Annotated in this window: 54 protein-coding genes, 2 tRNA genes and 1 pseudogene (1 of these 57 cut by a window edge); 23 read left to right on the top strand and 34 right to left on the bottom strand. The window is 60.3% G+C overall.

Going from position 1 to position 56341, the window contains the following annotated elements; genetic code table 11:
- A protein-coding gene (locus KGB27_RS15565) for a paraquat-inducible protein A (RefSeq protein WP_192228931.1) crosses the window boundary here: on the top strand, nucleotides 1-193 show its final stretch. Its footprint begins 431 nt before the window's first position; the window shows 193 of its 624 coding nt (coding positions 432-624); its start codon lies beyond the left edge, outside the window; its stop codon occupies nucleotides 191-193.
- Complete coding sequence (locus KGB27_RS15560) at nucleotides 186-2489, top strand: intermembrane transport protein PqiB (protein ID WP_223436721.1); 2304 nt, start codon at nucleotides 186-188, stop codon at nucleotides 2487-2489. The genes KGB27_RS15565 and KGB27_RS15560 overlap by 8 nt, the downstream gene beginning before the upstream one ends.
- Nucleotides 2490-2666: 177 nt before the next feature.
- Here the strand turns inward: KGB27_RS15560 and mksF are convergent, their stop codons facing one another.
- Genes mksF through mksB form a run of 3 tightly spaced genes read right to left on the bottom strand, consistent with a single transcriptional unit; the run spans nucleotide 2667 to nucleotide 7472 of the window.
- Nucleotides 2667-5507: an Mks condensin complex protein MksF gene (gene mksF / locus KGB27_RS15555; RefSeq protein WP_008037179.1), complete on the bottom strand. Its 2841-nt coding sequence runs from the start codon at nucleotides 5505-5507 to the stop codon at nucleotides 2667-2669.
- Nucleotides 5504-6205: an Mks condensin complex protein MksE gene (gene mksE / locus KGB27_RS15550; RefSeq protein ID WP_008025812.1), complete on the bottom strand. Its 702-nt coding sequence runs from the start codon at nucleotides 6203-6205 to the stop codon at nucleotides 5504-5506. Before mksE ends, mksF begins: the two co-directional genes overlap by 4 nt.
- Entirely contained in the window at nucleotides 6195-7472 is a 1278-nt protein-coding gene (gene mksB, locus KGB27_RS15545) for an Mks condensin complex protein MksB (RefSeq protein ID WP_223555195.1), read from the bottom strand. Before mksB ends, mksE begins: the two co-directional genes overlap by 11 nt.
- A 219-nt stretch (nucleotides 7473-7691) precedes the next feature.
- Between mksB and KGB27_RS15540 the strand changes: the two genes are divergently transcribed.
- Both KGB27_RS15540 and rimI read left to right on the top strand, forming a co-directional pair.
- Entirely contained in the window at nucleotides 7692-8432 is a 741-nt protein-coding gene (locus tag KGB27_RS15540) for a hypothetical protein (RefSeq protein ID WP_008037180.1), read from the top strand.
- Nucleotides 8425-8877, top strand: a complete 453-nt coding sequence (rimI, locus tag KGB27_RS15535) for a ribosomal protein S18-alanine N-acetyltransferase (RefSeq protein WP_008025817.1) — start codon at nucleotides 8425-8427, stop codon at nucleotides 8875-8877. Before KGB27_RS15540 ends, rimI begins: the two co-directional genes overlap by 8 nt.
- A 115-nt stretch (nucleotides 8878-8992) precedes the next feature.
- Here the strand turns inward: rimI and KGB27_RS15530 are convergent, their stop codons facing one another.
- On the bottom strand, nucleotides 8993-9397 hold the full coding sequence (locus KGB27_RS15530) for a serine kinase/phosphatase (RefSeq protein WP_192228933.1): 405 nt from the start codon (nucleotides 9395-9397) through the stop codon (nucleotides 8993-8995).
- Nucleotides 9398-9565: 168 nt separating this feature from the next.
- Here KGB27_RS15530 and can point away from each other — a divergent pair, with 168 nt between their 5' ends.
- Complete coding sequence (gene can / locus KGB27_RS15525; RefSeq protein ID WP_008025819.1) at nucleotides 9566-10210, top strand: carbonate dehydratase; 645 nt, start codon at nucleotides 9566-9568, stop codon at nucleotides 10208-10210.
- A 12-nt stretch (nucleotides 10211-10222) separates the two neighbouring features.
- Here the strand turns inward: can and KGB27_RS15520 are convergent, their stop codons facing one another.
- The 3 genes from KGB27_RS15520 to KGB27_RS15510 form a co-directional block, all read right to left on the bottom strand.
- Complete coding sequence (locus KGB27_RS15520) at nucleotides 10223-10735, bottom strand: SET domain-containing protein-lysine N-methyltransferase (protein WP_032832343.1); 513 nt, start codon at nucleotides 10733-10735, stop codon at nucleotides 10223-10225.
- Between the two features lie 181 nt (nucleotides 10736-10916).
- Nucleotides 10917-12089 carry a hypothetical protein gene (locus tag KGB27_RS15515; RefSeq protein WP_223555193.1) on the bottom strand — a complete coding sequence of 391 codons (1173 nt, stop codon included), beginning with the start codon at nucleotides 12087-12089 and terminating at the stop codon, nucleotides 10917-10919.
- Between the two features lie 110 nt (nucleotides 12090-12199).
- Entirely contained in the window at nucleotides 12200-13618 is a 1419-nt protein-coding gene (locus KGB27_RS15510; protein WP_223555191.1) for a short-chain fatty acid transporter, read from the bottom strand.
- A 344-nt stretch (nucleotides 13619-13962) separates the two neighbouring features.
- Between KGB27_RS15510 and KGB27_RS15505 the strand changes: the two genes are divergently transcribed.
- The 4 genes and pseudogenes from KGB27_RS15505 to KGB27_RS15495 all read left to right on the top strand — a co-directional run bounded on the left by KGB27_RS15505 (nucleotide 13963) and on the right by KGB27_RS15495 (nucleotide 17379).
- On the top strand, nucleotides 13963-15276 hold the full coding sequence (locus KGB27_RS15505) for an MFS transporter (RefSeq protein WP_008037185.1): 1314 nt from the start codon (nucleotides 13963-13965) through the stop codon (nucleotides 15274-15276).
- Between the two features lie 93 nt (nucleotides 15277-15369).
- Nucleotides 15370-16128: pseudogene (locus KGB27_RS31585) on the top strand (PAS domain-containing protein); the annotation flags it as partial.
- On the top strand, nucleotides 16114-16722 hold the full coding sequence (locus KGB27_RS31580) for a methyl-accepting chemotaxis protein (RefSeq protein ID WP_411736705.1): 609 nt from the start codon (nucleotides 16114-16116) through the stop codon (nucleotides 16720-16722). The pseudogene KGB27_RS31585 and the gene KGB27_RS31580, both read left to right, overlap by 15 nt.
- Nucleotides 16723-16779: 57 nt before the next feature.
- Nucleotides 16780-17379 carry a flavin reductase family protein gene (locus tag KGB27_RS15495; protein WP_008025833.1) on the top strand — a complete coding sequence of 200 codons (600 nt, stop codon included), beginning with the start codon at nucleotides 16780-16782 and terminating at the stop codon, nucleotides 17377-17379.
- 4 nt (nucleotides 17380-17383) lie between these two features.
- Here the strand turns inward: KGB27_RS15495 and KGB27_RS15490 are convergent, their stop codons facing one another.
- Entirely contained in the window at nucleotides 17384-17752 is a 369-nt protein-coding gene (locus tag KGB27_RS15490; protein WP_223555189.1) for a cupin domain-containing protein, read from the bottom strand.
- A 76-nt stretch (nucleotides 17753-17828) separates the two neighbouring features.
- Nucleotides 17829-18638 carry an AraC family transcriptional regulator gene (locus tag KGB27_RS15485; RefSeq protein ID WP_223555199.1) on the bottom strand — a complete coding sequence of 270 codons (810 nt, stop codon included), beginning with the start codon at nucleotides 18636-18638 and terminating at the stop codon, nucleotides 17829-17831.
- A 154-nt stretch (nucleotides 18639-18792) separates the two neighbouring features.
- Here KGB27_RS15485 and KGB27_RS15480 point away from each other — a divergent pair, with 154 nt between their 5' ends.
- Complete coding sequence (locus KGB27_RS15480) at nucleotides 18793-19434, top strand: LysE family translocator (RefSeq protein ID WP_223555188.1); 642 nt, start codon at nucleotides 18793-18795, stop codon at nucleotides 19432-19434.
- Between the two features lie 10 nt (nucleotides 19435-19444).
- Nucleotides 19445-20539 (top strand): D-alanine--D-alanine ligase, encoded by a 1095-nt coding sequence (gene ddlA, locus KGB27_RS15475; protein WP_223555186.1) that lies wholly within the window; start codon nucleotides 19445-19447, stop codon nucleotides 20537-20539.
- Between the two features lie 187 nt (nucleotides 20540-20726).
- On the opposite strand, the gene ggt is transcribed toward ddlA, so the two are convergent.
- A complete protein-coding gene (gene ggt, locus KGB27_RS15470) occupies nucleotides 20727-22559 on the bottom strand; it encodes a gamma-glutamyltransferase (protein ID WP_223555184.1) in 1833 nt (610 codons plus the stop codon).
- 153 nt (nucleotides 22560-22712) lie between these two features.
- On the opposite strand from ggt, the gene KGB27_RS15465 reads away from it, so the two are divergent.
- Nucleotides 22713-23822, top strand: coding sequence for a DUF2817 domain-containing protein (locus tag KGB27_RS15465; RefSeq protein ID WP_223555182.1), 1110 nt, complete (start codon nucleotides 22713-22715; stop codon nucleotides 23820-23822).
- 196 nt (nucleotides 23823-24018) lie between these two features.
- Here KGB27_RS15465 and KGB27_RS15460 read toward each other — a convergent pair.
- Both KGB27_RS15460 and KGB27_RS15455 read right to left on the bottom strand, forming a co-directional pair.
- Nucleotides 24019-24095 (bottom strand) — tRNA-Met (locus KGB27_RS15460).
- Nucleotides 24096-24211: 116 nt separating this feature from the next.
- Nucleotides 24212-25747: a methyl-accepting chemotaxis protein gene (locus KGB27_RS15455; protein ID WP_411736704.1), complete on the bottom strand. Its 1536-nt coding sequence runs from the start codon at nucleotides 25745-25747 to the stop codon at nucleotides 24212-24214.
- 845 nt (nucleotides 25748-26592) lie between these two features.
- Between KGB27_RS15455 and KGB27_RS15450 the strand changes: the two genes are divergently transcribed.
- Nucleotides 26593-27810, top strand: a complete 1218-nt coding sequence (locus KGB27_RS15450; protein ID WP_008037203.1) for an MFS transporter — start codon at nucleotides 26593-26595, stop codon at nucleotides 27808-27810.
- Between the two features lie 202 nt (nucleotides 27811-28012).
- Here KGB27_RS15450 and ychF read toward each other — a convergent pair whose 3' ends face one another.
- The 8 genes from ychF to KGB27_RS15410 form a co-directional block, all read right to left on the bottom strand.
- The gene (ychF, locus tag KGB27_RS15445; RefSeq protein WP_207286086.1) at nucleotides 28013-29113 is read right to left on the bottom strand and encodes a redox-regulated ATPase YchF; all 1101 of its coding nucleotides are present in this window, start codon (nucleotides 29111-29113) and stop codon (nucleotides 28013-28015) included.
- Between the two features lie 23 nt (nucleotides 29114-29136).
- A complete protein-coding gene (gene pth / locus KGB27_RS15440; protein WP_008037207.1) occupies nucleotides 29137-29721 on the bottom strand; it encodes an aminoacyl-tRNA hydrolase in 585 nt (194 codons plus the stop codon).
- A gap of 170 nt (nucleotides 29722-29891) precedes the next feature.
- Nucleotides 29892-30491 (bottom strand): 50S ribosomal protein L25/general stress protein Ctc, encoded by a 600-nt coding sequence (locus KGB27_RS15435; protein ID WP_008025849.1) that lies wholly within the window; start codon nucleotides 30489-30491, stop codon nucleotides 29892-29894.
- Nucleotides 30492-30632: 141 nt separating this feature from the next.
- Nucleotides 30633-31574 (bottom strand): ribose-phosphate pyrophosphokinase, encoded by a 942-nt coding sequence (locus KGB27_RS15430; protein WP_003208392.1) that lies wholly within the window; start codon nucleotides 31572-31574, stop codon nucleotides 30633-30635.
- Nucleotides 31575-31619: 45 nt separating this feature from the next.
- Nucleotides 31620-31694, bottom strand: a tRNA-Gln gene (locus KGB27_RS15425).
- Between the two features lie 36 nt (nucleotides 31695-31730).
- Nucleotides 31731-32582: a 4-(cytidine 5'-diphospho)-2-C-methyl-D-erythritol kinase gene (gene ispE / locus KGB27_RS15420; protein ID WP_032828609.1), complete on the bottom strand. Its 852-nt coding sequence runs from the start codon at nucleotides 32580-32582 to the stop codon at nucleotides 31731-31733.
- Between the two features lie 2 nt (nucleotides 32583-32584).
- Complete coding sequence (gene lolB, locus KGB27_RS15415; RefSeq protein ID WP_008025852.1) at nucleotides 32585-33202, bottom strand: lipoprotein insertase outer membrane protein LolB; 618 nt, start codon at nucleotides 33200-33202, stop codon at nucleotides 32585-32587.
- A gap of 4 nt (nucleotides 33203-33206) precedes the next feature.
- Nucleotides 33207-34931, bottom strand: a complete 1725-nt coding sequence (locus tag KGB27_RS15410) for a tetratricopeptide repeat protein (protein ID WP_008025853.1) — start codon at nucleotides 34929-34931, stop codon at nucleotides 33207-33209.
- 361 nt (nucleotides 34932-35292) lie between these two features.
- Between KGB27_RS15410 and hemA the strand changes: the two genes are divergently transcribed.
- From hemA to KGB27_RS15380, 6 genes are all read left to right on the top strand, one after another.
- Nucleotides 35293-36582 (top strand): glutamyl-tRNA reductase, encoded by a 1290-nt coding sequence (gene hemA, locus KGB27_RS15405; RefSeq protein WP_008025854.1) that lies wholly within the window; start codon nucleotides 35293-35295, stop codon nucleotides 36580-36582.
- Nucleotides 36579-37661, top strand: coding sequence for a peptide chain release factor 1 (prfA, locus tag KGB27_RS15400; protein WP_008025856.1), 1083 nt, complete (start codon nucleotides 36579-36581; stop codon nucleotides 37659-37661). Before hemA ends, prfA begins: the two co-directional genes overlap by 4 nt.
- Nucleotides 37662-38492, top strand: coding sequence for a peptide chain release factor N(5)-glutamine methyltransferase (gene prmC, locus KGB27_RS15395; RefSeq protein ID WP_008037210.1), 831 nt, complete (start codon nucleotides 37662-37664; stop codon nucleotides 38490-38492).
- Nucleotides 38486-39241, top strand: a complete 756-nt coding sequence (locus KGB27_RS15390) for a molybdopterin-synthase adenylyltransferase MoeB (protein ID WP_008025859.1) — start codon at nucleotides 38486-38488, stop codon at nucleotides 39239-39241. Before prmC ends, KGB27_RS15390 begins: the two co-directional genes overlap by 7 nt.
- Nucleotides 39234-40025 (top strand): glutamate racemase, encoded by a 792-nt coding sequence (gene murI / locus KGB27_RS15385; RefSeq protein WP_008025861.1) that lies wholly within the window; start codon nucleotides 39234-39236, stop codon nucleotides 40023-40025. The genes KGB27_RS15390 and murI overlap by 8 nt, the downstream gene beginning before the upstream one ends.
- Before the next feature lie 104 nt (nucleotides 40026-40129).
- Nucleotides 40130-40648 (top strand): acyloxyacyl hydrolase, encoded by a 519-nt coding sequence (locus KGB27_RS15380; protein ID WP_192419158.1) that lies wholly within the window; start codon nucleotides 40130-40132, stop codon nucleotides 40646-40648.
- A 121-nt stretch (nucleotides 40649-40769) separates the two neighbouring features.
- Here the strand turns inward: KGB27_RS15380 and KGB27_RS15375 are convergent, their stop codons facing one another.
- The 12 genes from KGB27_RS15375 to KGB27_RS15320 form a co-directional block, all read right to left on the bottom strand.
- Complete coding sequence (locus KGB27_RS15375) at nucleotides 40770-41075, bottom strand: YkgJ family cysteine cluster protein (RefSeq protein WP_008025864.1); 306 nt, start codon at nucleotides 41073-41075, stop codon at nucleotides 40770-40772.
- Between the two features lie 53 nt (nucleotides 41076-41128).
- On the bottom strand, nucleotides 41129-41635 hold the full coding sequence (locus tag KGB27_RS15370; RefSeq protein ID WP_008037214.1) for a DUF2878 domain-containing protein: 507 nt from the start codon (nucleotides 41633-41635) through the stop codon (nucleotides 41129-41131).
- On the bottom strand, nucleotides 41628-42899 hold the full coding sequence (locus tag KGB27_RS15365; RefSeq protein WP_008025867.1) for an SAM-dependent methyltransferase: 1272 nt from the start codon (nucleotides 42897-42899) through the stop codon (nucleotides 41628-41630). Before KGB27_RS15365 ends, KGB27_RS15370 begins: the two co-directional genes overlap by 8 nt.
- Nucleotides 42886-43701, bottom strand: a complete 816-nt coding sequence (locus KGB27_RS15360; protein WP_223436747.1) for a DUF1365 domain-containing protein — start codon at nucleotides 43699-43701, stop codon at nucleotides 42886-42888. The genes KGB27_RS15365 and KGB27_RS15360 overlap by 14 nt, the downstream gene beginning before the upstream one ends.
- On the bottom strand, nucleotides 43698-44945 hold the full coding sequence (locus KGB27_RS15355; RefSeq protein ID WP_223555180.1) for an NAD(P)/FAD-dependent oxidoreductase: 1248 nt from the start codon (nucleotides 44943-44945) through the stop codon (nucleotides 43698-43700). Before KGB27_RS15355 ends, KGB27_RS15360 begins: the two co-directional genes overlap by 4 nt.
- Nucleotides 44942-45724 (bottom strand): SDR family NAD(P)-dependent oxidoreductase, encoded by a 783-nt coding sequence (locus KGB27_RS15350; RefSeq protein WP_192228947.1) that lies wholly within the window; start codon nucleotides 45722-45724, stop codon nucleotides 44942-44944. The genes KGB27_RS15355 and KGB27_RS15350 overlap by 4 nt, the downstream gene beginning before the upstream one ends.
- Nucleotides 45721-46143: a nuclear transport factor 2 family protein gene (locus KGB27_RS15345; protein WP_223555178.1), complete on the bottom strand. Its 423-nt coding sequence runs from the start codon at nucleotides 46141-46143 to the stop codon at nucleotides 45721-45723. Before KGB27_RS15345 ends, KGB27_RS15350 begins: the two co-directional genes overlap by 4 nt.
- Entirely contained in the window at nucleotides 46136-47581 is a 1446-nt protein-coding gene (gene phrB, locus KGB27_RS15340; protein ID WP_223555197.1) for a deoxyribodipyrimidine photo-lyase, read from the bottom strand. Before phrB ends, KGB27_RS15345 begins: the two co-directional genes overlap by 8 nt.
- Before the next feature lie 21 nt (nucleotides 47582-47602).
- The gene (locus KGB27_RS15335; RefSeq protein WP_223555176.1) at nucleotides 47603-48544 is read right to left on the bottom strand and encodes a MerR family transcriptional regulator; all 942 of its coding nucleotides are present in this window, start codon (nucleotides 48542-48544) and stop codon (nucleotides 47603-47605) included.
- Entirely contained in the window at nucleotides 48544-49503 is a 960-nt protein-coding gene (locus KGB27_RS15330) for a YbgA family protein (protein ID WP_223436757.1), read from the bottom strand. The genes KGB27_RS15335 and KGB27_RS15330 overlap by 1 nt, the downstream gene beginning before the upstream one ends.
- Before the next feature lie 204 nt (nucleotides 49504-49707).
- On the bottom strand, nucleotides 49708-49923 hold the full coding sequence (locus KGB27_RS15325; RefSeq protein ID WP_223555173.1) for a TIGR02450 family Trp-rich protein: 216 nt from the start codon (nucleotides 49921-49923) through the stop codon (nucleotides 49708-49710).
- The gene (locus KGB27_RS15320; RefSeq protein WP_008037229.1) at nucleotides 49920-50906 is read right to left on the bottom strand and encodes an NAD(P)/FAD-dependent oxidoreductase; all 987 of its coding nucleotides are present in this window, start codon (nucleotides 50904-50906) and stop codon (nucleotides 49920-49922) included. Before KGB27_RS15320 ends, KGB27_RS15325 begins: the two co-directional genes overlap by 4 nt.
- A gap of 196 nt (nucleotides 50907-51102) precedes the next feature.
- Here KGB27_RS15320 and KGB27_RS15315 point away from each other — a divergent pair, with 196 nt between their 5' ends.
- Entirely contained in the window at nucleotides 51103-52005 is a 903-nt protein-coding gene (locus KGB27_RS15315; RefSeq protein WP_223555171.1) for a TIGR01777 family oxidoreductase, read from the top strand.
- Between the two features lie 13 nt (nucleotides 52006-52018).
- Nucleotides 52019-53041, top strand: a complete 1023-nt coding sequence (gene hemH, locus KGB27_RS15310; protein WP_192419187.1) for a ferrochelatase — start codon at nucleotides 52019-52021, stop codon at nucleotides 53039-53041.
- Between the two features lie 108 nt (nucleotides 53042-53149).
- Here hemH and KGB27_RS15305 read toward each other — a convergent pair whose 3' ends face one another.
- Together KGB27_RS15305 and upp are read right to left on the bottom strand one after the other, a co-directional pair.
- Complete coding sequence (locus KGB27_RS15305) at nucleotides 53150-54424, bottom strand: uracil-xanthine permease family protein (RefSeq protein ID WP_008025891.1); 1275 nt, start codon at nucleotides 54422-54424, stop codon at nucleotides 53150-53152.
- A 2-nt stretch (nucleotides 54425-54426) separates the two neighbouring features.
- Complete coding sequence (gene upp / locus KGB27_RS15300; protein WP_008025893.1) at nucleotides 54427-55065, bottom strand: uracil phosphoribosyltransferase; 639 nt, start codon at nucleotides 55063-55065, stop codon at nucleotides 54427-54429.
- 163 nt (nucleotides 55066-55228) lie between these two features.
- Between upp and KGB27_RS15295 the strand changes: the two genes are divergently transcribed.
- Together KGB27_RS15295 and KGB27_RS15290 are read left to right on the top strand one after the other, a co-directional pair.
- Nucleotides 55229-55786 (top strand): hypoxanthine-guanine phosphoribosyltransferase, encoded by a 558-nt coding sequence (locus tag KGB27_RS15295; protein ID WP_090180149.1) that lies wholly within the window; start codon nucleotides 55229-55231, stop codon nucleotides 55784-55786.
- A gap of 4 nt (nucleotides 55787-55790) precedes the next feature.
- Nucleotides 55791-56264, top strand: a complete 474-nt coding sequence (locus KGB27_RS15290; RefSeq protein WP_223555170.1) for a WbuC family cupin fold metalloprotein — start codon at nucleotides 55791-55793, stop codon at nucleotides 56262-56264.
- Nucleotides 56265-56341 lie beyond the last annotated feature (77 nt).

The raw sequence follows: 56341 nt of genomic DNA, 5'->3' as shown, positions 1-56341 counted from the left end.
CTGGTCAATGCTCGATATCTTTGTGATTGCCATCCTGGTGGCGGTTGTGAATTTTGGACGGCTTGCCAGTGTCGAAGCCAATCTTGGCGCCATCGCTTTCGCCAGTGTGGTGATTCTGACGATGCTTGCCGCAGTAACTTTCGATCCCCGACTGATTTGGGATAACACGGAGTCGGACGACGACCATGACTGATTTGCCCACAGCGAAAACCCGACCGGCCTCGAACTGGTCAGCCATTTGGGTGTTACCCCTGATCGCCCTGATCATCGGCGGCTGGCTCGGCTGGCGTGCCTACAACGAGACCGGCATCGAAATTCAGGTGCGTTTCGAAAGCGGTGAAGGCATTCAGGCCAACAAGACCGAAGTGGTCTACAAAGGCATGTCGGTCGGCAAGGTGAAAACCCTCACGCTCGATGATGAAGGCGCCTCCAAAGGAGTGATCGCCACCGTTGAAATGAACAAGGACGTGGAGCAATACCTGCGGACCAGCACACGCTTCTGGCTCGTCAAGCCGAGCGTGACCCTGGCGGGTATCACGGGCCTGGAAACCCTGGTCTCCGGTAACTACGTCGCGATCAGTCCGGGGGAAGGCGAGCCCACACGCCGGTTCAAGGCCCTGGCTGAAGAACCGCCGCTGTCGGATGCCCAGCCCGGGTTGCACCTGACCATCAAGGCTGACCGCCTCGGTTCGTTGAACCGTGGCAGCCCGGTGTTCTACAAGCAGATCAAAGTAGGCCAGATCAAAAGTTACTTGCTGTCCGAAGACCAAAGCACGGTTGAGCTTAAAGTCTTCATCGAGCCCACCTACGCCAAGCTCGTACGCAAACACACGCGTTTCTGGAACGCCAGTGGCATCAGCATCGACGCCAACCTGTCCGGTGTGAAAGTGCGCAGTGAATCCCTGGCCAGCATCGTCGCCGGCGGTATCGCGTTTGCCACGCCGGAAAACCGCAGGGACAGCCCGCCCACCGATCCGAGCCTGCCGTTCCGTCTCTATGAAGACTTCGATGCGGCGGCGGCCGGTATACGGGTCAAGGTCAAACTCAGCGATTTCGAAGGCCTGCAGGCCGGTCGTACGCCGGTAATGTACAAAGGCATTCAGGTCGGCAATCTGAAAGCGTTGAAGATCGATCCCGATCTGTCCGCTGCTACCGCTGAACTGACCCTTGATCCTCTGGCCGAAGATTACCTGGTAGAAGGCACTCAATTCTGGGTGGTCAAACCGTCGATCTCCCTGGCCGGTATCACCGGGCTTGAAGCGCTGGTCAAAGGTAACTACATCGCTGTGCGTCCCGGCGATAAAGGCGCAGCACCACAACGTGAGTTCGTGGCACGGGCCAAGGCGCCGCCGCTGGATTTGCGTTCGCCGGGCCTGCACCTGGTGTTGTTCACCGAAAATCTTGGTTCGCTGGAAGTCGGCAGTCCGATTCTCTACAAGCAGGTCAAGGTCGGTTCGGTCCAGAGCTATCAGTTCTCGCGCAAGAAAAAACAATTGGTGATTGGTGTACACATCGAAAAGGAATACGAAGGGCTGGTTAACGCCTCGACCCGATTCTGGAATGCCAGTGGCATTACGCTCACGGGCGGATTGACTGGCGGAATCCAGGTCAAAAGTGAATCGCTGCAAAGCCTGATGGCCGGCGGTATCGCCTTCGAAACCCCGCTGGCCAAAGCCCCGCTGCAAAAGAAAATCCCGCGTTTCCGTTTGTTCGCCAGCCATGACGAAGCCAACCAGAAAGGCGCCGTGATCACGATCAAGGTCGATCGCGCCGATGGCTTGCGCAGCGGCACTCCGGTGAGATTCAAAGGCCTGGATGTTGGCAAGATTGAAGACGTCGACCTCACGGATGACCTGCAATCGGTGATGCTCACCGCGCGGATCACCGAAGTGCCGGAGCGTATCGCTCGGGCCGGCAGTCAGTTCTGGGTGGTCAAGCCCGAGCTGGGTCTGCTCAAAACGTCGAACCTGGAAACCCTGGTGACCGGTCAATACATCGAAGTGCAGCCGGCAGCGAAAAACCTCGGGCCGCAGAATAACTTCGTAGCGCTGGCCAATCCTCCGGAAACCGCCAAACAGGAAGCCGGGTTAAGTCTGGTTCTCAGCGCCGCTCGCCGCGGTTCGTTGAAAACCGGCGTGCCAGTGACGTATCGCGAAGTCACCGTGGGCAAGGTGACGGGGTATGAACTGGGCCAGACGGCTGACCGTGTGTTGATACACATCCTGATCGAGCCGAAATACGCGCCATTGGTGCGCAGCGGCACACGATTCTGGAACACCAGCGGTTTTGGTTTCGACTACGGCTTGTTCAAGGGGGCGACGGTTCGTACCGAATCGCTGGAGACGCTGATTCAGGGCGGCATCGCATTCGCCACGCCGGATGGGGATCGTATGGGTAACCCGGCACGAGCGGAGCAAACCTTCCCGTTGTTCGACAAGTTTGAAGATGAATGGCTGACCTGGGCGCCGAAGATCTCGCTCGGTAAATAATCTGTTGGCGTCAGGGATGACGCCTTCGCGGGCAAGCCTCGCTCCTACAGATCAGCACCGAACCTGTAGGAGCGAGGCTTGCCCGCGAAGAGGTCCGGATAGCCAACACATAACCACCAGACAAAAAAAGGCCGCGATTGGATCGCGGCCTTTTTTATTGCCTTCGATTAATGCAAATCAGACCGCATCCAGCTCCGGTTCATCCGCTTCAACATTAACCACAGCCTTCACCTCATCGTGACGACGGATGTACTTCCAGTCCGCCTCATCGATGTAGATCCCGTTCGGCCCGCTACCGCCTTCCAGGTCAATCGCCACACTGGCGCAGACCTGCGGCTTCACACTCGCCAGAATCGGCACGAAGCCCAGTTGCAGACTGGTTTCCAGCAACGCTGCCTGGTTTTTCTCGTCGATGTCCGCCGCTTCGTCGAGGTAGTACGGCAGGCGCACGCGACCGGCCTGGTCGCGGTCCATCAAGTGCAGCAACAAGTACATGTTGGTCAGCGCCTTGATGGTCATCGTCGTGCCGTTGGACGCGGCGCCGTCGATGTCGGTGTGGATCACCGGTTGGCCATTGACCTTGGTGATCTCGAACGCCAGTTCGAACAAGTCCTTGAGACCAAGCTGGTTGTGGTTTGCCGCTACCAGGCGCGCCAGGTATTCCTTGGCTTCCTCGTTCTTGTTGTCCTGATCGGCGCTTTGGCTCAGGTCGAACACGGAGAGGGTTTCGCCTTCTTCGTACTGACCGGCGCTGTGGATGATCTGGTCGATGTGCTTGAGCGCTTCCTTGTTCGGCGCAAGCACGATGCGGAAGCTCTGCAGGTTGGAGACCTGACGCTTGTTGATCTCGCGGTTGAACAGCGCCAGTTGGTGCTCAAGGCTGTCGTAGTCGCTGCGGATGTTACGCAGGGTCCGGGCGATGTCGGTAACCGCGGCGCGGCGTGCCTTGCCGAGGGTCAGAGCTTCGTCGGTGCGGTGCGCATACGCGTTGATCAGCAGTTGCAGGCGACGCTCCATATCGTCTTCGCTGTCGAACTTGGCCACGCCTTTGAGGCGTACCTGAGCGTACAACGCGTCGATCTGGCCATCGCTGCGCAGCAAGCCCTGCCAGCTATCCTGATAGTCGTTGAGCAGCGGCAACAGGTTGTCCATGGAATCGTCGATCGGGTCCATGAACGGCGTGCCGAACGGCAGGTCTGCCGGCAACAACTGACGGCGGCGCAGGGCGTCGTCGAGGGTACGTTGCTTGGCTTCCATGTCGCCGATCTGCCGGCCGACCAGTTGCAGCTTGGCCGACAGTTGCTGGACGCGTTCGGTGAAGGCGTCGCTGGAACGCTTCAGTTCTTCCTGCGCCGCTTCCATCTGCGCCAGTTGCTCAAGCTTGTCGTCTTCCTCGGCGCTCAGGGTTTGCGCGCGACGGAAATCTTCCAGAGCTTTCTGCGCGTCCAGCACTTGCTGGTACAGCGCTTCGGTCTGGGTCTTGCTCGCTGCGCGGTCGGCGACCACGGCAGCCTGGGTTTTCAGTTGCTTGAGTTCTTTTTCCAGGCGGTCTTTCTGATCGCGCAACGCGGCGCGGTCCGCCAGGGCCTGCAACGCCGGAGGTTCAATGTGCGAGATGTCGATGGACAGGCCCGGCACTTCGAAGCGCTCGCCTTTGAAGCCGTCGAGGATCAGCTCCATGGATTTGACCCACTGACCGTCCTCGTCCAGCGTGATGCCATGCTCGCCCAACGGCAGGCTGAACAGCGCGCTGTTGAACAGGCGCATCAGGCGCTCGACATCCTGTTGCGAGAACTCTTCACGCAGGCGGGCATAGCTGTTGTTGTCGGCGTGATCGAGTTGCTGTTTCACCGACTTCAGGCGTTTTTCCAGATCGCGCAGACGCTCTTCCAGGTCTTCGGCAGAGAACTGCCGCGACTGCGCCAGCGCACCGGCCAGTTCATCGTGCGCGTCCTTGGCCGCGAGCAATTGCTGCTCCAGGACCTTGACGTCAGTCACCAACGCGAAGCGATGCTTGAGCACCGACAACTCGCCGAGCCAGCGCTGGATACCGGTGATTTCCCGCTCCAGACGCATCAGCTCCTGCGTGCCGCCGCGCTGATCGTTTTGCAGCGCGTCCTGCTCGTTGCGGTAATGTTCGGCCTGAATCGTCAATTCTTCTTTGCGCGCACTGGCATAGTCCGACCAGGTGCCGAGCAAGGAATCGAGCAGCGGCGAGATCCGGTGCAGCTTGCCGCGCAGAATATTGCGCTGGGCAACGCCTGCGGCCAGCGCTTCAACCAGCGGGCCGGCGGTGACCAGCGAGTTGTAGTCCTGCTCCATGCGTCGTACATCGCGGAAGGCTTCTTCGCACGCAGCGATGTAATCGACGCTGCCGGAACGCAGGCTGTGTTCGAAAGCATCGAGGAACAATTGCTTGAGCTTGGCCGCGGTGATTTCGCGCATGTGCAGCAGGTTGATGAACAGCGCGCGGAAGGTCTTCAGGCTCTGCTCGCTGGTGGAGCGCAGCGGAATCAGGGTCAGGTCCAGCGGAATCGAGGTGTGGCCGCCGACCAGCAAACGACGCAGTTCATCCGGCTTGAGTTCGTAGGCTTTCAGGCCTTCGCGCTCAAGGTTGGTGAACAGCTCTTTCTGACGCAGGCAGGTGTCGTTTTTCTGGTAGTGGGCCAGGTCGAGTTTGCCGGCGTAGGCAAAGAACTGGTGACCGAAACCACCGCCCGGGCCGCGACCGACCACGCCGATCACGTGCGGACCGTGGGGCAGCGAGACTTCCACCAGGATGTAACTGGTGTCCGAGGCGAAGTAGAAACGCCGGGATTGTTCCAGGCTGTACTTGCCGAAACTCATGTCCGACATGCGCGCCAGAATCGGGAACTGCAACGCGTTGATCGACGCGGATTTACCGAGGTTGTTCGCGCCGTAGACCGACAACGGTTCTTCCAGCGGAAACAGGCCGAGGCTGTAACCGGCGGTGTTCAAAAGGGCAAAGCGGCGAATGCCGTAGCGTTCCTTGCTCATGCGTCGGTCTCCTGTTCTTCGGCAATGGCGCGGGCCAGAGCGTCTTCTTCGCTTTCTTCAGCGAAGTCACTGAGGTCCAGCGGGTCATCGGTTTGCAGCAGTTTTTCGTCGCTGTCGTCGTCGATCAGTACCGGAACCGGCAGCGGCAGCACGCTGTGCAGGCTGGCGGCCAGGTCACGGTCCTGTTGAACCGACAGACAGACGTCGAGGAAGCGGTGCATCGGCGGCAGGAAACGGTAGACACCGTTTTCTTCGCCGGCGAACCCGAGCTGTGTCATGCGGCGCATGATTTTTTCTTCGAGTTCTTCGACGGTCTGCACTTCGGCCTGGATGAACAGGTCGCGGTACTTTTCCAGCAACGATGGCAATTCATCGCGACCGAGGCTGCCGCCATCGAGCACGGCAATCGGGTCACGGCCCTGATCGGCCAGATGCTCGACGAGGATGAAGGTGAAAAGCGCCAGACGCTGCGCGGTCTTGTTCACCGCCGCAGCGGCGAGGTCCGGCACAAAGTAGTAGAAACCGCGGGTGTCGCAAACCAGTTCAAAACCCAGTGCCTTGAACAGCGTGCGGTACTGGTCCTGGAAGTTCGACAGTTGCGCGTACAGCTCCGGGTCGCGGCGGCTGACGTGGTAGCCCTTGAACAGCTCGCGAAAGATCGGTGCCAGCTGGGACAGTTCGGATAGATCAAGATGCATGTGGAATGCTCGCAGAATCCTCGGCGGCGGTGTCGCTGGCCGAGAGCAGGGCGAAGGAGCGCAGGCTGACCTGGTGCTCATGAGTGTGGTAATCGCGGCGTTCCAGACGCTCGCGTTTGAAGCGTTTTTCCCGCGACAGGCGCGAGAACCAGTACAGCAATTCGTCGGTGGCGCCGTTCGGTTCCTGTTCCAGCAGCCAGGTCATCAGGTCTGGCATCGGCAGGGCATCTTCGCAGCGTTCAAGCATTTCGCGAACGGTACGTGGTGCGCGTGGCGCTTCGCCTTTCTGGGTCTTGTGGGCCTTGGGGAACCGCGCCGGTTTCGGCTCGAAACGGGCCAGCGCGTAGACGTAGGCTTCGACCTGACTGGCGCTGCCGAGGAAGGTGCTTTGCGGCCGGGTGAACATCGGCATCGCCGCTTGTGGCACCGCATCGATGCCTTTGCGACGGATGGCCGACAAGGCCAGCGCTGCGCCACGGGTTACGGTGTTGTGCCGACGGGCTTCTTCACGCAGCGGCAGTAGCAGTTCGCGAGCATGACGCAGCGTCAATTGAGCGCTGGTCTGCATTTCAAGGATGCGCGCGTGGGTGCGCAGCAGCATGTCGTCATCGACCAGGTGGCCGAGGCGTTGCTGCTCGGTGAGCATCTTCAACAGGACATTTTCGACTTTGCGCACGCCTTGTTCGAAGGCGCCGTCGGCGTTCACCAACTGAATCATCGGCTCGACGTATTCGTCCCAGGTCGCCAGCACTTCGGCGTAACGCTGACGCAGCGGAATCTGTCGGTCGCTGGTCTTGGCGCGTTCGGCGACGGCCACCAGGGCCTGTTCGTCGTTGGCGAGTTTCTTCAGTACATCGCGCACACGCATGTCGAGCAGGCGCAATTGGCGCGCCAGGTCGTGGCCGTCGCGGATGTCGAAGGCATCCTGAATGTAACCGGCCAGGCGTTCGAGGTGGCGCAAATAGGCTTCGATTTCCAGGCACAGGCCCAGACGGTGCTCACGGCGCAGGTAAGCGAGGAAGTCGTGGATCTGCGCGTTGAGCTCGAAACGGTTCGGGCTTTTCGCCACGGGAACCAGAATGTCGAGGCGGATCCACACGTCCAGCAGGCTGGTGATGTCCTGCGGCGTACTGTCGAGTTGCTGGGCGGCCAGTTGCGTGCGCAGTTCGTTGAGGCTCAGTGTGCCTTGGTCGAAGTGCTCGCACAGTGGCTCCAGAAGTGCCCAGTGTTCAGCGAGGGCGCGCAAGACGCGCTTGGGTTCGATCATCGGAATGGCCGGCTGGTTGGCGATTAAAAGCCGCGATTGTACTGCATCGGGACCGATGCGATTCACTCTCGGGACGGGCTGTAGCTGTTTCTAAGGGAAAGAGTATCGATCAAGCGCGGGCGATCTTGAGCGAAGGGCGGTAGAATCAGCGCACTTTAGTTATCCACAAGTGGCCGACCTTTGCTAATCGAGTCCCGTCGCCGCGCTTATTTGACCGCCATGCAGGTGGTCAACTGGCTGCCGCGTACCGAATTGCCCTTTGCCGCGCCCTCGCGGCCCGAGCTGCTGGAAATGCCGGAGCCGTTGGTCGTCGCCCCGGTGGCGCTGGCTCCAGTGGCCGATGCGCCTGCGGAACCTGTGGTCAAACCGGCCGAACGGGTAAAAATCGAGGTGCCGCGGCCATCGTTGGCCAGCACGCGCACCAACGCCAAGGTCGAAGAAGAAGAGGCACCGGTCGCGGTCAAGGCGCCGGTCGTGCCGCCACCGCGTTTCGCCCTGCAATTGCTGCGTGCCGGTCGTTGCCTGCTGTTGGTGGAGTTACCCACAGGCGAAACCTTCCAGACCCGCGATCCCGCCTATCTGCTGCTCAAGGACATGCTGCGTGCCGCCGGTCTGCCGGACAGCCCGCAAATTGTCGGCGAACCGGTGCGCTGGCCATTGTTGGTTCGCGGCACCATGGATCAAGGCCCGGAAGCGGCTCGTGACTTCGTACAAGGTTTTCTCTCGGCTCGGCTGGAAGACGCACCGTGCGTCTGCGTGTGGCTGATCGGCCTGCCGGCGGTGCGTTTTGCCGGCGAGGCCAACGCCGAATCCTTCAATCGTGAACTTCAGGTCGAAGGCCTGGGCGCGGTCTGGGCCCTGCCGGGCCTGGAATTATTAATGGAAGAGCCACAGCGTAAGGCTGATGTCTGGCAAGCCATGCGTCGGCTGATGGCGCGCTGGAAAGAATCGAATGAGTGACGCTGTATCGTTTCGCCCGATGACCGAGGCGGACTTGGACGCTGTCCTGAAAATTGAATTTGCGGCGTACAGCCATCCCTGGACCCGCGGGATTTTTCTCGATGGGCTGGGCAAGTACCAGATCTGGCTGATGTTCGAAGGTTCGCAGCAGGTCGGGCACGGTGTGGTGCAGATCATTCTGGATGAAGCGCACCTGCTGAACATCACCGTCAAACCGGAAAATCAGGGCCGTGGCCTGGGTTTGACGCTGCTGGAGCACCTGATGTCGATTGCCTACAAGGCTGAGGCGCGGGAATGTTTTCTGGAAGTGCGCGACAGCAATCGCTCGGCGTTCCGGTTGTATGAGCGGTACGGGTTCAACGAGATTGGCCGGCGTCGGGATTATTATCCGGCGGTGGGTGGGCGCGAAGATGCGGTGGTCATGGCCTGCACCCTGGTGGATTGAGCCTTAAAAGCTTCGCGGGCAAGCCTCGCTCCTACAGGGAATTGCATTGCAAACGTAGGAGCGAGCGGGCGGCGATCCGACTTGCCCGCGAAGGCGTCCTCATTGACACCCACGATCACCGATTCCCATCCAGCGGATCCAGCCGCGCCAGTTCTTCTTCATCCAACCCATTACCCCCGCCGATGTCATCTTCATCGACGATGCTCAAATCCCAATCGGCCCGGTAATCGTCACCGGCTTCATGCGCATCCCGCGCACCGTCTTCACGGATCAACGTTTCCGGGCTCAAGTCATCATCGGTGGATTCATGATCAGCGGTCGAGGCGCCGGTCATGCCGGCTTCACGCACGCGCGCGCGCGGTATCAGTCGCTCGCGTTCCGTTTGCGTCAGTTCGTCGCCGATTTTCGCGCTGGGTTCTTCCTCCTCGAAATCCAGCTCCTGCAGCGAACCCATGCGGTCTTCGTTGTCGTCGATGGGCTCGGGTTGCGCCGCATCGTACGGACGTCGTGAATCATTCATGGTAATTCCTCATACTGTGAGCCTTACTACGGTAGACCCACTGGGCTGCCCGGAATTCCGCCGGCAGGGAACACCGGTAATATGCCTCATCGGCAATCTGCATCTTGCGCGTGACCCCGACGGGCGGTTGTCTGTCAAAGCAGCGCATCATTCTCGAGGCTTCATTGCATGAACGACTTACAAGATCTGATTGATAACAACGAGCGCTGGGCTGACGCGATCACCAAAGAAGATCCTGATTTCTTCGCCAAACTGGCGCGTCAGCAAACGCCGGAATTCCTCTGGATCGGCTGCTCCGACGCCCGCGTACCGGCGAACGAGATTGTCGGCATGCTGCCCGGTGACCTGTTCGTCCACCGCAACGTGGCCAACGTGGTGCTGCACACAGACCTCAACTGCCTATCGGTGATTCAGTACGCGGTGGACGTGCTCAAGGTCAAACACATCCTCGTTACCGGCCACTATGGCTGCGGCGGTGTGCGTGCTTCGATGCAGGATCGCCAGTTCGGCTTGATCGATGGCTGGCTGCGGTCGATTCGTGACCTTTACTACGAAAAGCGCGAAGAACTCTCCAAACTGCCGACCGAAGAAGAGCGGGTCGATCGCCTCTGCGAACTCAACGTGATCCAGCAAGTGGCCAACGTCGGGCATACCAGCATTGTGCAAAACGCCTGGCACCGCGGGCAGAAACTGTCGATTCACGGCTGCATCTACGGCATCAAGGACGGTCGGTGGAAGAGTCTGAATGCCACCATCAGTGGTTTCGAGCAGTTGCCGCCGCAGTACCGCCTGCGTCCATTCGAGCCGCTGTAAAAGCCCCCGGCGTCATCGGCGCCAGTTCTGGAAGAACAACTGGCCATCGGCATTCGGCGATTCGTCGTAGCCGGTGATCCAGCCACGGCAGCAAGTACAACCACAGCGGCAGGCAAACTGCCGCTGCAGCCTGTCTTCCGTCGTGGCGAAATCCATCGTCAGCCGATCACCTTTTCTGATGTCCTTCAGCGCCCATAACCACAGTTCACTCATGTCGAGAAAGGCGTTGGGGTCGCAGGCGTGGTTAAGCAATCCGCAGAAGCGCGGGTCATAGACATGAATGCCCGGCGCCATTTGCCGAGTGCGTCGGCAGCGATAGGGCAGCAAATGCCCGGAAATACGGCAGATTCGGCTGAGCCGAGGGAATTCGCGCAAAGCGGCGACAGCGATCGGCTCTCCCTGAGCATTGTTGATGATTTGAAAGTCTTCCGTGGTAGGGAATCCCAGTCGAGGGGGCAATTCCATAAACGGATAGATGCCATTGAATGGCGGTGAGGTGATTCCTTGCTCAGCGTGGGGTTTCATCACAATCCTTGTCGGCGGGGCGCTGCGACCTCCGTCAGCTGACATCCTGTCAGCCCTGCAGCACATGGGTACGCCTCAAGACTCTCGCAAAAAAAACCACCGGTCTACTGTCATAACTGACAGAGGAAAAGCGCGCGTTCCCACGTCAGCCAAGGCTCACGCAGGAACGCCGTTCAGTTTTTTACAGATGCGTAGCAGGCACTGCGGTCGCAGGCGTGGGGACCTTGAGCTGTTTGAGTTGAGCCTTGATCGGCGTCGTCGCGCATTTGGCCGTGGCTTGCCCAGGCGTCAGGTTACGGATCGAGGTGTAGAACAGTTCGCAAGTTTTAACTGCCTGGGCCACTTGCCAGGTCTGGGTGCAACTTCTCAGCTCAATGTCTGGATTGCTGTCGAGGTCGCGGCCCATGGCGGCCTGCCAGCATGCGGCACTCAAGTCCTGGCCCATGACTTTCAGGCCCGCCGCGTCGGCCTGGGCCTGGGCATCTTTACCGGTGTAGCTGTCCGGGTCGGCGGCGTACCAGATGTAGCTCGGGTGGTTGGAACCCAGCACCGGCACTTTCACCCCTTCTTTCGGACTGATGGTTGCCAGGCCCAGCACGTTTACGGTCGGCCCGTATTGCTGCTTGATCCAGTTACGCACCGGCGCACCGAACGCGACCATCGGCAACGTGGCACCGCTGGCGTTCTGGCTGACTTCCTTGACCATGGTGGTCTGGTAGTCCTTGAAGTAGTCGTAAACGCCTTCCAGATCTTTGCCGGCGTTGGAGGGCGCGGCGATCGGCGCGATGTCGATGATGGTCTGGAAAGCCGGTGTCTGATCGGCAGGGATGCCGTTGATCGTCAGCAGCGTGGCCCAGCGATCGGTGGTCTTGGACTCCAGATAGTCCTGGGCCTGAGTCAGCGAGTAATCCGGCGGGAAGTGCAGCAGCTCGACACTTCTGCGGTTCTCCAGGGCCATGCCCAGCGGCAGGAACAAGTACCAGCTGTAAGCCCACTTGCCGTCGGCATTCAGCTTGCTGGCGCCGGTATAAGCCAGATCGCCGGCATCGAGCAGCGCTGCCAACGGCTTTTCATAGCCTTTGGGCACACCGGTGATTGCGGCATAGAGCTGATTGTTATCGGTTTTGACCTGCACCTTCGCATCGCTGTAACCATCACGCTGCACGCTCTGCGTCAGGTAATGCTCGACGGTTTGCTCCAGCGTCCAGTTGCGAAAGCAGATCACGTTGCAATTGTTGGGGTAAGCGAACAGCCGGGTGACGCGCTCGGTGCTGCCCAGCTTCAGATCGGCATCCGCCTGGGCGGCGGTGCTCAGGGTCAGGGCGGCAAGGGTGAGTGCTGCGAGTTTGAACATGCTCAGATCCTTTTCAGCGTGTGGGCCCTCGAGAACGGGCGAAGACATACTGAAACAGAAGAGGCCGAACGAGAAGTAGGGGCCGATAGAAATATCGGCCCCTTTTTGCATTACGGCATCACCGGCGCCGTATACGTCAGTGTCGTCCCCAGCGCCCACAGCAGAAACAGCACCAGCGGCGTGTGCACCAGCAGTTGCACGAACGAAAACCCGATCAAGTCCCGCGCCTTCAAACCCAGCACACCCAGCAGCGGCAGCATGTAGAACGGGTTGATCAGGTTCGGCAGGGCTTCGGCGGCGTTGTAGATCTGCACGGCCCAGCCCAGGTGGTAGTTCAGGTCGGTGGCCACTTGCATCACGTACGGCGCTTCGATGATCCACTTGCCGCCGCCCGACGGGATGAAGAACCCGAGGATCGCCGAGTACACGCCCATCAGCAGCGCGTAGGTGTCGTGGGACGCGATTTGTACGAAAAAGGTCGAGATGTGGTGCGCCAGGGTCTGCGCGTCAGTGCCTTTGACCGTGGTCATCAGCGCGGCGATCGAGCCGTACAACGGGAACTGGATCAGCACGCCGGTGGTGGTCGGCACCGCGCGGGACACCGCATCGAGGAAGCTGCGCGGGCGCCAGTGCAGCAAGGCACCGAGCATGATGAACAGGAAGTTGTAGGTGTTCAGCCCGGAAATCGCACTGATCGCCGGTTTGGTCGAGAACTCGTGGAACAGCCACCCGGCCGCCAGCAGCACCAGCAGAATCGTCAGCAGCGGGCTGTGTTCCAGCCATTCGCCGGGGCGAGTGCGCGGTTGCAGCGGCGGCAGGTTGAAGCTCGGGTCGATGCCGCAGGCCTTGGCATCGCGGGCCGAGTTCGGGCCTGGGGCGGTGGCGTAGGCAATGATCAGCGAGATCACGATCAGCGCCAGCAACATGACGCCGGACTGCCAGAGAAAGATGGTTTGCGTGAACGGAATCACCCCGGTGATCGACAGAATCGATGGCGGCAAACTGGCCGGGTTGGCCTGTAACTGCGCGGCGGACGACGAGAGGCCCAGGGCCCACACCGCGCCAAGGCCCAGGTAGGCGGCAGCACCGGCGGCGCGATAATCCATTTTCAGGTCGACGCGGCGGGCTAGGGCGCGCACCAACAAGCCGCCGAACACCAGCGACAAGCCCCAGTTCAGCAGCGACGCGACCATGGAAATCAGCGCCACCCCCGCCACGGCGGAGCGGCCGTTCTTGGGGATGCGCGCCAGACGGTCGATCAGCTTGACGGCGGGCGGCGAGCTGGCGACTACATAACCACCGATTACCACGAACGCCATCTGCATGGTGAACGGGATCAGGCTCCAGAACCCGTCACCGAAGGCCATCGCGGCGTCGGTGGGTTTGGCGCCCATGAACAGGGTGGCCACGGCGACGATGATCACCGCCAGCGCAGCAAACACCCAGGAATCAGGAAACCAGCGTTCGGCAAAACTTGAACAGCGCAGGGCAAAACGGGCGGAGCGGGTATCTTCGATATCAGCGGCCACGGGAGTACCTCGAATTTTTATGATTGTTGTGGTCTTCAGGGCTGCAAAGGCCTAACGCCGTTTTTATTGTGGGAGCGAGCCTGCTCGCGATGGTCGTAAACGATGACGCGTGTTTACTGATTAAACGCGTCGTTCTCGAGTCCATCGCGAGCAGGCTCGCTCTTACAGTTTTTGATCGGCACTGGCTGCAACGCCCGTCTGGACAGGCGCCAACAGTAAATCAATCGGTCAGGATTTGTGACGAAGTTTTACCGATACGGGACTATGGTCTAACGGGTTGTCCGCTGGCGCGTTTGCGTAGACCATGGGCGCCTTGGTTTTTTGCCCATGCCAGAGTTCTTTTGATGACTGCCCTTAACGATTCGCGCCCGGCACCGTTCAGCCGTTCGGACTACAAGACCCTCGGCCTTGCGGCCCTCGGCGGCGCGCTGGAAATCTACGATTTCATCATCTTCGTGTTTTTCGCCCTGACCCTCAGTCAGCTGTTCTTCCCGCCGGAAATGCCTGAGTGGCTGCGCCTGCTGCAAAGTTTCGGGATTTTTGTCACCGGTTACCTGGCGCGGCCGTTGGGCGGGATTCTGATGGCGCATTTCGCCGACCGGCTGGGGCGCAAGAAAGTCTTCAGCCTGAGCATTCTGATGATGGCGCTGCCGTGCCTGCTGATCGGCATCATGCCGACCTACGCCCAGATCGGTTATTTCGCACCCTTGCTGCTGTTGGTCCTGCGGGTGTTGCAAGGCGCGGCGGTGGGCGGGGAGGTGCCGAGCGCCTGGGTGTTCGTCGCCGAGCACGCGCCGGCCGGGCATCGCGGTTATGCACTGGGTTTCCTTCAGGCCGGGTTGACCTTTGGCTACTTGATCGGCGCGCTGACAGCGACCTTTCTGGCACAGGCGTTCACCCCGGCGGAGATCCTCGATTTCGCATGGCGTTACCCGTTCCTGCTGGGTGGCGTATTTGGCGTGATTGGCGTCTGGCTGCGCCGCTGGCTCAATGAAACCCCGGTGTTCATGGCGATGCAGGCGAAGCGTGATGCCGCCGTCGAACTGCCACTGCGCACGGTTCTGCGTGAGCATCGCCTGGCCATTTTGCCGGCGATGATCCTCACCTGCGTGCTGACTTCAGCCGTGGTGGTGTTTGTGGTCATCACCCCGACTATGATGCAGAAAACCTTCGGCATGACCGCCAGCCACACCTTCGGCCTGAGCGCATTGGGCATCGTGTTCCTGAACATCGGCTGCGTGCTCGCCGGATTGCTCGTCGACCGTATCGGCGCCTGGCGCACCGTGATGCTGTACAGCCTGCTGCTGCCGCTGGGCATCGGCGTGCTTTATACCTGCCTGATCATCGGCGGCAACTGGATCGGTCTGGCGTACGCGATTGCCGGCCTGAGTTGTGGCGTGGTCGGCGCGGTGCCGTCGGTGATGGTCAGCCTGTTCCCGGCGCGGATTCGCGTCTCGGGGATTTCCTTCACGTACAACATTGCCTACGCCGCGTGGGCGAGTATCACGCCGCTGTTGCTGATCGGTCTGATGCCGTGGAGCCCTTGGATCTGCGTGATTTTCTGCGCGGTGATGGGCGCGGTGGGCGTGAGCAGCGCGCTGTATTTCGGCGCGCGTACGCCGAGCACAGGCAATTGCCCGGCGGCTGGCGCCATCTGATTGAAGGTGGCGCTGCGTCCAAGACAACTATTTTTGTAGGACAACCCTGAAACACTCTTCAGAAAACATCCCCAAGGCCGATGGCTAGGCTGCATGCCGCTTTCTATCTCTGTCCATCGGTGCTTTCCCATGTTCAACAAACGCTTGAAGCAAGAGTTGTCGGCTCTTCGCGAAGAACTCTCCAGCCTTCAGCAAGTGAAGGAAAGTCTGGAAAGCGAGATGCTGGTCCTGACCCTGGATCCCGACGGGCGGATTCAATCGGTCAATCAGAATTTTCTCAGCGAGATGCTCTACAAGAGCCACGACCTGATCGATCGTCCTATCGAAGACATCGTTCCGGTTCACGTGAAGTCCGACGAATTCCATCACCGCTTCAAGGCTGCGCTGACCCGAGGCGAGCACTTTGCCGGTGCGGTGCGCTTGTTGCGTGGCGATGGCCAAGAGGCCTGGTTGCGTTCGATTGTGCAGCCGGTGCGCTCCGGGGACGGGCGGATCAAGCATTTCTCGATTTACTCCAGTGACCTGACCCGCACCATCGAGGCATCCCGTGAACACGAGAACCTGATCGGCGCGCTGGTGCGCTCGACGGCGGTGATCGAGTTCGACCTCGCTGGCAACGTGTTGTCGGCCAACGACCGCTTCCTCAACGGCATGGGTTACAGCCTCGCGCAGATCAAAGGCAAACATCACCGTCTCTTCTGTGAAGCGCAGGAGCACACCAGTGCCGAGTATCAGGACTTCTGGCGTCGCCTGAATTCCGGGGAATTCGTGGCCGGCCGCTTCAAACGCATCGACAGCCACGGGCGTACTGTCTGGCTGGAGGCGTCCTACAACCCGGTGGTCGACGCCAATAACAAACTCTACAAAGTGGTGAAGTTCGCCACGGTGATTACCGATCAGGTCAATCAGGAGCTGGCCGTCGCTGAAGCGGCGAACATTGCCTACGGCACCTCGCAGCAAACCGATCAAAGCGCCCAGCGCGGCACGGCCGTAGTGACGCAAGCGGTGAACGTGATGCGCGACCTGGCCAAGCACATGCAAACGGCCGGCGAGGGCATCGAGGCTTTGAACGAGCAGTCGCTGGTGATCGGCACCATCGTCAAAACCATCAGCGGCATCGCCGAACAGACCAACCTGCTGGCACTCAACGCGGCGATCGAAGCGGCCCGTGCCGGTGAGCAGGGTCGTGGTTTTGCCGTGGTCGCGGACGAGGTCCGGCAATTGGCTTCGCGCACCAGTCAGGCCACCGATGAAATTGTCCTGGTGGTGCGTCAGAACCAGGACATGGCGCGTAATGCGGTGTCGCTGATGACCGACGGCAAAACTCAGGCAGAGCAGGGGCTGGCGCTGGCGGCAGAGGCGGGCACGGTGATTGTCGAGATTCAGGACGGCGCGCAGAAAGTGGTGAACGCGGTCGGGCAGTTTGCCAACCAGCTAACGACTTGATGCCTGCGAACCGGGCGGATATCGCTACAATCGGCTCTTTTCCCAGGAGCAGATCCAATGAGCGCTTCCCATCGCCGTCCGGTTCCCTTGTCCAAGGCTTATCGCCTGCTCAACCATGGGCCGACCGTGCTGGTCAGTGCGGCCCATGACGGGCAGCGCAACATCATGGCGGCGGCCTGGGCCATGCCACTGGATTTCGAACCGCCGAAAATTGCCGTGGTGCTGGACAAGTCCACCTGGACCCGGCACCTGCTGGAAGCGTCGGGCACATTCGTTTTGAACGTACCCTGTGCTGCCCAGGCCGATATCGCGCAAACCGTCGGCTCGACCTCGGGCCTGGAGCTGACTCAAGGCCAGGGTCGGGACAAGTTCCAGACCTATGGCTTGCAGACCTTCAGCGGCGAGTTGATCGATGCGCCGATGCTCGAAGGTTGCGTGGCCTGGCTGGAATGCCGGTTGCTGCCGGAACCGAACAACCACCAACAATACGATCTGTTCCTGGCCGAAGTGATTGCGGCCCAGGCGGACGAGCGCGTGTTCAGCGACGGACGCTGGCATTTCGAGGGGCACGATGCGTTGCGCACCTTGCACCACGTGGCGGGCGGGCATTTCCTGACCATCGGTGATCCGGTGGACGGCAAAGCCTTGCAGCCGTAAGGCTTCAGACCCAGAGGTCATTCTCCGCCGTGCGCTCGCCACCCTTATTGCCGGTGTTCAACACGCCCCGGGGTTCGATCAGCAGGAGTTTCACCTCTTGCTCGGCGAACGGCTTGTGCTCGATGCCCTTGGACACCACGTACATTTCGCCGGCGTTCACCAGCACGTGACCATCACGAAAATCGATGCGCAACTGGCCTTCGAGCACGATGAAGGCTTCGTCGGTATCGAGGTGGTCGTGCCAGATGAAATCCCCCAGCAACTTCACCACCTTGAACTGGTAGTCGTTCATTTCGGCAATGACGCGCGGTGTCCAGTGCGAGTCGATTCGTGAGATTTTTTCGGCGAAGTTCAGGCTTTCGTAAGCTTTCATGAAGCAGCTCTCGTGGTTGATCGTAGAACCACGGTAACCAGCGCAACGGCGCGCTTCTTGTACGATTGTGCGTGGCTCAGCGCCGGTGCATTTTCATCCAGCGCGCCGGTGACAAGCCGTAGGTTTTGCTGAACTGGCGGGTCATGTGGCTCTGATCGGTGAAGCCGGCGATCAGCGCGGCACTGACCAGCGACTGGCCCTGAATCAGCAGCGAACGGACCAGGTCCAGGCGACGCATGGTCAGGTATCGATAAGGGCTGGTGCCGAACAACAGGCGAAAGTCCCGTGACAGGCTCCAACGATCCCGACCGCTGTGGTGCGCCAGTTCTTCCAGGGTCACGGTGCGATCCAGGGCGCTGTGCATGTACTCTCGCGCGCGTTCCGCTGCCACATAGTCGAAGCTTGGGCGCGTGGTGGTCACTCCGCCGACAGTGTTCAAGGCTTGCGCCAGATCGAACAGCGCGTCCTGTTCTTCCAGCGGATCGAGCGGGCAATCGAGACTGCGCAGCAGCACTTGGGTGGCGGCGAACAGGCGTGGGTCGGTCGACAGCCCGTTCTTGATGAACGGCAGCGGCTGACCGCCAAGCATCTGCTGGATCAGCGCCGGTTCGATGTACATCATCCGGTAGTGGAACCCGCTCTCGGTCCCGGCCTCGCCATCGTGGACTTCGTCCGGGTGCAGCACCATCGTCCCGCCGGGCAGGCTGTGGCGCCAGGCGCCGCGGTACTGGTAACTCTGCACGCCGGCCAGGGTGTGACCGATGGCGTAGGTGTCGTGGCGGTGCAAGTCGTAGCCGTGACCTGCAAAAAACGCTTCGAAACGCTGCAGGCCGGAAACGTCGGGTGCGCGGTGGAACCAGTCATTGCGAGGCGGGTGTCGGGCCATGGTGATCGTTATCTTGAGCTTGATGCAGAACACGTTAGCTCAGTGACCGGTCGTCTGTCTGCTGGCGGATGGAAGGTCTCGCGCGAGTAGAAAACCGAGTGCAAATGTTGCAATGTGTTGCGCATCCTCTGCAGCCAAGAAGGCGACCCCCATTATGGAAATATCCCACCTGAGCTACGCCGCTCCGTTGTTGTCGCTGGCGCTGTTGTGGACGGTTGCGGTGGTGACGCCGGGGCCGAACTTCTTCAACATCGCGCAACTGGCAGCCAGTCAATCCAAACGTCACGGCGTGGTGGCTGCGCTGGGCGTGGCCACCGGCACGGTGCTCTGGGGGCTGGCGGGCGGGTTGGGCATCAAGTCGCTGTTCAGCGCGGCACCGACGCTTTACCTGAGCTTCAAGATTGCCGGTGGTTGTTACCTGATCTACCTCGGCTTGAAGCAGTTCAAGCGCAAACCGCCGGTTGCTGCGGGCGACAGCCGCTTGATTGACGGCGCGAGGCGCACATTGTGGTCGGTGTATGGCCAGGGTTTTCTGGGCAACATGACCAACCCAAAATCCGCACTGTTCGTGGCGACGATCTTCGCGACCGCCATGCCCGCGACGGTGCCCCCGACATTGCTGGCGCTGGCCGTATTGACCATGGCGACGTTGTCGTTCAGTTGGTATTGCAGCGTGGCGCTGGTTTTCTCCAGCCGTCGGATGGCGCGGGTGTACGACCGTTCGCGCCAATGGCTGGATCGCTTTGCCGGCAGTTGCTACCTGTTGTTCGGTGCGCATCTGGTGGCCAGTCGCTAAGGAGTTCTGAATGAGCAAACTGCGGGTAGGCATTATTTTTGGCGGCCGTTCGGCGGAGCACGAAGTGTCGCTGCAATCGGCGAAAAACATCGTCGACGCACTGGATCGTTCGCGCTTCGATCCGGTGCTGATCGGTATCGATAAACAGGGTCATTGGCACTTGAACGACCCGTCGAATTTCCTGCTCAACCAGGAAAACCCGGCGCTGATCGCCCTCAACCAATCCAACCGCGAACTCGCCGTGGTGCCGGGCAAAACCCGTCAGCAATTGGTGGAGACTTCCAGTCAGGAGCTGTTGGGCCACGTTGATGTGATCTTCCCGATCGTCCACGGCACGCTGGGTGAAGACGGTTGCCTGCAAGGGTTGCTGCGCATGGCCGATCTGCCGTTTGTCGGCTCCGATGTGCTGGGCTCTGCGGTGTGCATGGACAAGGACATCAGCAAACGCCTGCTGCGCGATGCCGGGTTGGCGGTGACGCCGTTCGTGACCCTGACCCGCGCAACCGCCAAGCGCACCGGGTTCGCCGAGGTCCGGGGCAAACTCGGGCTGCCGCTGTTCGTCAAACCGGCGAATCAGGGCTCTTCGGTGGGTGTGAGCAAGGTCAACGATGAGGCCGAGTACACGGCAGCGATCGAATTGGCCTTGGGTTTCGATGAGAAAGTGCTGGTCGAATCAGCCGTCAGCGGTCGGGAGATCGAATGCGCGGTGCTCGGCAACGAAGACGCTATCGCCAGTGGCTGTGGCGAAATCGTCGTGCGCAGCGGGTTTTATTCCTACGACAGCAAGTACATCGACGCACAGGCCGCGCAAGTGGTGGTTCCGGCTGACATCAGTACCGAAGCCAGCGAACGCATTCGGGCCCTGGCCGTCGAGGCGTTTCAGGTGCTCGGCTGCTCCGGGCTGGCGCGGGTCGATGTGTTCCTGACGGAGAGCGGTGAAGTGCTGATCAACGAGATCAACTCGCTGCCCGGTTTCACCCGCATCAGCATGTACCCCAAGTTGTGGCAGGCCACGGGCATGACGTACAGCGAGCTGGTCAGTCGTCTGATCGAGCTGGCGTTGGAAAAGCACAGGGCGCGGCAGGTGTTGAAGATTTCTCGTTAGTTTGCGTGCGATTGTTCAGGCTCAGCCTCTCAAACGACGTATTTCCCTGTAGGAGCTGGCTTGCCAGCGAAGATCGTCAACGATAACGCGTGCTATCTGAATGACCGCGTTCTCCAGACGTTTTTCGCGAGCAAGCCCGCTCCTGCAACGGATTCAGGAGCATCCGGCTTTCAGCACTGCGCAGGACTCAATCCCCCAACGCTTCCCCCTCACGCCTTGGATCTGCTCCACCCGCCAGAGACGCTTTCCCCTGTGCATCCCTGACCCGGAGAATCGCCTGCGTCCCGCTGGTCATGTCGATCTCGCTCACGTTGTGCCCCTTGTCCTTCAGCGCCTGAATCAGCTCAGCGCTGAACTGCCCGCGTTCCAGTTCGGTCGGGCCGTTGCGGCTGCCGAAGTTGGGCAGGTTGATGGCGGTTTGCGGGTCGAGGTTCCAGTCGAGCAGGCCCAGGGTAGATTTGGCCACGTACTCGATGATTTGCGAGCCGCCGGGAGAGCCGATGGTGGCGAGGAATTCACCGCTCTGGCGGTCGAAGATCAGGGTCGGCGCCATGGAGGAGCGCGGGCGTTTGCCGGGTTCGACGCGGTTGGCGACCTTTTGCCCGTTTTCTTCGGGGATGAACGAGAAGTCGGTCATCTGGTTGTTGAGCAGAAAGCCCTGGACCATCAGGTGTGAGCCGAACGCGGATTCGACCGTGGTGGTCATCGATACCGCACCACCCAGGTCATCGACCGCCACCACCTGAGAGGTGGAAATGCGCAGTGGCGAACGGTCCGGCGCGTAGGCGACCTGAATGCCCGGCGGGGTGCCGGGTTTGGCCGTGCCCATGCTGCGATCACCGATCAGGGCGGCGCGGCTGGCCAGATAGGTCGGGTCCACCAGGCCTTTGACCGGGACGGGCACGAAGTCGCTGTCGGCGACGTACTGTGCACGGTCGGCGTAGGCGAGGCGCTCGGCTTCGGAGATCAGGTGCACGGCTTCAGGGGCCGGTTCGATGCCGGCGGGTTGGGTGCTTTTGACTGGCTTCAGTGGCGCCAGGGCATAGCGCGGGTCGCGGGCTTCCAGCGCCTGCAAGGTGCCGAGAATCTGCGCCACGGCGATTCCGCCCGACGACGGTGGCGGCATGCCGCAGACTTGCCAACGTTTGTAATCGGTGCACAGCGGCGCGCGTTCCTTGGCGGTGTAACCGTTGAGGTCGTTCAGCGACAGCGTGCCGGGGTTGGCGTGGCCTTGAACCTTGGCGACGATTTCCTGTGCGATGGGGCCTTTGTACAGCGCATCGGGACCTTCCTTGGCGATGCGTTTGAACACGGCGGCCAGTGCCGGATTTTTCAGTGAGGTGCCGACGGCTTTCGGGCTGCCATCCGCGTTCAGGAAGTACGCCATCATGTCCGGCGAGCGCTGCATGGACGAATCCGAAGCAATCAACTGATGCAGGCGCGGCGAGATGGCGAAGCCTTGTTCCGCGAGTTTGATCGCCGGCTCGAACAGCTGCGCCCAGGGCAGGCGACCGTGTTTTTGATGGGCCAGTTCCAGCGCCCGCAACACGCCCGGCGTGCCGACCGAACGACCGCCAATCTGCGCCTGAGTGAACGGCATCGGTTTGCCGTCGGCCTGCAGGAATAGCTTCTCGGTGGCGCCGGCCGGTGCGGTTTCGCGACCGTCGTACGTGCGCACGGCTTTGCCATCCCACAACACAATCAACGCGCCACCACCGATCCCCGACGATTGCGGCTCGACCAGCGTCAGCACTGCTTGCATGGCGATGGCGGCATCAATCGCCGAACCGCCCTGACGCAGCATCGCCCGTCCGGCTTCGGCGGCGAGTGGGTTGGCTGCTGCTGCCATGTGTTTCGAGGCGTGGCGGGTTTGCAGGTCGGTGCGATAGCCCGATGCGGTTTCCGGTGCGACCGGTAAGGTCGAGGAGGGCGGGGCACTGCACGCCGCGAGGATTAATGCACTGGCAATCAGCGAAAGGGCTGACAGGCGATAGCGGCTCAAATGAAGGGTTGAGAACACGCGGGGGCACTCCGTCCGTGGGAAAAGTTCAGGGGACTTTATCGGCCGACAGGAAGCGACGCAAACCACAGGACGTTTTGTCCTTCATCCATTGACGGATTTTCTGTAGGGTCGAGGGCAACAGGCAGGCCAGAAAACAAACAAGAGGCAGACATGCAGACCGACTTTCCCACCCAGCCCGGCTATCGCATCCAGCGTGAACAGTTTCTGGCCGCAGCGACCACGGCCGGCGCGACGCTGACTGAGTACCCGCACCCGCTCAAAGGGCCGTTCGGTGAGCCGTTGAGCACCGATGTGGCGGTACTCGGTGATCCGGGCGCCAAGCGCTTGCTGGTCGCGTTGAGCGGCACTCACGGGGTCGAAGGTTTCTATGGCTCGGGCTGTCAGATCAAATGGATGCAGGAGTTGGGCAAGCGTTCACTGCCGGCCGATGTCGCCGTGGTGTTCGTTCATCTGATCAATCCCTGGGGCACGGCGTGGCTGCGCCGGGTCAACGAAGACAACATCGACCTGAACCGCAATCACCTGAATTTTGAACATCCACTGCCGGACAACCGGGCCTACGCCGCGCTGCATGAAATCTATGCCTGCACTGAGTTGGCAGGCCCCGAGCGTGATCGCGCCGATGCGCTGCTCAACCAGCAGATCCACGATCACGGCTGGCCGGCGGTGATGTCGATTGTCGAGGGCGGCCAGCACAGTCATCCCGATGGTCTGTTCTATGGCGGGCGAGCACCGGCCTGGTCGAACCGTACGTTGCACCAGATCCTGCAAAAGCATGTCGCCCACGCCGAGGTCGCGATGTGCTTTGACCTGCACACCGGCGCCGGGGAGTACGGCCATCCGATGTTGCTGACCATCACCGAGTCGGCTTACCCGGCGTTGCCCGAGGCGCAGGCTATTTACGGGCCATGGCTCTACACGCTGCTGACCGGTGCCGATACGCTGAGCGAAACCGGCGTGGCCGCGACGGCAACCGGCTACACCTCGCAGGCGCTGATCGATGCGTTGCCGCAGGTGCGCCTGATGCCCTTCGTGATTGAGTGCGGGACGTATCCGGGGGCCGAGGTTCATCGTCATCTGCGTGACGATCATTGGCTGCATCTGCACGGCAATCCCGGCGATGCCGTGGGGCGCGAGATCAAACTGAATCTGCTGGAACAGTTCTATCCTGCCGACAGCGACTGGCAGGCGATGGTCTGGTTGCGTACGTGGCAGATATGGGAGCGGGCGTTGTCGGCGCTGGCGGCAATGCGTTCCTGACAGGCGTTGTGGTCCGGTTCAGGTTTTGTGGAGCCTGTCAGGCCGCCATCGCCGGCAAGCCGGCTCCTACAGGTTTTGTGTCGGGCAAAGAGTTCGCGCACGACACATGCCCGTGTATGTGTTGGCCAAAGAATCCGTGCACTTTTCTCCGGGCATAAAAAAACGGCCTACCTTTCGGTAAGCCGTTTTTAGTACTTGGTGGCTACACAGGGACTTGAACCCCGGACCCCAGCATTATGAATGCTATGCTCTAACCAACTGAGCTATGTAGCCAAGTGGCGCGCATTATTCACCGGTAATGCAGATGCGTCAAGCGTAAATCTAAAATATTTCTCTACGCTTTCAACCGCTTATCCACTTGAGCCGAAAAACCGGACCGGGGGAGGGCGTCAACCGAGCTGGAATCTCCCGGTATTGGCACTCAGGGCCTTGCTGCCCTGGCTCAAGGTGTCCGCCGCCAGGTTCACCGCCCGCGCGCCTTCGAGCAAGCGGACAGCCGCCTGATCGACCTGCTGGATGTTGCCGCTGACTTCGTCGGCAGTGGTTGCTTGCTCGTCGACCGCCGTGGCAATTTGCGCCAACGTGTCGGTGACACTCTGCACGGCACTGGCGATTTCCCCCAGTCGTTCGCCGAGGCCAGTGACTGCTTGCGCATCGGATTGCGCCTGGCCACAGGCGGCTTCCATCAGGCTCACGGCTTCGTTCACCGTGTTGCGCAGGCTGTCGACGGTGCCGGCGATCTGCGCAGTGGACGATTGGGTGCGCTGCGAGAGGCTGCGCACTTCATCGGCCACCACCGCAAAGCCACGGCCCTGTTCACCGGCACGCGCGGCCTCGATAGCGGCGTTGAGCGCCAACAGGTTGGTCTGCTCGGCGACGCCGCGAATGGTGTCGACCACCAACTGAATCTGCTGCCCTTGTTCGCTGACCCGTCCGAGTGCGGCCGCCGTGTCGTTCAAACGCTGGTTGAGCTGCTGGATGCTCGCCGTTGTGCGCTGGCTGTCACGGCTACTGTCGGCAGCAATGCGCTGGGTATGCTGAGCGCTGCCGGAGGCCTGTTCGCAACTCTGGGCAACCCCTTGGGAAGTGGCGGCCAATTGCGTTGCCGCTGCCGCGATCTGACTGATCTGCAACTGCTGCGCTTCAACCTCGCCCAAGGCGCCACTGGAATGGTGATTGAGCGTGCGCACCGCGTTACTCAGCTGCAAAGTTTCGTGATCGACCCCCAACAGACTATTGCGCAGTTGCACCACCGCAACGTTGAGCGCGGTGCTGATCGCCGCCAGTTCGTCGCGGCCTTCAACCGGCACTTGCAGGCTCAGATTGCCGTCGCGCAAGGCTTCGGCCAGCAGCGTGATGCCGCTGGCGCTGCGGCGGATCGAAGCCTGCAAGCAGATGAACAGGTACAACGCGGCCAGCAGCAGGCAACCAAAGATCACGGCCACCAGAATGAACTGGCGGATCGCCGAGCCATGGTAGTAATCCAGACGCTGATCCAGCGAGACCAGCGACTGCTGGCGTAGCGAAGCGAGGTCGGTGAGCAGGCTGTCCAGGCTGCGTTCGAACTCCTCGGGTTTGAGTTTGATGCTGCCGCCAAACACGCCGTCATCGAGGACTTTCAGCTCGGCGTCGAGGTGTTTGAGGTTGTCATGGTACTGCCCGGCCCACGCCTGCAAGGCACTGGGCAGGCGCGCTTCCAGCAGGCCAGCGGTTTTGACAAGCTGCTCGCGGGCGTCGCCGATGCGGCTACGCAGGTCGCGCAATTGCAGGCGGCTTTGCAGGGTGAATTGCCCGGACACCACCGACGCCTGGCCGACGCTGGCCAGACGGCCGACGCGCTCGATCAGGTCCGGCGCGTGTTGCGTCGAGATCTGCGTCAGCAGGTAGGTTTCCAGCCACGGTGCGAGGGTCAGGCGATTGTCCATGGCGATCTGCTCGCGCAGGGCCTGCAGGGCACTCAAGGCGTTGGTGAAACGGTCGTAACCGTCCGGCCACCAGCCGACGCTGCTCAGGCTTTTCGAATCGAGGCCGTTGAGCGCGGTTTGCAGCGCCTGGTAGCGAGTGAGGGTTTCGCCCTCGGCGCCTTCGGTTTGCAGCGCGTTGCCAAGGTCCGTGGTGGCTTGCGCAACCGCCGGCTGAACGGCATCGAACGCCGCCATCGCGGCGAGGGTGGCCGGTGTCGGTTGGCGATTGGTCTCGGTGGCACGCCAGCGCGCGGCGCGATCACGCTGGGCGGCGAGCAGGTTATCCAGCGCATCCAGCGCGAGCAGTTGCCGAACCCCGGCACGTTCGCCGGAAATCAGGTTCAGTTTGGCGCGATAGTCCTGGCCGATCATCAGCAGGCTACCCGCCAGTGGCAGGATAAACAGCAGAAACAACAACTGAAATTTACGGGCGAAGCCGAATCGCCCCAGCAACCCGATCCCCGGAGATAAAAAAGCCTGCATGCCCCATGACTCCTCTGGACACCACGCACCAATGGCGTGCGTCGAGGTCGTTGCGACCGCGACTCGTGCCCTTTTTAAAGGCCTCGAAAGTTCACCCTCGCCAGCTCTGTAGGCCGACTCTGTAGCGAAACTTCCCATTCTCGGTGCCCTTTGTAAGGGCGCCGCGTTGAAGCGGATAACAAGGCAAGATTCAGACCATGGCGTTGCGCTATTACTTGCGGAAATTAGTTCGTTAGCTGGCTAAGGGGATGGCGCTGCTGCCCTGAAAAATGGCACATTGACGCACCTGCCCGTGTGCACCCATCTGTTGTACGGAAACTCCCATGGCTATCAGCAATGCCCAGACCGGCGCGACGCCGGCATCCGCGACGTCACAAAGCAGCCCTCTGGTCATGCGCATCATCGGTGCCGTGGCGCTGGCGCATTTGATCAACGACCTGATTCAGTCGGTGCTGCCGTCGATCTACCCGATGCTCAAGGCCAACTACGGCCTGACCTTCACCCAGGTCGGCCTGATCACCCTGACCTTTCAACTGACAGCCTCGCTGTTGCAACCATGGGTCGGTTACCACACCGATCGTCATCCCAAGCCCTGGCTGCTTCCGGCCGGTACGGTGTGTACGTTGATTGGTATTTTGATGATGTCGGTGGTCGGCAGCTTTCCGATGATCCTGCTGGCGGCAGGGCTGATCGGTATTGGTTCCTCGACCTTTCACCCGGAAGCCTCCCGTGTGGCGCGACTGGCTTCGGGCGGGCGCTTCGGTCTGGCGCAATCGACGTTCCAGGTGGGCGGTAACGCGGGTTCGGCCTTTGGCCCATTGCTGGCGGCGGCGATCATCATTCCGTTCGGCCAGGGCCATGTGGCGTGGTTCGGCTTGTTCGCGTTGTTTGCGCTGTTCGTGCTCTACCGGATCAGCCGTTGGTACGCCAATCACTTGAACCTGTTCAAGCTCAAGCAAGGTCAGGCGGCCACTCATGGCTTGTCGAAGGGCAGGGTCACCAGTGCGCTGGTGGTGCTTGGGCTGCTGGTGTTCTCCAAGTATTTCTACATGGCCAGTCTGACCAGTTACTTCACCTTTTACCTGATCGAGAAATTCGACCTCTCGGTGGCCAGTTCGCAGCTGCATTTGTTCCTGTTTCTGGGGGCGGTGGCGGCGGGGACTTTCTTCGGCGGGCCGATTGGCGACAAGATCGGGCGTAAGGCGGTGATCTGGTTTTCGATCCTTGGGGTTGCGCCGTTCACCCTGATCCTGCCGCATGTTGATTTGTTCTGGACCAGCATTCTGAGCGTGGTGATTGGCTTCATCCTGGCCTCGGCATTCTCGGCCATTGTGGTTTATGCACAGGAATTGGTGCCGGGTAATGTCGGGATGATTGCCGGGGTGTTCTTCGGGCTGATGTTCGGTTTCGGCGGGATTGGCGCGGCGTTGCTGGGGCATCTGGCGGACGTGCACGGCATCGAATACGTGTACTTCCTGTGCTCGTTCCTGCCGTTGTTGGGCGTGTTGGCGATCTTCCTGCCAAGAACCAAAAAGGCCTGATCTATACATTTCTTCTGTAGGAGCCGGCTTGCTGGCGATGAACGATCACGCGGACTGGCTGGTTAGCCGCGGTGTCTGGATCGTCGGAACGCCGCCCGCAGCAAGCCGGCTCCTACAGGATTGCGGTGAACGAGATTTCAGGCACAAAAAAGCCGCGTATCAAACGCGGCTTTTTCTTGGGCGGGTGCTTCGTCCTGAAAACTTAGACGTTGAAACGGAAGTGCATCACGTCGCCGTCTTTAACGATGTAGTCCTTGCCTTCCAGACGCCATTTACCGGCTTCTTTGGTGCCGGCTTCGCCCTTGTACTGGATGAAGTCGTCGTAGGCGATGACTTCAGCGCGGATGAAGCCTTTTTCGAAGTCGGTGTGGATCACGCCAGCGGCTTGCGGTGCGGTGGCACCAACGCGGACGGTCCAGGCGCGGACTTCTTCGACACCGGCGGTGAAGTAGGTCTGCAGGTGCAGCATTTCGTAGCCGGCGCGGATCACGCGGTTCAGGCCAGGCTCTTCGAGGCCAAGGGCTTCGAGGAACATGTCTTTCTCTTCGCCGTCATCCAGTTCGGCGATTTCCGCTTCGATCTTGTTGCACACCGGAACAACCACGGCGCCTTCTTCTTCGGCGATGGCGCGGACCACGTCCAGGTGCGGGTTGTTTTCGAAACCGTCTTCAGCGACGTTAGCGATGTACATGACCGGTTTGGTGGTCAGCAGGTGGAAGCCCTTGATCACTGCTTTCTCGTCGGTGCCCATGCTCTTCATCAGGCTGCGTGCCGGCTTGCCTTCGGTGAAGTGAGCGATCAGTTGCTCCAGCAGGCCTTTCTGGACCACTGCGTCCTTGTCACCGCCCTTGGCGTTGCGTGCGACTTTCTGCAGTTGCTTCTCGCAGCTGTCGAGGTCGGCGAAGATCAGTTCCAGGTCGATGATTTCGATGTCGCGTTTCGGGTCGACGCTGTTGGAGACGTGAATCACGTTCTCGTCTTCGAAGCAGCGGACCACGTGGGCGATGGCATCGGTTTCACGGATGTTGGCCAGGAACTTGTTGCCCAGGCCTTCACCTTTCGAGGCGCCGGCAACGAGGCCCGCGATGTCGACGAATTCCATGGTGGTCGGCAGGATGCGCTTTGGTTTGACGATGGCCGCCAAGGCGTCCAGACGCGGATCCGGCATCGGCACGATACCGCTGTTCGGCTCGATGGTGCAGAAGGGGAAGTTCTCGGCCGCGATCCCGGATTTGGTCAGGGCGTTGAACAGGGTGGACTTACCGACGTTAGGCAGGCCGACGATGCCGCAATTGAATCCCATGGTGTTTTCCCCGAGGAGTAGAGTCAGGCCTTCTGGCTGTGCAGGTTTTTCATCGCGCGGTTCCATTCCCCGGCGAGGATATCCGGCAGCACGCCGAGGGCAAAGTCGATGCTGGCATCGAGTTTTTCCTGTTCGGCGCGTGGCGCACGACCCAGGACGAAATTTGAAACCATACTGGCTACGCCCGGATGGCCAATGCCAAGCCGCAAGCGGTAGAAGGTATTCTGATTGCCCAGTTGCGCGATGATGTCGCGCAACCCGTTGTGACCGCCATGGCCGCCGCCCTGTTTGAGTTTGGCAACGCCCGGTGGCAGGTCGAGTTCGTCATGCGCCACGAGGATTTCTTCAGGCTTGATGCGGAAGAAACCGGCGAGTGCCGCCACGGCCTGGCCGCTGCGGTTCATGTACGTGGTGGGAATCAGCAGACGAACATCCTGACCCTGGTGCGAATAGCGCCCGGTCAGGCCGAAATATTTGCGGTCCGCTACAAGGTTGACGCCTTGTGCGTTCGCGATGCGCTCAACAAAAAGGGCCCCTGCGTTATGCCGGGTCTGTTCGTATTCAGCGCCTGGATTTCCCAGGCCAACGATCAGTTTGATGGCAGTCACGATAGGGGCCCTTCTTTGGAGTGGTGGATAACATCGCCGCAATCCGGGTGTGCGGCGAAAGTGGACGACAAGTGCTCATTTACCATTATGTAAACTCCGCGTTCTCGCCCGCTTTCTCGCTACGTTCCAGTCCGCGATGTTACCGGGTCACTCCGGCATCACAGAGTGAATTACTCTGCAGCGCCTTCAGCAGCTTCTGGAGCAACACGTGGAGCGTGGACGTTGGCAACAGCCTTGTCATCGCCGTGTGCCAGAGCAACAAACTCAACGCCTTTAGGGGCTTTGAGGTCGGACAGGTGAATGATCGAACCGATTTCGGCGTTAGCCAGGTCGACTTCGATGAATTCAGGCAGGTCTTTTGGCAGGCAGGTCACTTCGATTTCAGCAACAACGTGCGAAATCTCGCCGCCTTTCTTCGCTGGTGCTTCTTCGTTGATGAAGTGCACTGGAACGATAGCGGTCAGCTTTTGGCCGGCAACTACGCGTACGAAGTCAGCGTGCATCACGTGGCCTTTGGCCGGGTGACGCTGCAGAGCTTTGATGATTACGTTTTGCTTGGTGCCACCAACGTTCAGCTCGATGATGTGGCTGTAAGCCGCTTCGTTTTCGAGCAGTTTGGCAACTTCTTTAGCCAGCATGCTGATGGATTCAGGGGCTTTTTCGCCACCGTAAACTACAGCTGGTACCAGGCTTGCGAGACGACGCAGGCGGCGGCTCGCACCTTTCCCCAGGTCGGAACGCACTTCAGCATTCAGAGTAAAATCGTTCATGTTGTATCTCCAAAATAACCACATTCGCCCCAGCGTTTGCGACCAGCGCTAAAGGCGATATGGGCAAAAAAGCCCCGCCCCGACAGGAATGCCGGGGCGGGGCGCTTTTCGTCAACGAGCTGTTCGAGAAGGGCAGGGCCCTTAACGGAACATCGCGCTGATCGATTCTTCATTGCTGATGCGGCGGACCGCTTCAGCAACAACCGGCGCGATATCCAGTTGACGGATACGCGAGCAGGCTTGAGCAGCTGCGGACAACGGGATGGTGTTAGTCACCACCAGTTCGTCCAGCATGGAATTTTCAATGTTTTCGATCGCCCGACCGGACAGCACAGGGTGTGTGCAGTAGGCGAAAACCTTGGCAGCGCCATGCTCTTTCAAAGCCTTTGCCGCGTGGCACAGAGTGCCGGCGGTATCGACCATGTCATCGACCAGAATACAGGTACGCCCTTCGACATCACCGATGATATGCATCACTTCAGAGTGATTGGCTTTCTCACGGCGTTTGTCGATGATCCCGAGATCCACGCCCAGGGATTTGGCAACAGCACGTGCACGCACGACGCCGCCAATGTCCGGGGACACGATCATCAGGTTTTCGAAGCGCTGATCTTCAATGTCATCCACCAGAACGGGGGAGCCGTAGATGTTATCTACCGGAATATCGAAGAAACCCTGGATTTGGTCAGCATGCAGATCAACCGTGAGAACACGGTCGATGCCGACTACGGTAAGCATGTCAGCAACGACTTTCGCGCTGATAGCCACACGTGCGGAACGCGGACGGCGATCCTGACGGGCATAACCAAAGTAAGGAATAACAGCAGTAATACGAGTAGCCGAGGAGCGGCGGAAGGCATCAGCCATCACTACCAGTTCCATCAGGTTATCGTTGGTCGGAGCGCAAGTCGGCTGAATAATGAAGACATCTTTACCGCGGACGTTTTCATTGATCTCGGCTGTAATCTCGCCGTCGGAAAACTTACCGACAGAGATGTCACCGAGAGGGATATGCAGCTGACGTACGACACGCCGAGCCAGATCGGGGTTAGCATTCCCCGTAAAGACCATCATCTTGGACACGCGCAGTACCTAGAGGCTGAGGGTAACCTGGATGAGTATAGAAAATGGCAGGGGCGGCTGGATTCGAACCAACGCATGGCAGGATCAAAACCTGCTGCCTTACCGCTTGGCGACGCCCCTGTATCTGTTGCAACGATTACCCAGTAATCGGTTCCTTTAGAGCAGACTTTGTAGCTTGCGATGCAACATCGAAACGTTGCTTCCCTTTGCTACAAACCCTGTAAGGGTCTCTGTAAGAAGGGCCGAGACTTTATCAGCTTCAGCTTTGCTTGGGAAGCCCCCAAACACACAACTTCCAGTTCCGGTGAGTTTTGCTTCGGTAAAATTACCTAACAAATTCAATGCGTTACGTACATCTGGATAACGCCTTGCTACCACCGGTAAGCAGTCATTTCGACTGTTTCCCTTGGGAACGGGGCGCACTTTAATGGGAGAAGAGTTACGTGTCAACAACGGATCTGAAAAAATTTCTGCTGTACTTACAGATACTTGCGGCACAAGCACGAGATACCACGGTTCTTCGGGGTCTACAGGGGTGAGTTTCTCTCCCACGCCCTCGGCGAAAGCCGCGTGGCCACGCACGAAAACCGGGACGTCGGCGCCCAGCGTCAAGCCCAGTGCGGCCAGTCGATCCTCATCCCAACCCAGTTGCCAGAGGTGATTGAGCCCAAGCAAAGTCGTCGCGGCATTTGAACTGCCGCCACCGATTCCACCACCCATGGGCAGGATTTTTTCGATCCAGATGTCGATGCCGAGCGAACAACCGGATTGCTCCTGAAGTTTTTTCGCGGCTCGAACAATCAGATTGCTGTCGTGCGGTACGCCGTCGAATTCGGTGTGCAGTTGAATCACGCCGTCGTCGCGCACGGCGAAAGTGATTTCATCGCCGTAGTCGAGAAACTGAAAAATCGTCTGCAACTCGTGGTAACCGTCTTCACGGCGACCGAGGATGTGCAGCATCAGATTGAGTTTGGCCGGGGAGGGCAGCGTCAAGCGTGGGGTCGTCATGTTCATTGCCCCAGTTTGCGCGGTTGCCATTCCTTGATCACCAGCGTGACATCAAGGTCGGTGCCATGCAGTTTGATCCGCTCGGGCAGCCAAAAGCCGTTTTGCTCGGCGTAACTCAGGTATTCGACTTGCCAGCCATCCTGTTCCAGATTGGCCAGGCGGCTATCGGTGTCCAGGGTCAGGCGGCTCTTGCTGTCCGGTGCCGGGAGTCCGCGGACCCACCACGCCAGATGGGACACCGGCAACTTCCAGCCGAGCTGTTCTTCGAGCAGCACTTCCGGCGTCGGCGCTTCATAGCGCCCCTGATTGGCGACTTCCAGCGAAACCTTTCCGGGGTGTCCGGTCAGGCGTGCGGCGCCGCGACCCAGAGGGCCGGAAAGGCGAATGTCGTAATAGGACTGGCGCTGCAACCAGAACAGCGTGCCGCTGCCCGAGTCTTTTGGCGCGCGAATGCCGATCTTGCCGTTGATCTGCCAGCCGTCGAGGCCGGTCAGTTGTTCTTTGTGAACGCGCCACAGGCCGGCGTCGCCCTGACCCTGTACCGATTCGCGGGCACCGAAGCCCGCGCAACCGGCGAGCAGGGCGATGAAACTGAAAACGATGAAGTGGCGCAAAAACATAAGCTTAAAGAGTCTCTGATCCGGTCAGGCGCTTGATGGTGCCGCGCAGGATTGGGCTGTCGGGTTGTTCCTTGAGGAACTTGCCCCAGATTTGTTTGGCTTCGCGTTGTTTGCCATTGGCCCACAGGACTTCGCCGAGGTGAGCGGCCACTTCCTGGTCGGGAAAGCGATCGAGCGCCTTGCGCAGCAGTTTTTCCGCTTCGTCGAGATTGCCCATGCGGAAATTCACCCAGCCGAGGCTGTCGAGTACCGCCGGATCTTCCGGATTGATCTGGTGTGCCTGTTCGATCAGGGCCTTGGCTTCGGCATAACGCGTCGTGCGGTCGGACAAGGTGTAGCCGAGGGCGTTCAGTGCCATGGCGTTGTCCGGGTCGCGCTTGATGATCAGCCGCAGGTCTTTTTCCATCTGCGCCAGGTCATTGCGTTTTTCCGCCTGCATGGCCCGGGTGTACAGCAGATTCAGATCGTCCGGGTATTGCTGCAAGGCTTTATGCAGAACATTCCAGGCCTTGTCCCCCTGTTTATTGGCGGACAGGGTTTCGGCTTCGATCAGATACAGCTGAATCGCGTAATCGGGTTGTTCGTCACGCTCGGCCGCCAGGCGGCTTTGCGCTTCGGCGGTCTTGCCGTTGTTCATCAGGATATCGGCCTGACGCAACTGTGCCGGCAGGTAGTCGTTGCCCGGGCCGACCTTGGCGTATTCGATCAGGGCGCCCTGGGGATCGTTGCGCTCTTCAGCGATACGGCCGAGGTTCAGGTGTGCCGAGTCGACATGGCTTTCACGGGCGATCAGGTCTTCCAGGTAGCCCTTGGCCTCGTCCCAGGCCTTGGCTTCCAGGCACACCAGCGCCAGGGAGTAACGCAATTCGTCGTCTTCGGGGTACTGCTGAACCAGGCTCGAAAACTCGACTTTGGCGTCGTCCATCCGGTCCTGTTCTACCAGCATGCGGGCATACGTCAGGCGCAGGCGTTTGTCGTCCGGGTATTTCTTGATGCTTTTTTGCAGCAGCGGCAACGCTTCATCACCACGATTGAGCGTTTGCAGCAGGCGTGCGCGCAGCAGAATCGGGGCTATTTCGCCGTCATCCGGCGGGTTGTCTTCCAGCAGTGTCAGTGCGCCTTTGCTGTCGCCGTCCTGTTGCATCAACAAGGCCTTGCCGAAAATCAGCTGGCTGTTGTTGGGATGACGCTGCAACAAACGGTCAAAACTTTTCATCAGGCCGTTGCGGGTTTCCTGATCGGTATCCGCGGCGGACAGCGCAAGGAAGTCGAAATGTGTGTCGCCCTTGCCTTGAAGGACTTTCTCCATATAGGCCATGGAGTCGTCATAACGCCCGGCGCGCGCCAGTTGCACGGCCGCGGCCCGTTGCGCCTCGAGGTCGTCCGGTGCGTTTTTCGCCCAGATCAGCGCAGTGTCCAGGGCAGCCTGATCGGCGCCCAGGTACTCGGCGATGCGAAACGCCCGTTCGGAGATGCCCGGATCCTGGGTGTTGATGGCCTGGGTCACGTAGTTGTCCAGCGCAATGTCGAAACGATTGCGTTGGCCAGCCAGTTCGGCGCTCAACAGGCTGAAGATGGTTTCTTCGCTGAACGAGCTGTAGACCTTGGGCTTTTCAGGGGCCGGAGTGCTGTCTTCGACCGGCGACGTACCGTCCGACGAAACGGGTGCCAAGGCCTGGCAGCCGCTGAGGAAGACAAAAGCGAGGAGCAACGCGGAAGATCTATTCATATAGGAAGAGGACGACTAACCTGCGGTCAGATCATCATGACACAAGCCTTCGGCCAAACATAACCGGCCGGGCAATTTACCCTTGCACGTACGGAACGTGTCGGACACCTCCCCTGTAGGAGCCGGCTTGCCGGCGATGGACTTGCAGGTGTCGCGTCTTTTCCAGAATAAATGCGTCATCATTCACGACCATCGCCGGCAAGCCGGCTCCTACAGGGTGGTGCGTGGATCAAAACTTGTGTAAACGAGAACTGCTCGCAAAGCCGGGCATCGGCTACCAGGTCAATAGAGATCGAGTAGTTGTTCTGAATCTGTCGAAGTAGGACAATTGCCGGCTTCACGTCACCATCAGCGACCTTGAATGGCCTTCCTTGCACTCGGTATTAACCACAAGACTGCTTCAGTAGACGTCCGCGAGCGCGTGGCCTTTACCCCTGAGCAGCTGGTGGAGGCCTTGCAGCAGCTCTGCCGACTCACCGACAGCCGCGAAGCTGCGATCCTCTCCACCTGCAATCGCAGTGAACTCTATATAGAACAGGATCACCTTTCGGCGGACATCGTGCTGCGCTGGCTGGCCGATTATCACCATCTGAGCCTCGACGAGCTGCGCGCGAGCGCTTATGTGCACGAAGATGATGCGGCAGTTCGTCACATGATGCGGGTCGCCTCCGGGCTCGATTCGCTGGTGCTGGGCGAACCGCAGATCCTCGGCCAGATGAAATCCTGCTACGCCGTGGCCCGCGAGGCCGGCACCATCGGTCCGCTGCTCGGGCGTTTGTTCCAGGCCACGTTCAATGCGGCCAAACAAGTGCGCACCGACACCGCCATCGGCGAGAATCCGGTGTCCGTGGCGTTTGCCGCAGTCAGCCTGGCGAAACAGATTTTCAGCGACCTGCAACGCAGCCAGGCCTTGCTGATCGGCGCCGGCGAGACCATCACCCTGGTCGCCCGCCATCTGCACGAGCTGGGGGTAAAACGCATCGTCGTCGCCAACCGCACCCTGGAGCGCGCAAGCATTCTGGCCGAGCAGTTTGGCGCCCATGCCGTGTTGCTCTCGGACATTCCGGCCGAACTGGTGCGCAGCGACATCGTCATCAGTTCCACCGCCAGCCAGTTGCCGATCCTCGGTAAAGGTGCGGTGGAAAGTGCCTTGAAACTGCGCAAGCACAAACCGATCTTCATGGTGGACATCGCCGTCCCGCGCGATATCGAGCCTGAAGTCGGCGAGTTGGACGACGTTTACCTTTATAGCGTCGACGATCTCCACGAAGTGGTCGCCGAAAACCTCAAGAGCCGTCAAGGCGCTGCGCAAGCGGCGGAAGAGATGGTTTCGGTCGGCGCCGAAGATTTCATGATCCGTCTGCGCGAACTGGCAGCGGTGGATGTACTCAAGGCCTATCGCCAACAAAGCGAGCGCCTGCGTGACGAAGAATTGCAGAAGGCCCAACGCATGCTGGCCAACGGCAGCAGCGCCGAAGACGTGCTGGTGCAACTGGCGCGTGGCTTGACCAACAAACTCTTGCACGCCCCGAGCGTGCAGTTGAAAAAGCTCTCAGCCGAAGGTCGCCTCGACGCACTGGCCATGGCCCAGGAACTCTTTGCCCTCGGTGAGGGCTCATCGGATAGCTTTTCGGATAAAAAACCGCAATGAAAGCGTCACTGCTCAATAAGCTGGACATCCTCCAGGACCGTTTCGAGGAATTGACCGCCTTGCTTGGCGACGGCGAGGTCATTTCCGACCAGACCAAATTCCGCGCCTATTCCAAGGAATACGCGGAAGTCGAGCCGATTGTCGACGCCTATAAACAGTTGCTCAAAGTACAGAGCGACCTCGAAGGCGCCCAGGCACTGCTCAAGGACAACGACCCGGACATGCGTGAAATGGCCGTGGAAGAAGTCCGCGAAGCCAAAGAGCAATTGATCGAGATCGAAGCCAGCCTGCAACGCATGCTGCTGCCCAAGGACCCGAACGACGGGCGCAACGTGTTCCTTGAAATCCGCGCCGGCACTGGCGGTGACGAGGCGGCGATCTTCTCCGGCGACCTGTTCCGCATGTATTCGCGTTACGCCGAGCGTCGCGGCTGGCGTGTGGAAATCCTCTCGGAAAACGAGGGCGAGCATGGCGGCTATAAAGAAGTCATCGCCCGCGTCGAAGGCGACAACGTCTACGGCAAGCTGAAATTCGAATCCGGCGCGCACCGCGTGCAACGGGTTCCGGCCACTGAATCCCAAGGGCGTATCCACACTTCGGCGTGCACCGTGGCGGTATTGCCCGAGCCGGATGAGCAGGAAGCGATCGAGATCAATCCGGCGGACCTGCGGATCGATACCTACCGTTCTTCCGGTGCCGGTGGCCAGCACGTCAACAAGACGGACTCGGCGATCCGCATCACGCACTTGCCGTCCGGTATCGTCGTCGAGTGCCAGGAAGAACGTTCCCAGCACAAGAACCGCGCCCGGGCGATGTCCTGGCTGTCGGCCAAGCTCAATGATCAGCAGACCAGCGCAGCGGCGAATGCCATCGCCAGCGAGCGTAAGTTGCTGGTCGGTTCGGGTGATCGCTCCGAGCGCATCCGCACCTATAACTTTGCCCAGGGCCGGGTCACCGACCACCGGGTCAACCTGACGCTGTATTCCCTCGACGAAATTCTCGCGGGCGGTGTCGATGCGGTGATCGAACCGTTGCTGGCCGAATACCAGGCCGACCAATTGGCAGCGATAGGTGACTAAATGACGATCATTGCCAGTTTGTTGCGCGCCGCTGATTTACCCGACTCGCCGACGGCGCGTCTTGATGCCGAATTGCTGCTGGCGGCGGCGTTGGGCAAGTCCCGCAGTTTTCTGCACACCTGGCCGGAGCGCATCGTTCCGAGCGACGCCGCGCTGAAGTTTGCCGAGTACCTGCAACGCCGTCGTGGCGGTGAGCCGGTGGCTTACATTCTGGGCCAGCAAGGTTTCTGGAAGCTGGATCTGGAAGTTGCACCGCACACCTTGATCCCGCGCCCGGACACCGAATTGCTGGTGGAAGCCGCGCTGGAATTGTTGCCCGCCACGCCCGCGAAGGTCCTCGATCTCGGCACCGGCAGCGGCGCCATTGCGTTGGCCCTGGCCAGCGAGCGTCCGGCGTGGAGCGTCACCGCTGTGGATCGTGTACTCGAAGCCGTGGCTTTGGCCGAGCGCAATCGTCAGCGTTTGCACCTGAACAACGCCACCGTGCTGAGCAGTCATTGGTTCAGCGCCCTGGAAGGTCAGCGTTTTCAACTGATCATCAGCAACCCGCCGTACATTGCATCCGCCGATCCGCATCTGGTGGAAGGCGATGTGCGCTTCGAACCGGCCAGTGCCTTGGTGGCTGGAGTCGACGGGCTCGACGATCTGCGTTTGATCGTCGCCCAGGCCCCGGATTATCTGGAGGCGGGCGGCTGGCTGATGCTCGAACACGGTTATGATCAAGCCGAAGCCGTGCGCGATTTGTTGCAGACTCGCGGCTTTGAAGAAGTCCACAGCCGCACCGATCTGGGCGGTCACCAACGGATCAGCCTGGGGCGCCTGCCGTGCTGAATGATCAGGAATTGTTGCGCTACAGTCGGCAGATTCTGTTGCAGCACGTCGACATCGACGGCCAGTTGCGATTGAAAGAAAGCCGCGTGTTGATCATCGGTCTCGGCGGCCTCGGTTCGCCGGTTGCGTTGTACCTCGCCGCCGCGGGCGTCGGCGAGCTGCATCTGGCGGACTTCGACACCGTCGACCTGACCAACCTGCAACGCCAGATCATTCACGACACCGACAGCGTCGGCCAGACCAAGGTCGATTCGGCGATCCGCCGCCTGAGCGCGATCAACCCCGAGATCAAGCTGGTCGCCCATCGTGCCGCGCTGGACGAAGATTCCCTGGCCGCTGTGGTGGCCACAGTGGACCTGGTCCTCGACTGTTCCGACAATTTTTCCACCCGCGAAGCGGTCAACGCTGCGTGCGTGGCGGCTGGCAAGCCGTTGGTCAGCGGCGCGGCGATTCGTCTTGAAGGGCAATTGTCGGTGTTCGACCCGCGCCGTCCGGACAGTCCGTGCTACCACTGTTTATACGGGCACGGCAGCGAAGCTGAATTGACGTGCAGTGAAGCGGGCGTCGTCGGTCCTTTGGTGGGACTGGTCGGCAGCCTTCAGGCGCTGGAAGCCATGAAACTGTTGGCCGGTTTCGGCGAACCGCTGGTAGGGCGCCTGTTGTTGATCGATGCCTTGGGTTCGCGCTTCCGTGAATTGCGCGTCAAGCGTGATCCGGGCTGCAGCGTCTGTGGGCCGAAACATGCGTGAAGCGCCCATTGGCGTGTTCGACTCCGGGGTCGGTGGGCTGTCGGTGCTGGCCGAGGTCCAGCGTTTGCTGCCCAACGAGTCTCTGCTGTACGTCGCCGATTGCGGCAATATTCCTTACGGCGAGAAAACCCCGGAATTCATTCGCCATCGTTGCAGCGTGATGGCCGAATTTTTTCAGCAGCAAGGCGCCAAGGCCCTGGTGCTGGCCTGCAACACGGCGACGGTGGCCGGTGTTGCCGATTTGCGGCGCGACTTCCCCGAGTGGCCCATCGTCGGCATGGAGCCTGCGGTCAAACCGGCCGCCGCCGCGACCCGCAGCGGCGTGGTCGGTGTCCTCGCCACCACCGGCACCTTGCAGAGCGCCAAGTTCGCTGCGTTGCTCGACCGTTTCGCCACCGATGTGCAGGTGATCACTCAGCCGTGCCCAGGGCTTGTGGAGCTGATTGAAAACGGCGATCTGCACAGTCCCGCCCTGCGTGAGTTGCTGGCCCGCTATGTCGGGCCGCTGCTCGCCGCAGGCTGCGACACGATAATTCTCGGCTGCACGCATTACCCCTTCCTAAAGCCGTTGCTTAAGCAGATGATCCCCGAGGACATCAGCCTGATCGATACCGGCGCCGCCGTCGCGCGACAACTTCAGCGGCTGTTGGCCGAGCGTGAATTGCTGGCTGAAGGTCCAGCTCGCGCAGCGCAATTCTGGACGAGTGCCGATCCGGAACATTTCAGAAATATCTTGCCGATACTGTGGAATACCGCTGGCGTTGTGCAAAGCTTCAATAGGTAGTTTGGGGAAACGGGTAATTGGGGTGAACTTCTGATTAAACGTCGGCTTCTATTGCGGTAAGCAACAAAAAAACCATACGAAATCGTACGGAAAAGGATGTTTCTATGAAGCGACTATTCTGCTTGGCCGCGATTGCGGCCGCATTGATGGGGCAAAGTTTTACCGCACAGGCGGCAGGTGTGGAGTTCGGGGTCGGCCAGACCAGCGATTCGACCATGACCTATCGATTGGGCATGCAATTCGATTGGGACAAGAGCTGGTTGCAAAGTGACGTCGGTCGTTTGACCGGTTACTGGAGTGGTGCCTACACCTATTGGGAAGGCGACAAGACTTCCAGCAACCACAGCCTGTCTTTCTCGCCGGTGTTTGTTTATGAGTTTGCCGGTCAGAACGTCAAACCTTATCTAGAGCTCGGGGTTGGCGTGGCGGCGTTCTCGAATACCGAACTTGAAGGCAACGAACTGGGCAGCGCCTTTCAGTTCGAAGACCGTTTTGGCTTCGGTCTGCGTTTTGCGGGCGGGCATGAAGTCGGGATTCGTGCGACGCACTATTCCAATGCGGGGCTCAGCAGCCCGAACGATGGTGTAGAAAGTTACGCGCTGCACTACACGATGCCGTTGTAAGACTAAAAGCGGTCCCTTGTAGGAGCTGGCTTGCCAGCGATGGTGGGTCAGCTACGGTGATGTCGACTGACACACCATCGCCGGCAAGCCGGCTCCTACAGGGAGCGGGGTGTTTTCAAGATCATCGATACGCTGTGCTAATCCCCTGGCGCTCTTCGATGCACTCCGGTGCGCCCATCTCGAACTCCCGGCAGATCAGCGGGCGTTTTTCGTAGATCGTGCACATCATCGTGTTGCGATCCAGCGCAGCGCACCAGCCGTCGTCCAGGCGCAGCATGACTTCCCCGCCCCAATCATCGGTATCGATAAAACGTTCGGGCACGCCCGTGTCGGTGATCAGCATCACTTCGAGCTGGCAGCAGCAGGCCGCGCAGGTCGAGCACGTGACCGCAGGCTCGGTGATTTGCGTGTGGGGAATGGTTTTCATGGCACGCAGTGTAAGTCAGTCGGTCGGTGCTGTGTGAAAGGCCGGACGGACGCTCAGTCGTGGGTGTCGGACGACGCCAGGCGCCGGGCCATGAAATGCAGCGTGGGAAACAGCAGCGCCCAGAGTAATCCGATGCCGATCAGCGTCGGTAATTGGCCGTAAGGGAATTGCACCCCGGCCAGTTGTCCTCCCGCGTAATACGACAACGGCCCACCCACGGCGCCCAGCAAGCAGCCCAGCCACCAGGGCGTTGCGCTCCATTGCAGGCAATGGCGCAACGTCGTGGCCAGCAACGCCCACAACAGCATCAGCCATAGGGGAATCAGCGGTGCGACATCGTTGAACTCGAACACCCCCAGCCAGCGCAATGAGCTGTCGACGGTCGTGCCCAGCAGCACAACGCTGAGAATCAGCCGGCCTTCGTCCGCCCAACGACTTATCCACAGCAGATGAATCACCAAAGCGCCCAGCGCCACCAATAACCACAGACTGTTGCCGCCGATCACGCAGGCAAGCCAGCCGAGCTGGAACAGCACGGCGTTGGCCAGGCGTTCAAGCATCAAAACGGCCGAGCAGCGGCGCGGTGATCGCCGAAGGTTTGGCCAGCAGCAACTGTGCGGTGCCGATGGTGCGCTCCAGGAAACCACCTTCGCAGTAGCACAGGTAAAACTCCCACAGCCGCAGGAAATAATCGTCGTAGCCCAATTCGCTCAGGCGGCCTTGGGCGCGGCGAAAATTCTCATGCCACAGGCGCAAGGTTCGCGCGTAGTGCAGGCCGAAATCCTCCATGTGCAGCAGGTTCATGTCGGTGTCGCGGCTGACGATCTCGAGCATTTTCTGCACGCAGGGCAGGGCGCCGCCGGGGAAGATGTAGCGCTGAATGAAATCGACACTGCCCTTGGCCTGCTCGTAGCGCTGTTCGCGGATGGTGATCGCCTGCAACAGCATCAAACCATTGCTCTTGAGCAAGTGCGCGCACTGCTTGAAGTAGGTCGGCAGAAAGCGATGGCCCACGGCTTCGATCATCTCGATCGACACCAGCTTGTCGTACTGCCCGGTGAGGTCGCGGTAATCCTTGAGCAACAACGTGACCTGATCTTGCAACCCGAGGGTTTCGATCCGTTGCGCGGTAAACGCGTACTGCTCCCTGGACAGCGTGGTGGTGGTGACTTTGCAGCCATAATTCTGCGCCGCGTACAGCGCCATGCTGCCCCAACCGGTGCCGATTTCCAGCAGGTGATCGCTGGGTTTGAGGTCGAGTTTCTGGCAGATCCGCTCCAGTTTGTTCAGCTGCGCCTGTTCCAGACTGTCCTCGGGACTTAGAAATTGTGCGGCCGAATACATCATGGTCGGGTCTAGAAACTGTTCGAACAGGTCGTTGCCCAGGTCATAGTGAGCAGCGATGTTTTTCTGCGAACCCTTGCGTGTATTGCGATTGAGCCAGTGCAGGCCTTGAACGAAGGGCCGGCCGAGTTTCGCCAGGCCACCTTCCAGCGAATCAAGTACTTCAAGGTTACTGACGAACACGCGAACCACCGCCGTCAGGTCCGGCGAGCTCCAGTAACCGTGGATAAATGCCTCGCCCGCGCCGATCGAACCGTTACTCGCCACCAACCCCCACGCCGCTGCGTCGAGGATGTGGATTTCCCCCTGCAAATGACTGCCAGCGGTGCCGAACACCTGCCGCTCGCCATCCTCGATCACCACCAGTTGTCCGTGCTTGAGGTGCGCCAGTTGCCGCAGCACACCGCGACGCAGCAACGTCCCGGTCAAGCCGTTAGTGCTGAGTAGAGTGGCTTTGGCCGAGACGCTAGAGGATTTCATGGCGGCGATCCTTGGGCGGAACGGTGGCGGTTTGAAAGCTGCCGTCGGCAGCTTGATGAGCAAATATCGGCGCGCGTTTGAACAGCAGGCGCAGGGCTTGCCAATAAATCGCCAGGCAGGTTTTTGCGGTCATCCACGGAAAGCGCCGCAGGTACCGGTGCAGGCTGGCGCGACTCAGGGCTTCGCGTTTCAGGTTGAGCGTGGCGTCGAACAGCTTCAGTTCGCCCTGCCAGTCGGCCATGTGCACGCCGAGTTTTTTCGCGACCGGGCTGAAGCTCATACGGTGTTCGAGATCGCGTGGCAGAAACGGCGACACATGAAAGGCCTTGGCCACGGCGAAATGCTGATGGAAATCGCGCAGGTCATCCGGTGTCCTGGCCGGCAACACGTAGTGATAACGCTCGCGCCACGGGGTATTGGTGACTTCGGCAACGATTGCCGCCAGTTGGCCGTCGGCTTCGTAACAATAAAAAAAGCTCACCGGGTTGAACGCCAGGCCCCAACTGCGAGGCTGGGTCAGCAGGCAGACCGAACCTTGTGGCGCATGACCAATGGCCTGGCGGACCTGTTCGCGCACCGCATCGATCAGGCGCATGCCATTGCCGGTGAAGGCTTTGAGGTAGTCGCTTTCGCGAAACGAAAACGGCGAGAAACGGCGGTTGCCCGACAGCGGCGATAACCCGAGTACGGCGTCCTGTTCATCGAGATCGAGGTACAGCAGGCCGATCCGGTAACGGAATTCATGGCGCCTTGGGGCAAACCGCCGATGGGCGATCCAGCCGCTGTAGAGCGCGCTGTTCACAGCACTTCCCCGAACGAGCGGGCCACGCGCAACGCGCTGACCACGCCATCTTCATGGAAACCGTTTGCCCAGTAGGCGCCGCAATAAAAGCTGTGTTGCGCGCCGTTCAATTCTTCCCAGCGCTCCTGCGCCGCCACCGCCGCCAGGCTGTATTGAGGATGGGCGTAGGTGAATCGGCCGAGCACCATGGCCGGGCTGATGCCGGCGCTCTGGTTGAGGCTGACGCAAAACGTGGTGTCGCTCTGGATGCCTTGCAGGATGTTCATGTCGTAGGTGACCGCAGCCAGCGTATGGCCGGCGCCACCGAGGCGGTAATTCCAGCTGGCCCGGGCGAGTGTGCGCGACGGCAGCAGGCGCGTGTCGGTGTGCAGCACCACTTCGTTGTCGGCGTAGGGCAGGGCACCGAGGATCGACTGTTCGGCATCGCTCGGTTTGGCCAGCAGTTTCAGCGCCTGATCGCTGTGGCAGGCGAACACCACTTTGTCGAAGCGTTCGCTGCCGGCGCGGCTGTGGATCACGACGCCATCGGCATCGCGCTCGACCTGCATCACGGGGCAGTTGAGGCGGATCTTCCGGTTAAAGGTTGCGGTCAACGGTGCGATGTAAGCACTCGATCCGCCCTCGATCACACGCCATTGCGGGCGATTGTTGACCGACAGCAAACCGTGATTCTTGAAAAACCGCACAAAGAATTGCAGCGGAAAATTCAGCATTTCGGCCATCGGCATCGACCAGATCGCCGCGCCCATCGGCACGATGTAATGCAGGATGAACCGCTCGCCGTAACCGCCGGCCTTGAGGTATTCGTCGAGCGTGGTGTGCGCCGCGATCCGGCCCTCGGACAGGTCGAGCCGGGCGCGTTTGTTGAAGCGCACAATGTCGCGCAGCATGCCCCAGAACCCCGGCGACAGCAGGTTGCGGCGCTGGGCGAACAGGCTGTTGAGGTTGTTGCCGTTGTACTCCAGGCCGCTGTCCGGATCGGTGACCGAAAAACTCATCTCGGTCGCTTTGAAACCCACGCCGATCTGACCCAGCAAGCGAATGAAGTTCGGGTAGGTCCAGTCGTTGAACACGATGAAGCCGGTGTCCACGGCATGACGCTCGCCATCGACCTTCACGTCCACGGTGTGGGTGTGGCCGCCGACCCGGTCATCGGCCTCGAACAGGGTGATCTCGTGGCGGCGATTCAGCAGGTAAGCACTGGTCAGCCCCGAGATGCCGCTGCCGATGATGGCGATGTTCACGGCACGTCCTTGATCGGCGGACTGCTGCGGACCATGCGTTTGCCGATGGCGAGCTTCACCCGGTTGGGCATTTTCGACAGTGGCCAGAGCGCCGCCATGAACAGCGCCGGGAACGCGATCTCCAGTGGCCGATGCTTCAGTTTTTCGAAGATGTGCCGCGCCGCTTTGCCCACCGGCCAACTGAGCGGCATCGGGAAATCGTTCTTCGCCGTCAGCGGAGTCTCGACGAACCCCGGGCTGACTACGGTGACTTCGATGCCTTCGGGCGCCAGGTCAATGCGCAACGATTCGAACAGATAACGCAGCCCGGCCTTCGACGCGCCATACGCCTCCGCCCGTGGCAGCGGCAGGTAAGTCACCGAACTGGCGACGCCCACCAGATGCGGCGCAAGGCCTTTGCGCAACAGCGGTAGGGCGGCTTCGATGCAGTAACTGCTGGCCAGCAGATTGGTGCGCACCACGTGCTCGACGAGCGACGAATCGAACTGCTGAACGTCGACGTATTCGCAGGTGCCAGCATTGAGAATCACCGTATCCAGCGAGCCCCAGTCTTGCGCGATCTGCTCGCCGATTTCGCGTACGGTCTGGCTGTTGGTCAGGTCACCCGCCACCACCAGCACTTGCCCGGGATAGCGTTGCGACAAGACTTTCATCGGCGCCAGCGAACGTGAACTGACCGCCAGATGGGCGCCGGTTTTCAGAATCTCCTCGGCCAGCGCGGCGCCAATGCCACTGCTGGCGCCAGTCAGCCAATATCGTCGTGGAGGTGTAAGGCTCATCCCATTCTCCTTTTCAACCAGGCAATTGCCCGGCCCAATACGGGTACATGTTCGTAAAGCAGCGCCCCGGCATCGAAGTAATCCCGGTGGCGATAAACCTTGTCACGCCAGAGCAGGTGCGAGCAGCCGTCCACCCGAATCAAGCGCCCGCCGGCCAGGTGTGGATGGCGGTAGCTCATGACCCAGCGCAGATAACCTTCGCCGTCGCCGATCTGGTCGAAGCCGTGAAAATCGAAACGCAGCTCGCTGACGTTGGCGTAGAGCTCGCTGAAATAACTGCGCAAATGCGCGAGGCCCTGTACTTCGTGCAGCGGATCGGTGAAGTGCACGTCGTCGGCGTACAGCTCATTCAGGCGCTGCAGGTTGTCTTTGTTCAGCTCGGCAAACTGCCAGGCGAAGCGGCGCAGGAAATCACTCATAACCGCCTCCCGCGTTCTGTCGCGACGGCAGGTTTTTGAACGCCGTCAGCGCGCGTGTACGGGATGTACTTAGATTGACGATCGGCGACGGATAACCTGCCACGCCAAACAACCCGCCGAGGTTCGCCGGGTTGTGCACGTCTTTCTTGTTCAGCCCGGCCAGCTCCGGCAACCAGTGCTTGATGAACAGGCCTTCGCTGTCGAATTTTTCCGATTGGCTGAGCGGGTTGAAAATCCGGAAATAGGGCGCCGAATCGGTGCCGGTGGATGAGCTCCATTGCCAGCCACCGTTATTCGCCGCGAGATCGCCATCGATCAGGTGCCGCATGAAAAAACGTTCGCCTTCACGCCAGTCGATCAGCAGGTTTTTGGTGAGGAACATCGCCACCACCATGCGCAAACGGTTGTGCATCCAGCCGGTTTCAAGCAGTTGGCGCATCGCCGCGTCGATGATCGGCAGACCGGTTCGCGCTTCTTGCCAGGCTGCCAGTTCGTCGGGGGAATCGCGCCAGGCCAGGGCTTCGGTTTCCGGGCGGAAGGCGCGGTGACGGGAGACGCGCGGGTAGCCCACCAGAATGTGTTTGTAGAACTCGCGCCACAGCAATTCGTTGATCCAGGTGACGGCGCCGACTTTGCCGCTTTCGAACTCGCCCTGATTGCTTTGCAGGGCGGCATGCAAGCACTGGCGCGGGGAAATGACGCCGGCCGCCAGGTAAGCCGAGAGCTGACTGGTGCCGGGTTTGGCCGGGAAGTCACGCTCACTTTTGTAGTAGTCGATCTGCGCATCGGCGAAGGTGTCCAGACGGCGTCGGGCTTCGGCTTCACCGGCGGGCCAGAGCGCGCGCAAGGTGTCGCTGGGCGTGTCGAAGCCTGCAACGCTTGAAGGGATTTCATCGCTGTTGATGTTCAGCTTCGTTTGCACCGCTGGCGCCCTGACGAGACTCGGCAATGAATGGTGCAGACGGTCGTAGCAGACTTTGCGGAACTGACTGAAGACCTGGAAATCGGTGCCGGTCTTGGTCAGCACGGTGCCGGGGCTGAACAGCAACTGATCGAGGTAGCTATAAAAGTCGACGCCTTTGGTTTTCAGTGCGTCGGCCACCGCCGCATCACGACGGCTTTCGTGAATGCCGTATTCCTCGTTGACGTGCACCGCGTCGATCTTCAATTGCTGGCACAGGTCGAGCAGAACCTTCGGCGCTTCATCCCAGCGAGAGGCCGTGCGAATCAGCAACGGGATGTTCAACTCGCCGAGTGCGTGGCTCAGTTCACGGAGGTTGCGCAGCCAGAAATCCACTTTGCACGGCGCGTCGTCATGCTCGCGCCATTGTTCCGGGCTCAACAGGTACACCGCCACGCTTGGTCCCCGGGAAGCGGCGGCCGAGAGAGCTGTGTTGTCATGTAGACGCAAGTCGCTGCGCAGCCAGATCAATTGCATGGTGGTGTCCGTACGATTCATTTAAATAAGCCCGCGCTGTACCAGGTCCTGATGCGCCGATAACGGATCTTCGGCCAGGAACAATTCAGCAATCTCTGTGGTTTTTACGGACAACTCGGCGTGGTGGATGCATACCGTTGGTCCGGCAATCATTTTTGGGCAACTGACACCGTTGAAAAGTTTCGGTAGCTGCGCAAGGTTCATGGCTTTGCTGCAATACAGCAGTACGCCACGGGCTTGCAGGTGATCGACCGCCAGTGCGAGCTCACCCGCCGGCAACGGCCAGTCGAACACTTCCACCGGGCAATCGGCGCTGCTGATCAACCACGCGGTGAGCCACAGATGCGGTTCCAGCGGCAGGTCGGAGTGATTGATCAACAGCAGCGGTGCGGTGCGCAGTTGACGGTTGTTATGGTAGATGCGCGCGCCGAATTTGCTGCGTAACCAGGAGTGAAAAAACACTCGCTCCATCTGCGAGCCAAACTGGCCTTGCCAGCGTTGTTCAAGTTCGGCCAGCAACGGCATCAACAGTTGTTCGCACAAAGTCCGCGGCGGGTACAACGCGATCGCCTGGTTGACGGTGTCATCGAGGGTGCGTTCGTTGAGCCGAGTGACTGCTTGCAGCAGCGTGTTGCACAGCACCTTCCAATCGTTTTCGACCGATTCGCCAAAGGCTTGCGGGGTGTCGAGCAGTTGCTTGACCTGGCTGACGGCCACGCCGCGATTGAGCCAGGTGAGGATTGTCAGGATGCGTTGTACGTGTTCGGCGCTGAACAGCCGATGCCCTTTGGGCGTGCGTTGCGGCACGATCAAACCGTAACGCCGTTCCCAGGCGCGCAAGGTGACGGCGTTGACGCCGGTCTGCCGGGCCACTTCACGAATTGGCAGCCAGCCTTCATCGAGGGCTTTCTTGAAGTCGGCGCCGAGGTCTTCGCGGGCACTGGTGTCGAGTGGGATTTTCATCAGATCGCGTTTCGCAGGCTGAGGTTTTCCGGGTGCGGTTGCAGGTAAACCTGTTGCGCAATGTACGGATCCGGGTGTTGGCGAAAGTGATGCTTGAGCAGCGTCAGCGGCACCACCAACGGCACGATGCCGTGGCGGTACTGGCCGATGACGTGTTGCACTTCCTGTTTGTCTTCAGCGGTGATGACCTGCTTGAGGTAACCACTGATGTGTTGCAGGACGTTGGTGTGGGTGCGGCGCGTGGCGCACTTTTTCAAGGCCGCCATCAGTTCGCTGAAATAACGTGGGCCGAGTTCTTTCGGGTCGATCTGGCCCATGTTGCCCAGCAGATTGCCCAGGGTTTTGTACTGCACCGGGTTGTGGGCCATCAGCAGGTATTTGTAGCGCGAGTGAAATTCGGTCAAGCCGCGACGAGTCAGGCCTGCTTGCAGCAACTGTTGCCAGGCGCTGTAGGCGAACACGCGGGTGAGAAAGTTTTCCCGCAGCACCGGGTCGTTGAGCCGGCCGTCTTCTTCCACCGGCAGGTCCGGGTGCAGCGCACAGAAAGCCTGGGCATAGATACCACGGCCACCGCCGTCTACCGGTGCACCGTTGGCGTGGTAGACCTTGACCCTATCCAGTCCACACGACGGGGATTTCTGCATGAAGATGTAGCCGCAGACATCGTCCAGCTCGGCGGCCATCTTCCGGGCGTAATCGGCCAGCGGCCGGGTGACATTCAGTTCGGGGTGAACAGTGCCGATGGCTTCGGGGCGTTCAGCGTCACCGACCAGTCGAATGGGCTGGCGAGGAATGCCCAGGCCGATGGCGACTTCCGGGCACACCGGGACGAAATCGAAATACTCGGTGAGGGTGCGGCTGCACAGCCGCGATTCCTTGTGCCCGCCATTGAAACGCACCTCGGCGCCCATCAGGCAGGCGCTGATGGCGATTTTCGGTTTCGCGCTGGCGTGGGGCATCGGAGCACCTCGAATCCAAACCTGTACAGGATTTAATTTCTGTACAACATGTGTTTCATCATAGATTCAAAGGTGTACAAGTCAAATTGTTTGTATAAGTATTTGGCGTGTTGTAGGCGCCGGCTTGCCGGCGATCAACGATGACGCGGTATTCCTGAATGATCGCGGCGTTTGGATCGCCAGCAAGCTGGCTCCTACAGGGATCTAGTTCCAGCCCAGTAACCAGGCGTCGCTGTTTTTCAGGGTTTGCCAGCTCAGGCGTTGATTGCGCTTGGTCAGCACTGCCTGCAATTCGACGTCCAGCACCGTGCCTTCCTCGTCGCGGAACAGCTCGATGACCAGAAAATGTTTTTCGCGGTTTTGCGGGTGGGCTGCTGTCCATTTCGACAGCAGCAATTTGCTCGGGTTGATGCGGTTCACTGCAGGTGTTCGTGCAGGCGGCGGGCGGCTTCCTGACCGCTGAGCCAGGCACCTTCGACACGACCGGACAGGCACCAGTCGCCACACGCGTAAAGACCCAGGTCGGCATCGGCCAGCGTGCCCCATTCATGGCTGCTGGCGGGACGGGCGTAGAGCCAGCGGTGCGCGAGGCTGAAGCTCGGCGCAGGCATGGCGCTGTGGAGCAGTTCGGCGAACGCGCCGTGCAGTTGCTCGATCACGGCTTCCTTGGACAGGTCGATATGTTGCCGGCTCCAGGTGCTGGTCGCGTGCAATACCCAGGTGTCCTTGGTGTTGTCGCGCCCCGGTTTGCTGCGGTTGCGCGCCAGCCAGTCGAGTGGGCTGTCCTGCACGAAGCAGCCTTCCATGGGTGTATCCAGCGGAGTATCGAAGGCCAGTGCGACGGCCCAGGTCGGGTCCATTTTGACCCCGGCGGCGGCGCCTGCGAGTTTCGGCGCGGAGGCCAGCAAGGCGGTCGCTTGCGGTGCTGGCGTGGCGACGATCACGTGACTGAACGGGCCATGAGTGAACCCTTCGGCATCCTGCAGATGCCAGTGTTCTTCACCGCGATAGACCTCGGTAATGCGGCAGGCAAAATGCACTTCCAGATCGCCAATCAGGCCACGGGTGATGGCGCTCATGCGTGGCGTGCCGACCCAGCGCGTCTGCTCGTCCGGCGACAGGTTGAGCTGGCCACCGTGGTAGGTATAAAGCTGCGGCGCCCATTCGGCGACCCAGCCTTTGGCTTGCCAACGCTGGACTTCAGTGACAAAGCGGCGATCACGTGCAGTGAAATATTGCGCGCCCATGTCCAGCGCACCCGCATCGCTGCGCTTGCTCGACATGCGCCCGCCACTGCCGCGGCTTTTATCGAAAAGTTGAACGACATGCCCTGCGTCCGTAAGGGCCTGGGCGGCTGAGAGTCCGGCAATGCCGGTGCCGATGATTGCGATAGGTACAGTCATAGGGGCCTCGTTTACCTTTCTGTACAGACTACGCCGTGGTTGAAACCTGTACAATATTGTTTTTCGGTATAACTTTTAGCGTTCTCGTTCTGACAGCTTGGCCTATTGTTAAACACAGACCCTGCCCGATATCAAAGATCCCTGCTTATAAAAATAGACTAGTGATCAGGGTAAAACGCCACGCGAGGAAGAAGTCATGCACATATTGCTGACCGGCGGTACTGGTTTGATAGGACGTCAGCTCTGCCGCCACTGGTTGAGTCAGGGACATCGTCTGACCGTCTGGAGCCGGACACCGGCCAAAGTCGCGAAAGTCTGTGGCGCCCAGGTGCGCGCGGTGGCCCGACTCGAGGACCTCGGTCAGGAACCGGTGGATGCGATTATCAACCTCGCGGGTGCGCCGATTGCCGACCGGCTCTGGACTCACCGACGTAAAGCCTTGCTTTGGAGCAGCCGCATCACCCTGACGGAAACCTTGCTGGCGTGGCTCGAAAGCCGCGAGCAGAAACCGCAGGTGTTGATTTCGGGCTCTGCCATTGGCTGGTATGGCGACGGGGGCGAACGGGAGTTGACTGAACATTCCCCTCCGGTGATCGATGATTTTGCCAGTCAGTTGTGCATTGCCTGGGAAGAAACCGCTCAGCGTGCCGAAGCCTTGGGCATTCGCGTGATCTTCGTTCGCACCGGCTTGGTGCTGTCGGCCGAGGGCGGCTTTTTGTCGCGGCTGTTGCTGCCGTTCAAACTGGGGCTGGGCGGGCCTTTGGGCACTGGTCGGCAGTGGATGCCGTGGATCCATATCAATGATCAAATCGCCCTGATTGATTTTCTTCTGCATCAGAAAAACGCCAGCGGTCCTTATAATGCCTGCGCGCCCAAACCGGTGCGCAATCGCGAATTTGCCAAGACGCTGGGCAGCGTGCTGCATCGCCCGGCGTTCATGCCCATGCCGGCCCTGGCCTTGAAGGTGGGCCTGGGCGAGTTGTCATTGCTGTTGCTGGGTGGCCAGAAGGCTGTCCCGGCGCGCTTGCTGGAAGCGGGCTTCACCTTCCAGTTCACTGACCTGCGTGCGGCTCTGGACGACTTGTCCAGCCGCCTCTGAAATAGGACGTTGCATGACCGATCACGCGTTGCTTCTGGTCAACCTGGGTTCACCTGCCTCCACCTCGGTGGCGGATGTGCGCAGCTACCTCAATCAATTTCTGATGGACCCGTATGTGATCGACCTGCCATGGCCGGTGCGCCGTTTGCTGGTCTCGCTGATTCTGATCAGACGCCCGGAGCAGTCGGCCCATGCCTACGCCTCGATCTGGTGGGAGGAGGGCTCGCCACTGGTGGTGCTCAGCCGCCGCTTGCAACAGGCCATGAGTGCACAGTGGAGCCACGGGCCGGTGGAGCTGGCGATGCGTTATGGCGAGCCGTCGATTGAGTCGAAACTGCTGCAACTCGCCGCCCAGGGCCACAAGCGAATTACCCTCGCGCCGCTTTATCCGCAGTTCGCCGACAGCACCGTGACCACGGTGATCGAGGAAGCCAAGCGGGTGGTGAGCGAGCACAAACTCAATGTGCAGTTCTCGATACTCGAGCCGTTCTACGATCAGCCGGAATACATCGATGCCCTGGTGGCCAGCGCCAAACCGCATCTGGAGCAGGATTTCGATCATCTGTTGCTGAGCTTCCATGGCTTGCCGGAGCGGCATCTGAAGAAGCTCAATCCGGGGCACAGTTTCGAAGGTGGCGGCGATTGCTGCGCCGGTGCGCCACCGGAAGTCGTCGCGACCTGTTACCGCGGCCAGTGCCTGCGCACCGCAAAGGAATTTGCCAAACGCATGGGCCTGCCGGACGGCAAATGGTCGGTGTCGTTTCAGTCGCGGCTGGGGCGGGCGAAATGGATCGAACCCTACACCGAAGCGCGCCTGGATGAGTTGGCGGGAATGGGCGTCAGGAAGGTGCTGGTGATGTGCCCGGCGTTCGTTGCCGATTGCATCGAGACGCTGGAAGAAATCGGTGATCGCGGGAAAGAACAGTTCCGCGAAGCGGGGGGGGAGGAGTTGGTGCTGGTGCCGTGCCTCAACGATGATCCGCAGTGGGCGAAGGCGTTGAACGCATTGTGCGAAAGAGCGCCGCTGGCGCTTTAAAAGCATCGCCGGCAAGCCGGCTCCTACAGGATTCGTGTTGATCACGCGACCTGTGTAGGAGCCGGCTTGCCGGCGATAGCGTCCTGAACCGCGACAAAAATCTACGGTTTACAACAAAGGCTCATCCGCCTTCTTGTGCTTCCAGCTGTCATTCCCCGGCAGCAACAGGTTCAGCGCAATCGCCACCACCGCGCACAGCGCGATGCCTTTGAGGCCGAAGTCGTCCGGGCCGGTGCCGGTGCCGACCAGCACGCCGCCAATCCCGAACACCAGCGTTACCGAAACGATCACCAGGTTGCGCGCCTCGCCCAGGTCGATCTTGTGGCGAATCAGCGTGTTCATCCCCACCGCCGCAATCGAACCGAACAACAGGCACAGAATCCCGCCCATCACCGGCACCGGAATGCTTTGCAGCAACGCGCCGAACTTGCCGATGAACGCCAGGCTGATGGCGAAGATCGCCGCCCAGGTCATGATTTTCGGGTTGTAGTTCTTGGTCAGCATCACCGCGCCGGTCACTTCGGCGTACGTGGTGTTGGGCGGGCCGCCGAACAGGCCGGCAGCGGTGGTGGCAATGCCGTCGCCAAGCAGCGTGCGGTGCAGGCCTGGCTTCTTCAGGTAGTCACGGCCGGTCACGCTGCCCACGGCGATCACGCCGCCGATATGTTCGATGGCCGGGGCCAATGCCACCGGAACGATGAACAGAATCGCCTGCCAGTTGAATTCCGGCGCAGTAAAGTTCGGGATCGCGAACCAGGGTGCAGCGGCAATCTTCGCGGTATCAACCACGCCGAAATAGAACGCCATCGCAAAACCGACCAGCACGCCGGAGATGATCGGTACCAGGCGGAAAATGCCTTTGCCGAACACCGCGACGATCAGCGTGGTCAGCAGCGCGGGCATCGAGATCAGCATGGCTGTCTGGTAATGAATCAGCTCGGAGCCGTCGCCAGCCTTGCCCATCGCCATGTTGGCGGCGATTGGCGCCATGGCCAGGCCGATGGAAATGATCACCGGACCAATCACCACCGGTGGCAGCAAACGGTCGATGAAACCGGTGCCTTTGATCTTCACGGCGAGGCCGAGGAAGGTGTAGACAAAACCCGCCGCCATCACACCGCCCATGGTCGCCGCGAGGCCGAACTGGCCTTTGGCGAGAATGATCGGGGTGATGAAGGCGAAGCTCGACGCCAGGAACACCGGCACCTGACGCCCGGTGACGATCTGGAACAGAATCGTCCCCAAACCGGCGGTGAACAGCGCCACGTTCGGGTCGAGGCCGGTAATCAGCGGCATCAATACCAGCGCGCCAAAGGCCACGAACAGCATCTGCGCACCCGACAGCACCGTGCGCCAGAGCGGATCGTTGAACTCTTGCTGCATGCTCAAGCGTCCTTCTGCTTGGTGCCGAAGATCTTGTCGCCGGCATCGCCCAGGCCCGGGATGATGTAACCGTGTTCGTTGAGTTTCTCGTCAATGGAAGCGGTGTAGATGGTCACGTCCGGGTGAGCCTTCTCCACAGCGGCGATGCCTTCCGGCGCGGCGACCAGCACCATGGCGCGGATGTCGCGGCAACCGGCTTTTTTCAGCAGGTCGATGGTGGCAACCATGGAACTGCCGGTGGCGAGCATCGGGTCGATGATCATTGCCAGGCGTTCGTTGATTTCCGGAACCAGTTTTTCCAGATACGTGTGGGCTTGCAGCGTTTGTTCGTTGCGGGCCACGCCCACGGCGCTGACTTTGGCGCCCGGGATCAGGCTCAGCACGCCTTCGAGCATGCCGATGCCGGCGCGCAGGATCGGCACCACGGTAATTTTCTTGCCGGCGATTTTCTCGACCGACACGGTGCCGCACCAGCCTTCGATGTCGTAGGATTCCAGCGGCAGGTCTTTGGTGGCTTCATAGGTCAAAAGGGCACCGACTTCCTGAGCGAGCTCGCGGAAATTCTTGGTGCTGATGTCTGCGCGGCGCATCAGGCCGAGTTTGTGACGGATCAGCGGATGGCGGATCTCGAGGATGGGCATGGGAAAGGCTCCGGCGGCGGGCAAAAAAACCGGCCTAGATTAATCTATCCGAGGGTGTTGTCCTATAGACAATAGAGTACGTTAGTCCACAAACGCTTGATCTGGCCGTGCGGGATGCGTACCTTTGCCCGCTTTTCCTGAATGCCACCCCTTGGAGAGCGCCATGTCCGCTGATCTCGAGCATATCCGTCAAATCATGCGAGAGGCTGACTGCCTGTACACCGAAGCTGAAGTCGAGGCGGCCATCGCCCGCGTTGGTGCACATATCAATGAAGAACTGGCGGACAGCAACCCGGTGGTGTTCTGCGTGATGAACGGTGGCCTGATCTTCGCCGGCAAGCTGCTCACCCATCTGCAATTCCCGCTGGAAGCGTCCTACCTGCACGCCACCCGTTATCGCAACGAAACCAGCGGCGGCGACCTGTTCTGGAAAGCCAAGCCTGAAGTGTCGTTTATCGACCGTGACGTGCTGATCATCGACGACATCCTCGACGAAGGTCACACCCTGGGCGCGATCATCGACTTCTGCAAACACGCCGGCGCGCGCAAAGTGCACACCGCCGTGCTGATCGACAAGGACCACGACCGCAAGGCTCGTCCGGACCTGAAAGCCGATTTCGTCGGTTTGCCGTGCATCGACCGCTACATCTTCGGTTACGGCATGGACTACAAAGGCTACTGGCGTAACGCCAACGGGATTTTTGCCGTTAAAGGGATGTAAGCACATGGCCGCGCCGAGCTTTCTTGATCAAACCCTGTTCACTGAGTTGGCCGAGAAAGCAGCGGCCAATCCGCGTGGACGCCAGCACCACAACTTTCATCAGATGGAAGACGCTTGCCATCGCATGGCGGTGGGTTTGCAGCCGGGCACGTACATCCCGCCTCATCGGCATCTGGGGGAGAACAAGGCTGAAACCTTGCTGGTCCTCAAGGGACGGCTTGGCGTGTTGATCTTCGACGAGTCCGGCACGGTGGTGCGCAAGCAAGTGCTGCAGGCCGCTGGCGACTGCGTCGGCGTGGACCTGCCAACCGGTGTGTTTCATGGCCTGGTGGTGCTGGAAGCCGACAGCCTGATGTTCGAGTGCAAGGCCGGTCCTTATCGTCCTGTGGGCGAAGGTGAACTGGCTGATTGGGCGCCGCGTGAAGGCGAGCCGGGCGTGGCCGAGTATCAGGCCTGGATGCGCGCGCAGTTCGATTGATACCCGGCCCTTGTAGGAGCGTGGCTTGCCCGCGAAGGCGGTGTGTCAGTCCCTTAGTTATCGACTGACACACCGCC

This window comes from Pseudomonas sp. BF-R-01, from assembly GCF_019946615.1.
Taxonomy (GTDB): Bacteria; Pseudomonadota; Gammaproteobacteria; order Pseudomonadales; family Pseudomonadaceae; genus Aquipseudomonas; species Aquipseudomonas migulae.
Note: the sequence above shows the minus strand (reverse complement) of the source record. Positions and strands in the feature narration are given on the sequence as shown.

Coding starts and splice junctions, on each gene's coding strand:
- KGB27_RS15315 (WP_223555171.1), top strand. CDS start 51,103: ATGCACATATTGCTGACCGGCGGTACTGGTTTGATAGGACGTCAGCTC.
- mksB (WP_223555195.1), bottom strand. CDS start 7,472: ATGATCGAACCCAAGCGCGTCTTGCGCGCCCTCGCTGAACACTGGGCA.
- murI (WP_008025861.1), top strand. CDS start 39,234: ATGCGTGAAGCGCCCATTGGCGTGTTCGACTCCGGGGTCGGTGGGCTG.
- KGB27_RS15450 (WP_008037203.1), top strand. CDS start 26,593: ATGGCTATCAGCAATGCCCAGACCGGCGCGACGCCGGCATCCGCGACG.
- KGB27_RS15505 (WP_008037185.1), top strand. CDS start 13,963: ATGACTGCCCTTAACGATTCGCGCCCGGCACCGTTCAGCCGTTCGGAC.
- KGB27_RS15345 (WP_223555178.1), bottom strand. CDS start 46,143: ATGAGTGATTTCCTGCGCCGCTTCGCCTGGCAGTTTGCCGAGCTGAAC.
- KGB27_RS15365 (WP_008025867.1), bottom strand. CDS start 42,899: ATGAAATCCTCTAGCGTCTCGGCCAAAGCCACTCTACTCAGCACTAAC.
- KGB27_RS15485 (WP_223555199.1), bottom strand. CDS start 18,638: ATGGCCCGACACCCGCCTCGCAATGACTGGTTCCACCGCGCACCCGAC.
- hemA (WP_008025854.1), top strand. CDS start 35,293: ATGGCCTTCCTTGCACTCGGTATTAACCACAAGACTGCTTCAGTAGAC.
- KGB27_RS15495 (WP_008025833.1), top strand. CDS start 16,780: ATGAGCGCTTCCCATCGCCGTCCGGTTCCCTTGTCCAAGGCTTATCGC.
- hemH (WP_192419187.1), top strand. CDS start 52,019: ATGACCGATCACGCGTTGCTTCTGGTCAACCTGGGTTCACCTGCCTCC.
- KGB27_RS15435 (WP_008025849.1), bottom strand. CDS start 30,491: ATGAACGATTTTACTCTGAATGCTGAAGTGCGTTCCGACCTGGGGAAA.
- prfA (WP_008025856.1), top strand. CDS start 36,579: ATGAAAGCGTCACTGCTCAATAAGCTGGACATCCTCCAGGACCGTTTC.
- KGB27_RS15350 (WP_192228947.1), bottom strand. CDS start 45,724: ATGAGCCTTACACCTCCACGACGATATTGGCTGACTGGCGCCAGCAGT.
- mksE (WP_008025812.1), bottom strand. CDS start 6,205: ATGCATCTTGATCTATCCGAACTGTCCCAGCTGGCACCGATCTTTCGC.
- KGB27_RS15380 (WP_192419158.1), top strand. CDS start 40,130: ATGAAGCGACTATTCTGCTTGGCCGCGATTGCGGCCGCATTGATGGGG.
- phrB (WP_223555197.1), bottom strand. CDS start 47,581: ATGCAATTGATCTGGCTGCGCAGCGACTTGCGTCTACATGACAACACA.
- ddlA (WP_223555186.1), top strand. CDS start 19,445: ATGAGCAAACTGCGGGTAGGCATTATTTTTGGCGGCCGTTCGGCGGAG.
- KGB27_RS15330 (WP_223436757.1), bottom strand. CDS start 49,503: ATGCCCCACGCCAGCGCGAAACCGAAAATCGCCATCAGCGCCTGCCTG.
- KGB27_RS15455 (WP_411736704.1), bottom strand. CDS start 25,747: ATGGACAATCGCCTGACCCTCGCACCGTGGCTGGAAACCTACCTGCTG.
- ispE (WP_032828609.1), bottom strand. CDS start 32,582: ATGACGACCCCACGCTTGACGCTGCCCTCCCCGGCCAAACTCAATCTG.
- KGB27_RS15320 (WP_008037229.1), bottom strand. CDS start 50,906: ATGACTGTACCTATCGCAATCATCGGCACCGGCATTGCCGGACTCTCA.
- KGB27_RS15305 (WP_008025891.1), bottom strand. CDS start 54,424: ATGCAGCAAGAGTTCAACGATCCGCTCTGGCGCACGGTGCTGTCGGGT.
- KGB27_RS15540 (WP_008037180.1), top strand. CDS start 7,692: ATGCAGGTGGTCAACTGGCTGCCGCGTACCGAATTGCCCTTTGCCGCG.
- KGB27_RS15560 (WP_223436721.1), top strand. CDS start 186: ATGACTGATTTGCCCACAGCGAAAACCCGACCGGCCTCGAACTGGTCA.
- rimI (WP_008025817.1), top strand. CDS start 8,425: ATGAGTGACGCTGTATCGTTTCGCCCGATGACCGAGGCGGACTTGGAC.
- KGB27_RS15410 (WP_008025853.1), bottom strand. CDS start 34,931: ATGAATAGATCTTCCGCGTTGCTCCTCGCTTTTGTCTTCCTCAGCGGC.
- KGB27_RS15370 (WP_008037214.1), bottom strand. CDS start 41,635: ATGCTTGAACGCCTGGCCAACGCCGTGCTGTTCCAGCTCGGCTGGCTT.
- can (WP_008025819.1), top strand. CDS start 9,566: ATGAACGACTTACAAGATCTGATTGATAACAACGAGCGCTGGGCTGAC.
- KGB27_RS15530 (WP_192228933.1), bottom strand. CDS start 9,397: ATGAATGATTCACGACGTCCGTACGATGCGGCGCAACCCGAGCCCATC.
- prmC (WP_008037210.1), top strand. CDS start 37,662: ATGACGATCATTGCCAGTTTGTTGCGCGCCGCTGATTTACCCGACTCG.
- KGB27_RS15480 (WP_223555188.1), top strand. CDS start 18,793: ATGGAAATATCCCACCTGAGCTACGCCGCTCCGTTGTTGTCGCTGGCG.
- KGB27_RS15515 (WP_223555193.1), bottom strand. CDS start 12,089: ATGTTCAAACTCGCAGCACTCACCCTTGCCGCCCTGACCCTGAGCACC.
- KGB27_RS15335 (WP_223555176.1), bottom strand. CDS start 48,544: ATGAAAATCCCACTCGACACCAGTGCCCGCGAAGACCTCGGCGCCGAC.
- KGB27_RS15490 (WP_223555189.1), bottom strand. CDS start 17,752: ATGAAAGCTTACGAAAGCCTGAACTTCGCCGAAAAAATCTCACGAATC.
- KGB27_RS15520 (WP_032832343.1), bottom strand. CDS start 10,735: ATGAAACCCCACGCTGAGCAAGGAATCACCTCACCGCCATTCAATGGC.
- ychF (WP_207286086.1), bottom strand. CDS start 29,113: ATGGGATTCAATTGCGGCATCGTCGGCCTGCCTAACGTCGGTAAGTCC.
- KGB27_RS15290 (WP_223555170.1), top strand. CDS start 55,791: ATGGCCGCGCCGAGCTTTCTTGATCAAACCCTGTTCACTGAGTTGGCC.
- KGB27_RS15375 (WP_008025864.1), bottom strand. CDS start 41,075: ATGAAAACCATTCCCCACACGCAAATCACCGAGCCTGCGGTCACGTGC.
- KGB27_RS15295 (WP_090180149.1), top strand. CDS start 55,229: ATGTCCGCTGATCTCGAGCATATCCGTCAAATCATGCGAGAGGCTGAC.
- KGB27_RS15465 (WP_223555182.1), top strand. CDS start 22,713: ATGCAGACCGACTTTCCCACCCAGCCCGGCTATCGCATCCAGCGTGAA.
- upp (WP_008025893.1), bottom strand. CDS start 55,065: ATGCCCATCCTCGAGATCCGCCATCCGCTGATCCGTCACAAACTCGGC.
- mksF (WP_008037179.1), bottom strand. CDS start 5,507: ATGAGCAAGGAACGCTACGGCATTCGCCGCTTTGCCCTTTTGAACACC.
- lolB (WP_008025852.1), bottom strand. CDS start 33,202: ATGTTTTTGCGCCACTTCATCGTTTTCAGTTTCATCGCCCTGCTCGCC.